This is a genomic window from Streptomyces sp. NRRL F-5122 (assembly GCF_001507435.1).
GTDB lineage: Bacteria > Actinomycetota > Actinomycetes > Streptomycetales > Streptomycetaceae > Streptomyces > Streptomyces lannensis.
This window is the reverse complement of the sequence record NZ_LMWH01000070.1, coordinates 113,317-166,362: the sequence shown is the minus strand read 5'-3', so window position 1 is coordinate 166,362 and position 53,046 is coordinate 113,317. Positions and strand designations below refer to the sequence as shown.

Below are 53,046 nucleotides of genomic sequence, written 5' to 3'. Positions count from 1 at the left end.
GTCCTCGTCGAGCGCGTTCACCGCGAGGTCGAGCAGCCACGAGCGGATGACGGTGCCCTCCTGCCAGGAGCGGAAGACCTCGCGGACGTTCTCCACGGAGTCGACCTTCTCCAGCAGTTCCCAGCCCTCGGCGTAGGCCTGCATCATCGCGTACTCGATGCCGTTGTGGACCATCTTCGCGAAGTGGCCCGCACCGACCTTGCCCGCGTGCACCGCGCCGAACTCGCCCTCGGGCTTGAGGGCGTCGAATATCGGCTGGACCTTGGCGACGTTCGCGGCGTCACCGCCGTACATCAGCGCATAGCCGTTCTGCAGGCCCCAGACGCCGCCGGAGACACCGCAGTCCACGAAACCGATGCCCTTGGCCGCCAGCTGCGCGGCGTGCTTCTCGTCGTCCGTCCAGCGGGAGTTGCCGCCGTCCACAACGACGTCGCCGGGCTCGAGGAGTTCGGCGAGCTCGTCGATCGTGGACTGGGTCGGGGCGCCGGCCGGGACCATCACCCACACCACCCGCGGGCCCGCGAGCTTGTTCACAAGCTCCTCGAGGCTGTGGACGTCGGCGAGGTCCGGATTGCGGTCGTATCCGAGGACGGTGTGGCCTGCGCGGCGGATCCGCTCGCGCATGTTGCCGCCCATCTTGCCGAGGCCGACGAGACCGAGATCCATCAGTTGTTCCTTAGGTTGCGATGTGGCATGAAGGGCACTTTCGTACCCGCGTCCGAGCCTAAACCCGGAGCCTCATGCACATCTCCAGACCCTCCATGCCCACGCATGGGCCCCGACCTGCGGCTTCGTCCAATGGACCACAGGTTCCGACGATCCACCGGACCACCGGAACCTGTGGACGGCGGCCGGCGCTCAGCCGCTCAGCCGCACCGGCATGATCAGGTACTTGTACGCGTCGTCCGCCTCGGCGTCCATGGCGGGCTTGCCGCCCAGCAGCGCGGGCTTCGTGGACGTCGTGAAGGAGAGCTGGGCCACCGGGGAGTCGATCGCGCTCAGGCCGTCCAGCAGGAAGGTCGGGTTGAAGGCGATCGAGATGTCGTCGCCCTCCAGGTTGGCGTCGACCCTTTCCACAGCCTGTGCGTCGTCGCTCGAACCGGCCTCCAGGATCAGCACACCCTGCTCGAAGCTGAGCCGTACCGGGGTGTTGCGCTCCGCGACCAGGGCGACGCGCTTGACGGCCTCCACGAAGGGGGCGGTCTCGATGGTGGCGACCGAGTTGAACTCCGTCGGGAACAGCGTCCGGTACTTCGGGAGGTCGCCCTCGAGAAGGCGCGTCGTCGTACGGCGGCCGGCGCCCTCGAAACCGATCAGACCCTCGCCCGCGCCCGAGCCCGACAGGGCGAGCGTCACGGTGTCGCCGCTGGTCAGGGCCTTGGCGGTGTCCAGGAGGGTCTTGGCGGGCACCAGGGCGACCGCGGACGCCTCGGGGTTCTCCGGCTTCCACAGGAACTCGCGGACCGCGAAGCGGTAGCGGTCGGTGGAGGCGAGCGTGACCGTGTCGCCCTCGATCTCGATGCGCACACCGGTGAGGACGGGAAGCGTGTCGTCGCGTCCTGCGGCGATGGCCACCTGCTGGACCGCCGATGCGAAGACCTCGCCGGGGACCGTGCCCGTCGCGTTCGGCATCTGGGGCAGTGCCGGGTACTCCTCCACAGGCAGTGTGTGGAGTGTGAATCGCGAGGAACCGCAGACGACCGTAGCCCGTACGCCGTCTGTGGAAATCTCCACGGGACGGTTGGGCAGGGCCCGGGAGATGTCGGCGAGGAGCCGGCCGGAGACGAGGACCGTGCCCTCCTCCTCGACCTCGGACTCCACGGACACACGCGCCGAGACCTCGTAGTCGAAGCTGGACAGGCTCAGCTGGCCGTCCTCGGCCTTCAGCAGCAGGCCGGCGAGGACAGGCGCCGGCGGACGGGCCGGAAGGCTGCGCGCCGCCCAGGCCACTGCCTCCGCGAGTACGTCGCGTTCCACCCGGATCTTCACCTAAGCCGCCTCCTGCTGTTGCCGGCGTTCTCGCCCTGCCTGGCCTTCGTCGTCTGACTCGGTGTCGGGGGCCCCTGGGAGGGGAAGGACACCGGGGAACAGTCTGACGCACCGCACCGACAGTAGGCGCCTGTCGGGGTCAAGTCGTGATGCGGGGCAGCCGGAGGCCGGACAGCGAGTTGTGCACAGGACCCACTTCGAAGCGAAATTCCCGGTCTCTCTAGTTGGGAGTAGTAGTAGGGCCTGTGGAAACCGTGGATAACGTCGTTTTCCCAGGTCAGAGGCGAAATTTTGTCCACGGGCCCTGTGGGCGGGACCGGTGGACAACCCAGGGTCTCTGTGGAGAACGGAAAGTTCTGCACACTCCGTGCACAGCCTCGGGGCACTTCTCCCCAGTGCCGTCCCCAGCTTTACCCACCTTTCCCACAGACCAATCCAGCACCTTGGTGTGACGGCTTTCACTCGTGCCGGTGAGAGGCCACGTCGCGTTGCCGAACAGTGGACAGGGATGTGGAGAAGACCGAGTTCACTGGGGACAACGGGCCTCAAGCTGTGGGTGGGCAGTGGACAACTCCACCCACAAGCTGTGGATCTTCGTCTTCTCCACAGTCTGTGGAGATCGACTGTCCACCAATCCACAGGCAGTTGAGCTGCGCTGATCTCTGTTCCCCAAGGCAGCCTGTGGACACCGTCTGGACAACTTCGCGGTCCCCAGGATGTGGACGGAAGAAAGTCGCCTGATCTGTGGAGAGTGGCCGTAACCCGGCAGATATTCGAACAGAGCGTGTCCTGTGCACGACCCGGAACCGGACGGTCGCGCTCGCGGCGGCGGGCCGGAACACCCCCTGAGGGGCCTGGCCGCGCGGACGGGGAACGCCGGAGAACTTCGCCGGCGTACGGACGGGAACGCGGAGCGATGCCGCCGAGCCCGGTCCGGCGGTACAGGCGCAGGAGGCCCCTCTGTGCCCGGACGTGCGACTGCCCGAGGGCGTCTCGTACGCATCGGGGGAAGCGGCAGGGAGGCGCCCGGGTGTGCCGTGCCGGGAACCGCGGCGCCTCACGCTCCATGCGTGGCCGGACAGCGGAAGGCGCCCGCGGGAGAGGTTCCCGGGGCGCCTTCGGCGAGGTGTGCGGTCGTCAGCCGTTCTTGATGCGGTTCGTCAGCTCGGTCACCTGGTTGTAGATCGAGCGCCGCTCCGCCATCAGCGCGCGGATCTTGCGATCGGCGTGCATGACCGTCGTGTGGTCGCGGCCGCCGAACTGCGCACCGATCTTCGGCAGCGAGAGATCCGTCAGCTCCCGGCACAGGTACATCGCGATCTGCCGGGCGGTGACCAGGGCACGGCCGCGCGAGGTCCCGCACAGGTCCTCCACCGTCAGCCCGAAGTAGTCGGCGGTGGCCGCCATGATCGCGGTCGCGGTGATCTCGGGGGCCGTGTCCTCGCCGCCGGGGATCAGATCCTTGAGGACGATCTCCGTCAGACCGAGGTCCACGGGCTGGCGGTTGAGCGACGCGAACGCCGTCACCCGGATCAGCGCGCCCTCCAGCTCCCGGATGTTGCGGGAGATACGGGAGGCGATGAACTCCAGTACCTCCGGCGGGGCGTTGAGCTGCTCCTGCACCGCCTTCTTGCGAAGGATCGCGATGCGCGTCTCCAGCTCGGGCGGCTGGACGTCCGTGATCAGGCCCCACTCGAAGCGGTTGCGCAGCCGGTCCTCAAGGGTGATCAGCTGCTTGGGCGGCCGGTCCGAGGAGAGCACGATCTGCTTGTTGGCGTTGTGGAGCGTGTTGAAGGTGTGGAAGAACTCCTCCTGCGTCGACTCCTTCTGTGCGAGGAACTGGATGTCGTCGACCAGAAGGATGTCCATGTCGCGGTAGCGCTTGCGGAACGCGTCCGCCTTGCCGTCGCGGATGGAGTTGATGAACTCGTTGGTGAACTCCTCCGAGCTCACGTAACGCACGCGCGTGCCCGGGTAGAGGCTGCGCGCGTAGTGCCCGATCGCGTGCAGCAGGTGCGTCTTGCCGAGCCCCGACTCCCCGTAGATGAAGAGGGGGTTGTACGCCTTCGCGGGCGCCTCGGCGACGGCGACCGCCGCCGCGTGCGCGAAACGGTTGGAGGCACCGATGACGAAGGTGTCGAAGAGGTATTTCGGGTTGAGGCGCGCGGTGGGCTCGCCGGGACCGGCCGCCGGCGCGGGCTGCGCGGCCAGCGGACCGGGCGCGCCGGTGGCGGGGCCGGGGCCGACGGGGCCGCCCCGGTGCACATGGCCGTCGGCGGAGGGCCGCTCGGGGCGCTCGTGCCGGCCGGAGCGCTGCTGCTCGAAGTCGGACCGGGCGCCGTCGTAGTCCTGGCGCTGCTGTTCGTAGGGCGAACGGGGCAGTGACTGCCCGTGGTAGTCCGGTGCCGGCGTCGCGTACGGGTCGCGGTCGGGAAAGCCGAGACGCTGCTGTTGCCAGCTGTAGTCGTCCTGCGGCGGGCGCGGCCACGCGCCGGGCTCCGGGCGCTGGTACTCGCTCGGGTAGGCCGGGCGGGCGCCGGGCAGCTGGTCGCCGGGTCCGGCCGGAAGACGGTCGGAACGACCCCCGCGGTGGTCGTCGGCACGGTGCCGGCCGTATCCCTCGTAGCCGCCCTGGCCCTCGTACGGGTCGCCCGCCTGGGGCGTGATGAGTTCGGACTCCTCGTAGCGCGACTGAGCGGGCGCAGGCGGGGGCTCGCCGACGGAGTCGTCGACGGTGATCGCGATGCGGATCGGGCGGCCGCACTCCCGGCTCAGCGTTTCACTGACAACGGGCGCGAGCCGTCCTTCCAGGACGCCCTTCGCGAACTCGTTGGGAACGGCGAGCAGAGCGGTGTCCGCGACCAGTGCCAGCGGCTGGCAGCGCTTGATCCAGTGCTCGTCCTTCGCCTCGACACCCGGTCCGTGCCCCTCACCGAGGAGCTGCTCGAGTACGCGCGGCCACACTGCGGCAAGATCGGCAGGTACGTCAGCCACAGGGCACGCTCTCTCACAGGTCCCACGAACGTGTGGTTGCGGGACGGGTCGGGATGTAAATCGGGTGGGGCAGGGATAAGGGAACGAATCGGAGTCCAGCCACGGTAGTCAGGGCGGCCCGTACGGTTCAAGTTGTTGTCCCCAGCCTGTGGACAAGTGTCTCCTACGGGTCGTTGGTTTGACCGGATGGCGTAGCCGCGCGTACCGTAACCAGGTCGAGTTGTCGATGGCTGCTGCCGCCTGCCTCCGATGGGCACAGATCACGTACCAGTGTCCCCACCAGGGCACATTCGGTGATCGGGAAGCGGTGCACTCGGGCGTAATGCGAGCTACTCGTGGGCGCACGGTGACAGCCAGGCGACACCCCGCCAACCACCGAATCATTACTGGAGCCCCCGAGTGAGCAAGCGCACCTTCCAGCCGAACAACCGTCGTCGCGCGAAGACCCACGGCTTCCGGCTGCGTATGCGCACCCGTGCCGGCCGCGCCATCCTGGCGTCCCGCCGTAGCAAGGGTCGCGCCCGCCTGTCCGCCTGATCGCGTACAGGTCATGACGTCGTGCTGCCTACCGAGCATCGGCTGAGGCGGCGCGAGGACTTCGCGACCGCGGTACGCCGAGGACGCCGGGCCGGACGCCCGCTTCTCGTCGTCCACCTTCGCAGCGGTGCAACGGACCCGCATGCGCCTGGGGAGAGCGCTCCCCCGACGCGTGCGGGTTTCGTCGTGAGCAAGGCCGTGGGCGGAGCGGTCGTACGCAACAAGGTCAAGCGCAGACTTCGTCATCTGATGCGCGATCGAGTAGCACTGTTGCCCACCGGTAGCCTGGTAGTCGTACGAGCGCTACCCGGTGCGGGTGACGCCGACCAAGCACAGCTGGCCCGAGACCTGGATGCCGCTCTTCAACGGCTGCTGGGAGGAGGGAGCGCGCGGTGAAGTACCCGCTGCTGGCTCTGATCAAGATCTATCAGTGGACGATCAGTCCGCTGCTCGGTCCGGTGTGCAAGTACTACCCGTCGTGTTCCCACTACGGCTACACGGCCATAGACCGGCACGGTGCGATCAAGGGAACCGCACTCACCGCCTGGCGCATCCTGCGGTGCAACCCGTGGTCGCTGGGTGGTGTGGACCATGTCCCACCGCGCAAGCGTCCTAGGTGGCACGAAATGCTGCGCGACGCCTGGCGTGCACGCAAGGGCGGGCCCTCCGCCGCCGAACCGGCCATCGAGGGGGACATGATCCCTTCGAGCCCGGCCGCAGAGACCTCGTCCCATGCCCAAGGAGCATGATTAGTGGACACGATTGCCAGCCTCTTCAGTTTCATCACGACACCTGTCTCCTGGGTCATCGTCCAGTTCCACTCGGTGTACGGGAAGATCTTCGGACCCGACACGGGCTGGGCCTGGGGCCTGTCCATCGTGTCCCTCGTGATCCTGATCCGTATCTGCCTGATCCCGCTGTTCGTGAAGCAGATCAAGGCGACCCGGGCCATGCAGACGCTGCAGCCCGAGATGAAGAAGATCCAGGAGCGCTACAAGAACGACAAGCAGCGCCAGTCCGAAGAGATGATGAAGCTGTACAAGGAGTCGGGTACCAACCCGCTCTCCTCGTGCCTTCCGATCCTGGCGCAGTCTCCGTTCTTCTTCGCCCTCTACCACGTACTCAACGGCATCGCGACGGGCAAGACGATCGGTGTCATCGACGATCAGCTGCTCGCCAGCGCGCGTAAGGCGCACATCGTCGGTGCTCCGCTGGCCGCGAAGTTCACCGACGGCGCCGACAAGGTCGCGGCCCTCGGTGCCTCGCTGACCGATGTGCGTGTGGTCACCGCGATCATGATCGTGCTGATGTCGGCGTCGCAGTTCTACACGCAGCGCCAGCTGATGACGAAGAACGTCGACACCACGGTGAAGACGCCGTTCATGCAGCAGCAGAAGATGCTGATGTATGTCTTCCCCGTCATGTTCGCCGTCTTCGGTATCAACTTCCCGGTCGGTGTCCTCGTCTACTGGCTGACCACCAACGTGTGGACCATGGGCCAGCAGATGTACGTGATCCGCAACAACCCGACCCCCGGTTCCAAGGCGCAGGCCGCGTACCTGGAGCGTCTGCACAAGCACGTGACGCACCACGGCAAGACCCGCAACCGGCGCGAGAAGACCATCGTGAAGGCGATCGTCGCCAAGGGCCGTGACCGCAACGAGTTCGAGCGGAAGTTCATCAACGGCCTGACCAAGGCCGGCCTGGCGGCGCAGGCCGACGGCACCGTGGCGACGAGCGAGGCAGTGGCAGTCGCCACCGTCGAGGACGGCACGCCCACCACCACCGCCACTCCCAGGCGTCAGCAGCCCAAGCGGCAGTCCAAGTCGCAGCGACAGTCCGGCGGCGCCAAGTCGGCAGGTGACTCCGAGGAGTCGTCGTCCTCGGCACCATCGCTGAGCAAGTCCGATGCACCGCAGGACGCCCAGGAAACGGGTGGCACCGGAAAGGCGACGCCCAAGTCCGGCACCGGCGGCACCCGCAGCAAGGCCCAGTCCGGCCAGCGCAAGGGTCCGCAGCGGCCCAAGTCCCCGTCCAAGAAGTAAGAAGGAGTCCATCCCGTGACGGAAGGCACCACCTCCGCCGCTGCCGAGGGTGCAGACACCCTGAGCAACCTGGAGCAGGAGGGCGAGATCGCGGCGGACTACCTCGAGGGTCTGCTGGACATCGCCGATCTCGACGGCGACATCGACATGGACGTCGAGGCCGATCGGGCGTCCGTGTCGATCATCAGCGACACGGGCGGCCGTGACCTGCAGAAGCTGGTCGGCCGTGACGGTGAGGTGCTGGAGGCACTCCAGGAGCTCACGCGCCTGGCCGTGCACCGGGAGACCGGCGATCGCAGCCGGCTGATGCTGGACATCGCGGGCTACCGCGCCCAGAAGCGTGCCGAGCTCTCAGAGATCGGCGCCAAGGCTGCGGCCGACGTCAAGAACACCGGTGAGCCGGTGAAGCTCAAGCCGATGACCCCCTTCGAGCGCAAGGTGGTGCACGACGCGGTCAAGGCCGCGGGCCTGCGCAGCGAGTCCGAGGGCGAAGAGCCGCAGCGTTTCGTCGTTGTGCTTCCCGCCTGATCCGATCTCGACGTTTCTTCGGCCCCGTCTGTTGAGCAGGCGGGGCCGAACTTTGTCAGCCTGGTAGTCCCTCACAGCTGCGGACAAGGCAGCTCGTGGTCCCTCATAGTTCTGGTGGTCGGCGCTCAGTGCGCTCATGCGGTACGGAAGGACGGTCCTCGTGACGGAGGCAGCAGAGCTTCCCCCTGCGCCCGAGCAGGCACCCGAGGTGTTCGGCGATCGCTTCGCGGACGCGGTCCGCTATGCGGAGCTGCTCGCCGAGGCAGGTGTGCAGCGCGGTCTGATCGGCCCGCGGGAAGTGCCCCGGCTGTGGGAGAGGCACCTGCTGAACTGTGCGGTGCTCTCCGAGGTCGTTCCCGAGGGAGTCAGCGTGTGCGATGTGGGCTCCGGCGCGGGACTGCCGGGTATCCCTCTTGCGCTCGTGCGGGAGGACCTGAAGATCACGCTGCTTGAGCCCCTGTTGCGGCGGACGAACTTTCTCACCGAGGTTGTCGAACTGTTGGGCCTCGACCATGTGACGGTCGTCCGCGGTCGCGCCGAGGAGGTCATGGGCAAGCTGCCTCCGGTCCATGTTGTGACCGCACGCGCGGTGGCGCCGCTGGACCGCCTGGCGGCCTGGGGAATTCCTCTGCTGCGCCCTTACGGCGAAATGCTCGCTCTCAAGGGCGACACCGCGGAGGAGGAGCTGAAGAGTGCTGCTACCGCTCTGACCAAGCTGGGTGCCGTGGAGACGTCCATCCTGCATGTGGGTGAGGGAGTCGTAGACCCGCTCTCGACCGTGGTGCGTGTCGAGGTCGGCGAGAGTCCGGGAGGGGTGCGCTTTGCGGCCAAACGAGCGAAGGCGGCCCGGACGGGCCGAACTCGTCGACGTCGGTGAGAACCTGAGCGATCCTGTCGTCGGAGTGACGGACTGACCCGTCTCGACGATCAGTCGTACGCCACACAAGCTGCCAAACCCATGCATCTCGGAGTGTCGCAAAGGCCTGGCCGGAGCTGCTGTGCATCGTGTTTCACGTGAAACGTCGCTCACTGCTCCACGGCATCATCAGTCGCGGCCGGGCTGCGGCCGAACCCCGCGAACGCAAGCCCCTCGGATCCCTACGTGAACCGTCCACTCACGGCGTTTTGTCCCCCGTGGAGGGCTCAGAGTTGTCCACAGAGGTGGATTTCTCCACAGAAGGCCAGACCTCACTGGTTCACGACCCCGAAGGCATGGGAGGCTCTGTTCATAGCGAGCCTGAAGTCGAGGAGAGTGAATCCTTGCGGTCCGACGCCAACATCGCGGGACCGATGACCGATCCGGTCCCCGGTCCCCGTACCGAGTCGATGGGGGACGATGTTTCACGTGAAACACCGCCCCCGATGGACGACACTCCCATCGGTCGTGCTGCCCAACTTGCGGTGGAGGCATTGGGGCGCGCCGGCGAGGGGCTGCCGCGACCCGAGCAGACCCGTGTCATCGTGGTCGCCAACCAGAAGGGTGGGGTGGGCAAGACCACGACGACCGTCAACCTTGCCGCCTCGCTCGCCCTGCACGGTGGCCGGGTTCTGGTGATCGACCTTGACCCTCAGGGCAATGCCTCCACTGCGCTGGGGATCGACCATCACGCCGAAGTCCCCTCCATTTACGACGTGCTGGTGGAGAGCAAACCGCTCGCCGAGGTCGTCCAACCTGTCCCCGATGTCGAAGGTCTCTTCTGCGCCCCCGCCACGATCGATCTCGCCGGTGCGGAGATCGAGTTGGTGTCCCTGGTGGCGCGGGAGAGCCGGCTGGAACGGGCCATCCAGAGCTACGAGCAGCCCTTGGACTACGTCCTCATCGACTGCCCGCCCTCTCTCGGTCTGCTGACGGTCAACGCGTTGGTCGCGGGGCAGGAGGTACTCATCCCCATTCAGTGCGAGTACTACGCGCTGGAGGGCTTGGGGCAGTTGCTGCGGAATGTTGATCTGGTGCGGGGGCACCTCAACCCCGCCTTGCATGTGTCGACCATCCTGCTCACCATGTACGACGGGCGGACGCGACTGGCATCCCAGGTGGCGGAAGAGGTGCGGACCCACTTCGGCGACGAGGTGCTCAGGACGAGCATTCCGCGCTCGGTCCGAATCTCCGAGGCCCCGAGTTATGGGCAGACGGTGCTGACCTACGATCCAGGGTCGAGTGGCGCTCTCTCGTATCTTGAGGCGGCACGTGAAATCGCGCTGAAGGGTGTTGGCGTCCACTACGACGAGCAGCAGGCCCACCTCGGCGCCCAGACGGAACAGAGCATGGTGGAGGGGATCCAGTGAGCGAGCGACGGAGGGGGTTGGGTCGCGGTCTAGGCGCGCTGATCCCTGCCGCCCCGACGGGCGAAAAGACGGTGACCTCGGGTGCGGGGGGCAGCGGCACGTCCGGATCCCCCGCTGCGGCACCCGTGTTGATCACGGAGCGGGGGGTGGCGGCCGCGAAGGTGACCACCCTCGCGCCGGTTTCACATGAAACCGAGGAGCCGTCGGCGAGCAATGCAGCGGAGACGACCACGCCGCCGCTCGGTGCTCATTTCGCGGAGCTGCCCCTCGACACCATTACGCCGAACCCGCGGCAGCCCCGAGAAGTGTTCGACGAGGATGCGCTCGCCGAACTGATCACCTCCATCAAGGAGGTCGGCCTTCTCCAGCCGATCGTGGTGCGACAGGTCGCTCCCTCCCGCTATGAGCTCATCATGGGTGAGCGCCGTTGGCGGGCCTGCCGTGAGGCCGGTCTCGAGTTCATCCCGGCGATCGTGCGGGCCACGGATGACGAGAAGCTCCTCCTGGACGCTCTTCTGGAGAACCTGCACCGGGCCCAGCTGAACCCGCTGGAGGAGGCGGCCGCCTATGACCAACTCCTCAAGGACTTCAACTGCACTCATGATCAGCTGGCGGACCGCATCGGTCGTTCCCGCCCGCAGGTCTCCAACACCCTGCGCCTGCTGAAGCTGTCGCCGGCGGTCCAGCGCAGGGTCGCCGCGGGGGTGCTGTCGGCAGGACATGCCCGAGCCCTGCTGTCCGTGGAGGACTCGGAGGAGCAGGACCGCCTGGCCCATCGGATTGTGGCCGAGGGGCTGTCCGTGCGAGCCGTCGAAGAGATCGTCACGCTGATGGGGTCACGGCCGCAGAGCGCTCCGCGTTCCAAGGGACCCCGCGCCGGCGGCCGGGTCTCCCCGGCTCTGAGTGATCTGGCGACACGGCTTTCGGATCGCTTCGAGACCCGGGTCAAGGTCGACCTCGGGCAGAAGAAGGGCAAGATCACCGTCGAGTTTGCCTCGATGGATGACCTGGAGCGGATCCTAGGCACCCTTGCACCGGGTGAGGGACCCGTCTTTGAGCGGAGCCTGGTGGATGAGAACTCGGAGGAGCCGGAAGACTGAGTCGACCGATGGCACAACGGGTTCTGTGCCGTCGACCATCAGAGCGGGCTGTGTCCGGTGTGTACCGGAACACGGCCCGCTCTTTGCTTTCAGGCGGTATCGATGGAATCGCATCGTGGATACGATGCGTTCGGGTATGGCGCATCCACCCGGGAGCACCTTCATCGGGGAGGCGGAGGCCTTGCGAACCATGAGCCGTACCGGACTGGTGACTGCGGGCCTGGGCTTGGGAGCGGTCGGCGGGTTCGTCGGCAGCATGCTCAGGGAGCGGAGCACTCTGACAGCCGTCCGTGGAACTGCGGGCGAAGGAAGCGAGGAACTGCCTTCATGGGGCGTCGGCTCGTACCGCTCACGCTGGACAACCTTCCGGACCTTCCCCATCGTTGTCGGGCGTGTGTCTTCTGGGAGCTCGACCCCGTCAGCGGCGAAGCAGCGGTAAAGTCCGGCACCTCCTCGCTGGAGAAGGAAGCATGGATCTCGGCCGTCCTGCTCGACTGGGGATCCTGTGGCCGGGTGGTCTATGTGGACGATGTACCGGTGGGGTTCGTGCTGTACGCACCCCCTGCGTATGTTCCTCGGTCCACGGCGTTCCCCACGAGTCCGGTGTCCCCGGATGCGGTGCAGTTGATGACCGCCTACATCATGCCCGGGTATCAGGGCCAAGGGCTTGGCCGGGTGATGGTTCAGACCGTCGCCAAGGATCTGTTGCGGCGAGGATTCAAGGCGGTCGAGGCGTTCGGCGACGCTCGCTGGAAGGAACCCGCGTGCCTTCTGCCCGCTGAGCATCTCCTTGCGGTGGGCTTCAAGACGGTACGCACCCACCCGACGTACCCGCGGCTGAGGCTGGAGCTGCGCACGACGCTCTCCTGGAAGGAGGACGTCGAGCTGGCGCTGGACCGCCTCCTGGGGGCCGTACAGAAGGAACCCGCGCTGCGGCCACTGTGAGCTTCTGAGAGGGCGCCTACGCAGCCCTCTCCCCTTTATACGAATGGGCCAGCCCTCAAGGGCTGGCCCATTCGTGTTTCACGTGAAACATCGCCGCTTCGGTTCGGCGGCGCGGGTCCTACTCGGCGATGAAGTCCTCGAGGTCGCGGACGATCGCGGCCTTCGGCTTGGCGCCGACGATCGTCTTGGCGACCTCGCCACCCTGGTACACGTTCAGGGTCGGGATCGACATGACACCGTACTTGGCTGCGGTGGCCGGGTTCTCGTCGATGTTGAGCTTGACGATCTCGATCTTGTCTCCGTACTCGCTGGCGATCGCCTCGAGGGACGGCGCGATCTGGCGGCACGGACCGCACCAGGCGGCCCAGAAGTCCACCAGGACGGGCTTGTCGCTCTTGAGGACGTCCTGCTCGAAGGAGTCGTCGGTCACATTCTTCAGGGTGCCGGCCACGGCGGGCTCCTTAACTCGGTGGTGCGATGGGGGAAGGGGGTCAGACGGTGGTCTTCTCCGGCTCGGCCCGCTGCTCGCTGTCTGCGAGAGCGGCGAGGAAGCGCTCGGCGTCCAGGGCGGCGGAGCAACCGGTGCCGGCCGCGGTGATCGCCTGGCGGTATGTGTGGTCGACGACGTCGCCGGCGCCGAAGACTCCGGTGAGGTTGGTCCGGGTCGTGGGGGCGTCCACCTTGAGGTAGCCCTCCTCGTCCAGGTTCAGCTGGCCCTTGAAGAGCTCGGTGCGGGGGTCGTGGCCGATCGCGATGAACAGACCGGTCACAGGCAGCTCGGTGAGCTCCCCGCTCTTCAGGTTGCGCAGCGTCAGGCTCTCCAGCTTCGGGTCGCCCTTGATCTCCGCGACCTCGCTGTCCCAGACGAACTTGATCTTCGGGTCGGCGAAGGCGCGGTCCTGCATCGCCTTGGAGGCACGCAGGGTGTCACGGCGGTGCACGATCGTCACGGACTTGGCGAACCGGGAGAGGAAGGTGGCCTCCTCCATCGCGGTGTCTCCACCGCCGATCACGGCGATGTCCTGGTCCTTGAAGAAGAACCCGTCACAGGTGGCACACCAGGAGACACCGCGGCCGGAGAGGATGTCCTCGTTGGGCAGGCCCAGCTTGCGGTGCTGAGAGCCGGTGGCGACGATGACGGCCTTTGCCCTGTGGACCGTGCCGGCGGTGTCCGTGACCGTCTTGATGTCACCGGTGAGGTCGACCGAGACGATGTCGTCCGGGAGGAGCTCGGCACCGAAGCGCTCGGCCTGGGCTCGCATGTTGTCCATGAGTTCAGGGCCCATGATGCCGTCCTGGAAGCCGGGGAAGTTCTCCACCTCGGTGGTGTTCATCAATGCACCGCCCGCGGTGACGGCACCCTCGAACACCAGCGGCTTCAGCGAGGCCCGCGCGGTGTAAAGCGCCGCCGTGTAGCCGGCGGGGCCGGAGCCGATGATGATCACGTTACGGACGTCGCTCACGGCTTGATTCCTCGTCTCTGGAGTCTGGCTGCTACTCGGTGGAGGCTCTCTTTGACTCTCACCCCACCCAACGGATCCTAAGGGGCCCGCATTCCCACCGTGTCCGGGCACACGGAAACCCGTCACCGTACACGGATACCAAAGGGGTATCGAGGCGGGAACCTTCGTACGGGGGACGTCTCAGGAGCGGGAGTAGGACTGGTTCAGCAGCACCTTGCCGGGGGTGGCCGAGGCCTGCTTCACACACGTCGCATCGACGATGTAAGCGGTGACACGAGTGCTGTCGGAGGCGTCGGGAGTGAGGACGAGAAAGACGACCTTCCCCTGGTACACACCCTCGTCGGCGGCAAGCACGGTCTGGTTCGTCCGGATGGCTTGCTCGATACAGCTCGGCACGGTGACGGTGGTACCGCCGAAGGTCTTGTTGTGGCCCATGCCCGACGACCCCGTGTTGCCGTCCGCGGACTCGATGCCCCAGGGCTTGGCGCTCTCGGGGCGGGCGCTTCCGCTTCCCTCTCCGCTGAGCAACGTCGTCACCTGGTTCTGCAGGGTGCCCTCGGAGTAGGTGTGCGCGGCGTCGGTCTGCGCCCCGATGGCCGTCGATGGAGTCTTGCTCGAGTCATTGCCCAGGGTCTGCACCAGGAACGTGCCCAGCCCCAGTGCCCCGACCGTGAGAACGGCTGTGAGGGCGACGGTCCGGCGACCGGTTCGGCGCTTCCGCGGCGAGCGCCCCGGTCCGGTGGCTGCGGCAGCGTGTCCCGAGGGACGGCCGGACGCGGAAGAGGGCGATGTTTCACGTGAAACATGTGCGGCGGCAGGAGCGTCGGACGGGGTGTCCATGGCGGCAGGTGTGGTCGCGTCCAGCAGTGCCTGGGCGGCCAAGGCCGCGTCGATCCGCTCCGCAACATCGTCAGGCATGAGCGAAGGCTCCGGTGGCGCGCCCAGGATGCTCCTGATCTCCTCGAGGGAGTCGTACACGTCGGAGCAGAGAGCACAGCCTTCCAGGTGCCGTCGTACCTCTCCGGTACGGGAAGGCGGAAGAAGACCTTCGCTGAGGTCGGAGAGTTCCTCGACGTCCGGATGCCCGGCTGCGTCGGTCGTGGATGTCACGCTCGCCCACCTCCGCCCTTCACAGCAGCTGAATCGCTTGGCCCTGAATCCTGTGGTCCCGCTGCGGGTGGGACGGACGTCCCCTGCGTCCGGTTCCGTCCGTCGCCCGAGTTTCGGTCGTCCCGGCCTTCTGTACGCAGATGGGTCAGGAGCGGCAGGAGTCTGGCTCTGCCTCTGGCACAGCGACTCTTCACCGTCCCGGTCGGCACGTCGAGAATGCGGGCGGCCTCCGCGACCGGGTAACCCTGCATGTCCACCAGGACGAGAGCGGCCCGTTGGTCGGCCGGCAGGGTGCCCAGCGCCTCCACCAGCTGACGGTGGACGTCGTTGCGCTCGGCCGGTGCGGAGGCCGACTCGTGCGGCTCCAGCAACTGCTCCAGCCGCTCCGTGTCGTCGACCGGTGAGGTCTTCCTGGAGGCCGCCTTCCGGGCACGGTCCAGGCAGGCGTTCACGGTGATTCGGTGCAGCCAGGTCGTGACGGCCGACTGGCCGCGAAAGGTGTGGGCGGCGCGGTAAGCCGAGACGAGGGCGTCCTGGACGGCGTCAGCGGCCTCTTCGCGGTCTCCCAGCGTTCTCAGCGCCACGGCCCAGAGCCGATCGCGGTGGCGCCGCACAAGCTCGCCGAAGGCATCGGGATCGCCCTCGACATGACGGGCGAGAAGGTCCTGATCGCTGGTATCGCCGTATCCGGCCTCATGAGCCATCGGACCCCCTCCCCCCTCAGCGTGACGCTCAGCCCGTGAACTTCACGTCGGTGATGGCCTGCTTGTAGCCGGCACTGCTGTAACCGTCACCGGGCGCCTGCGGCACATCCGTGATCCACAGCAGCACGTACTGACTCTTCACCGCCTTCTTCGTCTTCACCGTCAGAGAGTCCCCGCTCGTCGTGGCGGTTCCGATCTCCTTCATCCCGTCGACTCCGGTCGAGGGCGTCAGTGAGTCCGTGGCGTAGAGATGGACCGTCGTGTGGTCGCCCGTGTACCGGAGACCTATCGACGCGGAGGTGAGCTCCTGGGCCGAGCCGAGGTCGTAGACGATGCCGACGCCCGGCTTGTAGGGCGCCAGCGGCGGGCCCTCGTTGTAGCGCTTGGTCCGCCAGTAGGTGGAGCTGTCGCCGTCATAGGTCTTTGCGACATCTCCGGGTGCCTGGGCGTCACCCTTGGCGACATACTCCTGTGCGCCCTGGATCTTTATGGGCGCAACAGGCTTCGGCTTGTCGCCGTTCTTGTCGTTGCCGTCGGTCGTCTGCGTCTGGTGCGTGTCGTTGGACTTCTCCCCCCGGTCCATCAGCGCGTCCGCCAGCTGCCAGCTGCCGAGCCCCAGCGCAACGATCAGCAGGGCGGAGACGACCCACTTGAGCGCCTTGCCGGTCGGGGTCTGCAGCGGGGGCGGCGGCGCGGCCACGGGCTGGGAGACGCCAGGACGGGCCGAGGGGCGCCCGTAGGTGCCCTGCTGGTACGTCGTGCGCTGGTACTCGGGCGGGGCCGTGAACGTGGGCTCCGGCGGGCGGACGCGGGGCATCTCCCCGACCGCCTTCACCAGTTCCTCGGGCGTGGTGCAAGGGGTCTCGTGACGGGACGCCGTGGCGCCGTTGTTGGCCAGTGCCCGCATGGAGAGTTCGGACAGACCTCGGTGGACGCCGGCACGGACCTGGTCGGGCGCGATGAGGCCCACGCCCTTGGGCAGCCCGGACAGACCGTAGGCGTCGTCGTCGTACGGCCAGCGCTGGGTGAGCGCTGCGTAGAGGAGTGCGCCGATGGCCTCGGTGTCCGTGCGCTGGGGGGTGTCCGAGCCGATGCCGCGCAGTGCGGCGTTCACGGCGAGACCCCGGATCCGCCACTGACCCGAGGAGGTGCGCAGCACGGTGCCCGGGTTCAACCGCAGATGGGACAGGCCTTCGCGATGAGCGGCGGCCATCGCCTGGGAGACCTGGGTGACCATGTGGTACGCGTCGTGCGCCTCCAGCGGTCCCGCGGCGAGCAGTGTCGTCAGCTCGGTGGCATCGGGCAGCCACTCGTGCACGACATAGACGACGTCGTTCTCCTCGACGGCGTCCAGCACCTGTACGAAGCGCGGGTCGCCGAGCAATGCCGAGGAGCGCGCCGCGGCCAGCACGGAACGAGCCCGTGCATGGTCCGCGGGAAGGATGTGTACGCCGACGGCCCTGCGGAGTTTCTCGTCCACCGCACGCCAACTGCTGAATCCGTCCAGACGGGTGACGCACTCCTCGAGGCGATAGCGTCCGGCGAGCTTATGACCGCTGTGCAAGTCGGGCGGCGATGCCTTCGCGGGACGGTCGGTCACACCGTTCCCCTCCGCTTCGCCGCCGTCCGTGTCCCGCTCCCGGTCCTGGGTCGGCCCGTCGGACGTGGACTGGCCCGCCTTGGCGGTCAGCGGCTCGTCACCGCTGTTGTCTGCCACGTCGACGGCAGCCGTGCTCCGTTCCGCCACGGTCGTTCCTGCCTCCCCATCCGTTGCGCGCTGTCAGACGCAGAAACCAATTGTGCCCACAGTCCGTCGCTATGCACGACACACGGCGACGGGTGATGGTTGTGCGCGTACCCCCGCCTCAGCGCCCCAGGCGCCCGCGGACCATGCCGACCATTGAGTTGAGTTCCTCGATGCGCATCTTCCGTGCGGCGACGTAGAAGACACCGAGAAGCAGTGCACCACCGCCGAGCAGGGCGGCGAACGAGCCGCCGACGCCCTGGCCCAGCGAGTGGCCGATTCCGTAGCAGGCCGCGCCGCTCAGCAGAGCGGCCGGCACCGAGGCGATCCCCAGCCGTGCGTACGTCCGTACCACCCGCGCGCCGTCCAGGTCCCCGTTCAGCCGCTTGCGCAGCCGGGCCCAGGCGACGCCGACACCGATCGCGTACGCCAGACCGTACGAGGCCGCCATACCGACCACGGCCCAGCGGGCCGGGAGGACCAGGTAGCAGACGGCCGAGGCGCTCGCGTTCACAGCGGCCACGATGACCGTGTTGTAGAACGGGGTGCGGGTGTCCTCGTACGCGTAGAAGGCGCGGAGGACGACGTACTGCACGGAGTAGGGGATCAGGCCGAGGCCGAAGGCCATCAGCATGAAGCCCATGTTCGTGGCCGCGTCGGTGCCGGAGGAGCCGAAGATCAGGGTGCACATCGGGATGCCGAGCGAGAGGAACCCGAAGGCGATCGGCACGATCGCGACGGCCGTGGTGCGCAGGCCCTGGGAGATGTCGTCCCGGACCGCTCCGCCGTCGCCCTCGGCGGCCGAGCGCGAGATCCGCGGCAGCAGGGCCGCCATCAGGGAGACGGTGATGATCGCCTGCGGCAGGCCCCAGATCAGCTGGGCGTTGGCGTAGGCGGCGAAGCCGGTGCCCTTGACGGGGGACGCCTTGCCCGAGGCGGTGGACAGCTGGGTGACGACCATGGCGCCGGCCTGGTTGGCGAGGACGAACAGGACCGTCCACTTGGCCAGCATCGCGGCCTTGCCGAGGCCGTGACCCTTCCAGTCGAAGCGCAGCCGGAGGCGGAAGCCGGTCTCCCGCAGGTAGGGGATCATCGCCAGGGCCTGGACGACCAGTCCCAGCAGCACACCGACTCCGAGGAGCCGCTCGCCGTCCGGCGGGATGGTGTGGACGGTCATCCCGGAGTCCGCGGCGGTGCCGTAGACCCAGATGAAGGCCCCGAGCGTCACGATGATCACGATGTTGTTGAGGACCGGGGTCCACATCATCGCGCCGAACTTGCCGCGCGCGTTCAGGATCTGCCCCATCACCACATGGATGCCCATGAAGAAGATCGAGGGCAGGAAGTAGCGGGTGAAGGTGACGGCGACCTCGTTGGCGGCCGGGTCGTTGGCCACGGGGACGGACAGGACGCGGACCAGAAGGGGCGCGCCGAGCATCGCCAGTGCGGTGAGCAGACCCAGTGCCACCATGACGAGGGTCAGCAGCCGGTTGGCATACGCCTCGCCTCCGTCCTCGTCCTCCTTCATCGCGCGGACGAGCTGCGGCACGAAGACGGAGTTGAGACCGCCGCCGACGGTGAGGATGTAGATCATCGTCGGAAGCTGGTAGGCGACCTGGAACGAGTCGCCGAGGAGACCGAGGCCCAGCGCCGACACGATCAGTGCGGAGCGGATGAAGCCGGTGAGGCGGGAGACCATCGTGCCCGCCGCCATGACCGCGCTGGACTTCAGCAGGCCGGAGGCCCGCCCGCCCTTCTTCGCCGCAGGTGCGGGCGCGGGCTCGGGAGCCGGCGCAGGGGTGGACGGCATGCCCGGTGTCATCGGGGCGGGGCCCGGAGAGTAAGGCCCCGCCGTCGGGGGCGCGGGCGCGGCGTACGCCTGGCCCGGGTACTGCCCCGCCGGGTTCTGGCCGGGGTAGGGCGCGGTGGGGGCGCCGGGAGCGGCCGGGGGCTCGGCGTACGGTCGGCCGCCGCCCTGCTGCTGGTCCCGGAAGAGGTGGGCGAAGGCGTCCCGTTCCTGGTGCTGTTCGCCGGTCGGCGTCACCAGGTCGTCGACACCCACGAACTGCGTCGTGCGGGGGTCGTCACCGTACGGAAGGTACTGCGAGGGCCCTTCGGGCTCCGGCGCCGGTGGCTGGGCCCAGACGCGCGGGTCCGGTGCGTACTGCGAGGCCGGAGGCTGCCCGTACAGGGGCTGCTGCGGCTGGTACGCGCCCGGGGGCGGCGGCGGGTGCGCGGCACGGTCGTAGAGCGCCTCGGCCACCGGGTCCTGGGCGGAGGGGTCCTGCGCGCGGTAGGGGTCCTGGTCGTAGGCGTCCTGGAGGTACATGTCCGCCGGGGGCTGCGCGTGCACCTGACCGGGCTCGTGCGGCGGCGGGCTCTCGGGGTAGCCCTGGCTGCCCGCAGCACCCTGGCCGCGGTCACCGTCGTACGGCGCGTTCATGGTTACCCCACCTCATTGTCAGCAGGCCCACCGGCCACGACATCGCTCAACGGTCCACTCTCTCACCCGCGCCGGACGGGTCGGCGCTTTCCGTTGCGGTGTCCGGTGTCGGGTCACTCGGCTGCTCCCGGTCGTCTGCCCCGGTCTCCGCGTCCGACTCCCCTCCCGGTGTCCTCGCCGAGGTTTCGCCGCCCCCAGTGTCTACGGTCCCGTCCCCGGCCCCGTTCAGACCGCCCTCTTCCGAGGCGCCGTCCGGGCCGTCGGGGTCGTCCTTCTGCTCTTCCTCGGCCCGCCGTGCGGCCAGCCTCTTGCGTTGGGTGTACATGCGGAATCCGGCGAGCACCAGCAGCAGGACGCCGCCGGCGATGACCAGCATCACCGTGGGCGTGATCTCGGTGACGTTCACATCGAAGGTGACGGCAGGGCCGTAGGCACGGCCGTCCTCCGTGAAGAGCTGGGCCACGACGGCGGCCCGGCCGTTGGCGTTGGCCGTGGTCGTGAACTTCACGGACTGGCTGTGGCCGCCCGAGACGGTGATGGGCTGCTCGGAGTAGGGGCCGTTGCCGATCTTCAGTCGGGTCGGCTGCTGCGAGGTCAGTCGCAGTACCAGATGGTCGACACCCTGCATCAGGTTGTTCTGGACCGTGACCGGGATAGTGGCGCTGCGACCGGAGAGCTTCGTCTCGGACTTCTGGATCAGCCTGACCTGGCTGGTGAGCTGCTCGAGGTACGCCTCCACGCCTTGGCGGAACGTCGACGCCTTGGTGACGTGCCCTCGCCACTGCGTGGACACGGAGCGATCTATCGCCCGTCCGAAGGGGGTCACGACCCGGGAGGGGTCGCTGAGGATCACCTTGAAGCTGTCGAGCTTGTCCTGGGTCTCCTCGATCTGCTGGAACGCCGACTGGGGCAGCTCCGCCTTGCGCAGCGACGAGGGGTAGCGGGACACGGACGGCACCTTGGTCGTGGCGCCCGGATCCGGCTTGGCCTTGGCGGCATCCGACAGATCGGCGGGCAGCGACCAGCCGCCTCCCTGGAGGGTCCGCACCGCCTGCGCCATCGACTGGGCCTGGTCCGCGGAGGGCATCCGTTGCGGAGCGACGACGATGCTGCGGGCCCTGTCGGGCTTCTGCAGGTTGATCATCAGGCTCTGGGCGAGGAACTTCTGCACGGCGAGGGTGGAGTCCGCGGCCGAGGTCATGTCACCCCGGAACAGCGTCGACAGGCCGGCATCCGCGACCACGGCCGTCGTTCCGCCGCCGATGGGGCGGGCGGCCGTGGGCGTGTACGACAGCTGATCGTCCTGGAGGCTGTCGCTGCGGGCGATCACCTTGTCGGCGCCCGCGGAGGTGGCGACCTTGACGATCGACGGATCGATCGCGCCGTCCACCGGCCAGGCGAATTCCGTGTCGGGTTTCACGTGGAGGATGGTCTCCACCGTGCTGGACGCCACATCCGTGGCGTCCTTGAGGTGGCTCAGGGAGCCCGTGACGTTCCTGCCGTTGTGCGCCAGTGAGGCCAGGTCGGGGTCGGCGAACGGGAGCGCGACGACCTCCTTGTCCTGGACCGCCTTCTCGAGCTCGGAGAGCCACTGCTTGGCGATGGCCTGGTTCTTGCCCGCCGTGACCTTGTCGCCCTCGCCCTTGATGCTGTAGCTGCCCGTCATGGCGTCCACCGAGGCGAGCAGGTCCGGGTCGATCACCCATGTGACGTCGAGGTCCTTGCCGAGCGACAGGAGCTGGGAGAGACGCCCGCCCGGAGCGAGCTCCCGGGCGAGGTCGTCGTTCTGGAAGACGGGTGTCTGCTGCTGGTTGGGAAGCGACTCCGCGGTCATGTGGACGCCGGAGATCAGCGGCCACAGGAACGTCGTCCTGGTCTTGGTGGAGGCGCCGTCGGGCTGCCACGGCAGAAAGGTCCGCTGGATGCCGAGCACCTGCTCGTAGGGCTGTGAGGCGGTCTCACCGGAGAGCGAGACACCGAGCTGGTAGACCCCGTCGGACCCGAGATCCAGGTCCTCGACGGGAACGGAGATGCTGAAGGGCTGCGAGACACCGGGGGCGAGCTTGTCGAACTCGGTGACGTACTTGCCACCCAGCTCGGAGCCGTCGGAGCCCGGCCGGTATCCGGTCCGGTCGGCAGCGTCGGCGATGGCCGCGCGACTGTACAGGGGGGTCGGAGCGACCCGCAGACCCACATGCGCGTCCGTGACGGACTGCTTGCCGTTGTTGGTGACCGTGCCGGAGACGGTCAGGGTGTCGCGGTCGGTCGGCGTACTGGGGGTCAAAGAGTCGACGGAGACGCTGACCGTGCGGGAACCGGTTGCCTGCGCCGGAGAGCCCTTCTCGGCGGCCTGAGCGGCCTGGTTTGCGGGCAGCTGCAGCAGGCCTGCCAGCAGAGGCGCGCCCGCGAGCAGCGCTCCGGTGCGCCGGAGCCACCGACGGGCAGGTGAGGGACTCATCCCCTGGAAGTCTGCCGCCTCGGCCACGCGCTCGCCCGTCCCTCGTCGTCGTCAGTGGTCGTCGAAATGTGCGTCCACGCATGGTAACGATGCGCGCGGAAGGGAAGTGCCGCGGTCCGTGCCCCAAGATCCGTACCGGGCGTCCGGCTGCCCTTTATCTACTGAGATACGAGTAAACATCCAGGGGGGATGTTTGTGCATGTTCACCGGACGCTCGTGCCCGTTTAATGGGGGCGCCCGCCCGCGTCCCGGCCACGTACCCTTTTCTGCTGTGCCGAACGCCAACGAAGACAATCCCAGTGCCCTGAACCAGGTGCAACGCCGTGCAGTGAGCGAGCTACTGCGGGTGTCCCCCGTCGCCGACGATCTCGCCCGTCGTTTTGAGGACGCCGGGTTCTCGCTCGCCCTGGTCGGCGGCTCGGTGCGGGATGCCCTGCTCGGGCGTCTGGGCAATGATCTCGATTTCACGACCGATGCCCGTCCCGAGGACGTTCTGAAGATCGTGAGGCCGTGGGCGGATGCCACGTGGGACGTGGGCATCGCCTTCGGTACGGTCGGCGCGCAGAAGGACGCCCGCGTCGGCGACGTGGTGCAGCGCTTCCAGATCGAGGTGACGACCTACCGGTCCGAGGCCTACGACCGGACCTCGCGCAAGCCTGAGGTGTCGTACGGCGACTCCATCGAGCAAGATCTGGTCCGTCGGGACTTCACGGTCAACGCGATGGCCGTCTCGCTGCCCGAGAAGGAGTTCGTCGATCCGTACGGCGGTCTCGGTGACCTCGCCGCCCGAGTGCTCCGTACCCCCGGGACCCCCGAGGACTCGTTCTCGGACGACCCGCTGCGCATGATGCGGGCCGCCCGCTTCGCCGCCCAGCTGGACTTCGAGGTCGCTCCCGAGGTGGTCGAGGCCATGAAGGAGATGGCCGGGCGCATCGAGATCGTCTCCGCCGAGCGTGTGCGGGACGAGCTGAACAAGCTCATCCTCTCCGCCCACCCGCGCAAGGGGCTGAGGCTGCTGGTCGAGACCGGGATCGCCGACCGCGTCATTCCGGAGCTTCCCGCATTGCGGCTGGAGCGTGATGAGCACCACCGCCACAAGGACGTCTACGACCACACGTTGATCGTGCTGGAACAGGCGATGGCACTGGAGGAGAACGGCCCCGACCTGACCTTGCGGATTGCCGCACTGCTCCATGACATCGGGAAGCCCAGGACGCGACGCTTCGAGGACGACGGCCGGGTCTCCTTCCACCACCACGAGGTGGTCGGCGCCAAGATGACCAAGAAGCGGATGACGGCGCTGAAGTACCCCAACGACCTGGTGAAGGACGTCTCACGTCTGGTCGAGCTACATCTGCGCTTCCATGGTTATGGCGCCGGCGAGTGGACCGACTCCGCCGTACGCCGCTATGTGCGTGACGCCGGTCCGGTCCTCGACCGCCTCCACAAGCTGACCCGGTCGGACTGCACGACTCGCAACAAGCGCAAGGCGGCCGCGCTCTCCCGGGCCTACGACGGCTTGGAGGAGCGCATTGCCCAGCTCCAGGAGCAGGAGGAGCTGGACGCGATCCGCCCCGACCTGGACGGCAACCAGATCATGGAGATCCTGGGTGTCGGCCCAGGGCCGGTTGTGGGTCAGGCGTACAAGTTCTTGCTGGAGCTCCGGCTGGAGAACGGCCCGATGGGGCACGATGCCGCGGTGGCGGCACTCAAGCACTGGTGGGCCGAGCAGAGCTGAGATGTGGAACGGGGTCATGTTTCACGTGAAACATGACCCCGTGATGCGACGAAGTCCCTCAACCCGACGGGGGCGATGTTTCACGTGAAACATCGCCCCCGTCGTCGTTCTCAGCCTGAGGCGTTACTTGGTCTCCTTCAGGCAGAGCACCACGTCGTGGCCTCCACCGGACTGGATGTAGGAGATCGTCGCCGCCTCGACGTTCTGGCACTTGTTCTCGTCGCTGCTGCCGTCAAACTTCTGGACGACCTTGTACTGGGCCTCGCTGGAGGAGCAGTCGACTTCCTTGAGGTCGGCGCTGCTGTCCGTGCCGGCGTTGTGCATGCAGGAGCCCACCGACGTGGTCTCCGCATCCGTCTCGGTCATGAACCAACCTATGCCGAACTTGATGCCGGCGACGATGAGCGCAACAACGATGACGCCGACGATGCGCAGAGCCTTCTTACCGCCGCGCTTGGCAGGACCGGCCTGCGGCGGGACCGGCGCGGGACCACCCTGGTTCGGGAACGGTGCGTAGGGCGCACCCTGCGGCGGAACGCCGGGGTAGCCGCCCTGCTGCGGTGGAACCCCCGGCTGGCCGGCCTGCTGAGGAGCTCCGGGGTAACCGGCTTGCTGCGGCGGGACCCCCGGGTAGCCGGGCTGCTGCCCCATGGGCGCGGTGGGCTGCTGGGCGTAAGGATTCGAGCCCTGGGGCGGCGGAGTGGTCACTTTGGGGGTCCCCCTCGAACGTGGGTGCGCATGGCGCGAAATAAGACGCACGTAAGCTACCGGTGAGGACTGACAACTCTGAAGTTCAGCGGGGGTCCGTAGCCTTGATGTGACACTTAAGGCGTTCAAATCGGTGCATAGCCACAGTGATGGCGGCGTAGACAAGCCCGACCACGACCACGAGTGGGACTGAGCGGCCGTCAGGAGGCAGCATCAGGGCGGCGACACCCGCGGCGCCGACGAACGCGACGTTGAACAGGACGTCGTAGACGGAGAAGACCCGCCCCCGGAAGCCGTCGTCGACAGCGTGCTGCACGATCGTGTCGGTGGAGATCTTCGCGCCCTGTGTGATCAGCCCCAGCACGAAGGCGGCCACCAGCATGGGGCCCGTGGCGAACGGCAGACCGAGCGTGGGCTCCAGGACCGCTGCAACAGCGGCGCACACGACGATCCAGCCGCCGGGGCCGAGGCGCCCCGCAGCCCACGGCGTCACCACCGCTGCAACGAAGAACCCGGCACCGGACACCCCCAAGGCCAGTCCCAGGAGGGCGAGTCCACGGCTGGAGTCCGAGGACAGGGCGTACCGGCACAGCATCAGCACCAGGACGAGCAGCGCGCCGTAGCAGAACCGCATCAGCGTCATCGCCCCCAGAGCCCAGGCGGCCTCCCGGCGTGGAGGTTCCCCGAGATGCCGTACGCCCGCTGCCAGGTCGCGTGTGGCGCCGACGAGGGCGGTGCCGAGCCTCGGCGGGACCGACTCCTTGTCGGGGCCCAGCTGTTCCGGGGCCAGATTCAGCGACGCGAGTGCCGCACCCAGATACAGAGCGGCGCCGAGGAGTACCACCGCCGCATCGGAGTCCGCTGCCGCCAGGCGAACGACGAAGGCGAGCCCTCCGCCCGCGGTGGCGGCGAGCGTGCCGGCCGTCGGGGAGAGCGAGTTCGCGATGACCAGACGTTCGTCGTCGACGACATGCGGCAGCGCCGCGGACAGGCCCGCCAGGACGAAGCGATTGATCGCGGTGACGCACAACGCGGATGCGAAGAAGAGCCAGTCGGGAACATGGCCGAGCATCAGTACGGCCGTCGCGCAGGCCAGCACGGCTCGCAACAGGTTCCCGTAGAGGAAGACCTGACGGCGCCGCCAGCGGTCCAGCAGAACGCCCGCGAACGGCCCGACGAGAGAGTAAGGAAGGAGCAGTACGGCCATGGCGGAGGCGATGGCCCCGGGCGAGGTCTGCTTCTCCGGGGAGAAGACGACGTAGGCGGCGAGCGCGACCTGGTAGACGCCGTCGGCTCCCTGGGACAGCAGCCGCACGGTGAGCAGCCGCCGGAAGTCCCGGAAGCGCAAAAGGACACGCAGGTCGCGCACGACGGACATGGGGCACAGCCTCACATACTGCGCGGGTCCCCGGGCGCGCGGCCCAGGGACCCGATGAGAACCGGCGGACCGGTCTCGGAGCGCGGCTGCTCAGCGCTCGACGTCGCCCCTGATGAACTTCTCGACGTTCTCGCGGGCCTCGTCGTCGAAGTACTGGACCGGCGGGGACTTCATGAAGTACGAGGACGCGGACAGGATCGGGCCGCCGATGCCGCGGTCCTTGGCGATCTTCGCGGCACGCAGGGCATCGATGATGACACCGGCGGAGTTCGGGGAGTCCCAGACCTCGAGCTTGTACTCCAGGTTCAGCGGGACGTCACCGAAGGCGCGGCCCTCGAGGCGGACGTACGCCCACTTGCGGTCGTCGAGCCAGGCCACATAGTCGGACGGGCCGATGTGGACGTTCTTCTCGCCGAGGTCCCGGTCGGGGATCTGGGAGGTGACGGCCTGCGTCTTGGAGATCTTCTTGGACTCCAGGCGCTCGCGCTCGAGCATGTTCTTGAAGTCCATGTTGCCGCCGACGTTCAGCTGCATGGTCCGGTCCAGGATGACGCCCCGGTCCTCGAACAGCTTCGCCATGACGCGGTGCGTGATGGTGGCGCCGACCTGGGACTTGATGTCGTCGCCGACGATCGGGACGCCCGCCTCGGTGAACTTGTCGGCCCACTCCTTGGTGCCGGCGATGAAGACCGGAAGGGCGTTGACGAAGGCGACCTTGGCGTCGATGGCGCACTGGGCGTAGAACTTCGCCGCGGCCTCGGAACCGACCGGCAGGTAGCAGACGAGGACGTCGACCTGCTTGTCCTTCAGGACCTGGACGATGTCGACCGGGGCCTCGGCGGACTCCTCGATGGTGGCGCGGTAGTACTTGCCGAGACCGTCGAGGGTGTGGCCGCGCTGAACCGTCACGCCGGTGGACGGGACGTCGCAGATCTTGATGGTGTTGTTCTCCGAGGCGCCGATGGCGTCGGAGAGGTCGAGGCCGACCTTCTTGGCGTCCACGTCGAACGCGGCGACGAACTCCACGTCACGGACGTGGTAGTCGCCGAACTGGACGTGCATCAGACCCGGGACCTTGGACGCCGGGTCGGCGTCCTTGTAGTACTCGACTCCCTGCACCAGCGATGCGGCGCAGTTGCCCACGCCGACGATGGCTACGCGAACCGAACCCATTCCGGTTGCTCCCTGTGTGTGCGAGGTGAAGCCCCGACTGGACCTCACGTGGTGGTGTCGTCGGACGGATCCGGCCGGGACGTGTCCCGGTTCCGGGGCAGGCCGCCCGACTCTCCAGATGTGCTGTTCGAAGCGGAACCGTCGGCGTTGGAACCTCTGAGATCCCGTCCGGCCCGCTCGCTCTCGATGAGCTCGTTCAGCCAGCGCACTTCGCGCTCCACGGACTCCATTCCGTGGCGCTGGAGCTCGAGGGTGTAGTCGTCGAGGCGCTCCCGGGTGCGTACCAGGGAGGCACGCATCTTCTCCAGGCGCTCCTCCAGGCGGCTGCGGCGGCCCTCCAGGACGCGCATGCGCACGTCCCGGGAGGTCTGTCCGAAGAAGGCGAAACGAGCGGCGAAGTGCTCGTCCTCGTACGCGTCGGGACCCGTCTGTGCGAGCAGCTCCTCGAAGTGCTCCTTACCCTGCGCCGTCAGCCGATAGACGATCTTGGCGCGCCGCCCCGCGAGCGGTGCGGCGAGGACGTCCTCGGGTGTGCCGGCCGATTCCTCGATCAACCAGCCGTTGGCGACCAGCGTCTTGAGGCATGGGTAAAGCGTCCCGTAGCTGAACGCGCGGAACACACCCAGTGACGTATTGAGTCGCTTGCGCAGCTCGTAGCCGTGCATCGGGGACTCGCGGAGCAGGCCGAGGATGGCGAACTCGAGGATCCCGGAACGCCGGCTCATGTGCGCCTCCTTCCTGTCGTTGACTCGTCCACACGGACTTTATCTCGTGCTGATGTATCGACTCGATACATCAGCACGATAGAACGCCTCTCCGGGTGCGACAAGAGGGGCGAGGGTGAACGGGGTCACATCACCGATTCGTGGAGGCAAGTTGCCTGATTTGGGGTGACCTTGGGGGCTCGGGGGGTTTCGACGGTGCGTAGTCTGTGCGGCATGCACATCACCGGGAACCGAGTGACGCCCGAGGGCGTCCTCGTCCTCGGTGCCGTACGGGTGAATGCAACAACGACCACATCCGTACTTCGGGGGGACCGGAAACCTGCTGCCGTTTCCAGGCGCGCCAGGATGCGCCTGCCCGAGGAGTAATCGTTCGATGAGCGAGCACCGTCGCAAACCGTCGCAGCCCCAAGGAGGCGGACGTGCCGCGGCCCGACGTGGCCAGTCGGCGTCGTCCTCCGGCCGCCGCGCGGCACCGCGAGGCGCCACCGGGTCTCCTTCCGATGAGTATGGAGTGGGAGGTGAGGAGCGCCCGTACGGTGGCCGAGCCGATGCCCGACGGGCAGCCCAGAGAGGTGGAGGCAGCCGTCGCAGGACCCCGGACGGCCCAGGCCGTGGGCCGGGCGGCCCGAACGGGCCCGGGCGGGGCAGAGGGCGTGCCACACCTCCCGGCAAGAAGCGCCTCATCGACTACCCGCGGGCGGGCAAGTACGGAGCCGCGCGCTGGGTGCCCTCGTGGAAGCTGGTGAGCGGCCTGTTCATCGGCTTCATAGGAAGCCTCGTGGCAGTCGCGGGCATCGGATACGCCATGGTGAGCGTCCCGAACGTGGCACAGACCGCGCAGGCGCAGAACAACGTCTATTACTGGGCCGACGGCACCCAGATGGTGGCGACGGGCGGTGAGACCAACCGCCAGATCGTCAATCTCTCGCAGATTCCCCAGGCGATGCGGTACGCGGTCATCTCCCAGGAGAACAAGACCTTCTACACCGACAGCGGCATCGACCCGAAGGGCATCGCACGCGCCGTCTTCAACATGGCGACCGGCGGTCAGACCCAGGGTGGCTCCACCATCACCCAGCAGTATGTGAAGAACGCGCGCCTTGACGACCAGTCCCAGACGGTCAGCCGCAAGTTCAAGGAGATTTTCATCTCGATCAAGGTGGGGGCGACCGTCAAGAAGGACGACATCCTCGCCGGCTACCTGAACTCCGCGTACTACGGCCGGAACGCCTACGGCATCCAGGCCGCCGCGCGTGCGTACTTCGACAAGGACGCCGTCAAGCTCAATCCGGGTGAGTGCGCCTTCCTGGCGGCGATGCTCAAGGGCGCCACGTACTACGACCCGGCGGGCGCGACCTCGATCGACGCGTCCGCCACGCCGACGGCCAACAGTGCGCGTGCCCTGCGCCAGATGCAGGACACCTTGGACAAGATGGTCCTGTACAACCACCTGAGCGCCTCGGATCGGGCCAAGTACACGACCTTGCCCAAGTCCAAGAACCCGCGGTCCAACACCCGGCTGAGCGGTCAGATCGGTTACCTCGTCGACCTGGCCAACAGCTATCTGGTGACCCACAGCGACAAGACCCATGTGTCCCAGGACGTGCTGCAGCGGGGTGGCCTCTCGATCTACACGACCTTCCAGAAGAAGAAGATCGACCAGCTCGAGTCCGCCGTGAAGAAGGTCCAGCAGGCGAACATCAAACCCAAGCAGCGTCCGAAGACGGACAAGTTCGTCCAGTTCGGCGGCGCTTCGGTGAACCCGACCTCCGGTGCCATCGAGGCGATCTACGGCGGTGAGGACGCGACCAAGCACTTCACCGACAACGCCGACCAGACCGGTGCCCAGGTGGGTTCGACGTTCAAGCCGTTCGTGCTGGCGGCCGCGATGAAGTGGGGCGTCCGCAACAAGGACCTCGGACCGGAGCAGGCACAGGACGAACGCACGGTCGTCTCCCCGAAGAGCCTGTACAGCGGCAAGAACAAGCTCAAGATCAAGAATTACGACGGGACCGTCTGGACCGACAAGGACGACAAGGAGTGGCTGCAGACCAACGACGGCGGTGAGTCGGTGGGACGCGCGCCTGACTACAAGATCGACCTGCGTGAGGCGATGCGGGAGTCGGTCAACTCCGTCTACGTCCAGCTCGGCATGGATGTGGGTCTGGACAAGGTCAAGCAGAGCGTCCTGGACGCGGGTGTCCTGGACAGCAGCCTGGCCAGCTCCGCCTTCCCGTCGTTCTCCATCGGCACCTCCGACCCCAGCGCGATCCGCATGGCCGGTGCGTACGCCACCTTCGCGGCCAGCGGCAAGCAGAACGACCCGTACTCGGTCGACAAGGTCACCAGCAAGGACGGAACGACCTACCAGCACACCAAGGCGACCAAGCAGGCTTACACCTCGGCCGTCGCCGACAATGTGACGGACGTCCTGAAGACAGTGGTGGACAAGGGCACCGGTACCGCGGCCAGGCTCCCCGGCCGTGAGGTGGCGGGCAAGACCGGTACCACGGACGGCAACAAGTCCGCCTGGTTCGTCGGATACACCCCGCAGTTGTCCACCGCGATCGGTATGTACCGCATGGACGACGACGAGAAGAGCAAGTCGCGCACGTTCTTGGAGATGTACGGAACGGGTGGCCAGGACAAAATCCATGGTGCCTCGTTCCCGGCCGAGATCTGGCACGACTACATGGCGCAGGCGCTCAAGGGGCAGCCGGTGGAGTCGTTCCCGACGCCCCAGCCCATCGGTGAGGTCGTCAACGCCGCCCCGAGCCCGAGTGTGACCCCGTCGCCCACGCCGAGCCTCACGCAGAGCCCGTCGCCGACTCCGACGCCGACGCAGTCGCAGCTCACGGCTCCGCCCACGCCGAGCGACACCTGCGGCAACTTCGGTTGGGGCTGTGTGAACAACGGCGGCAACAACAACGGCGGCAACGACAACGGCGGTACCGACACCGGCGGTACGGGGGGCGTCACCTCATCGCCGACGGAGAGCGCGGGCAACGGGAACACCCGGGGCAACGGGAACAACGGGGGCGGACTCTTCGGAGGACCAAACGGGTAGCCGTCACCGAGTGTGTTTCACGTGAAACGCTCTGTTTCACGTGAAACGCCGACCGGACAAGGGCCGCCACACCGACCAGGTGTGGCGGCCCTCAGCGTGCTCCTACTCTGATGCGGCAGTATGAGCCCCATGCCCAGTGCAGAGACGACGCGTGCGAGCGTCCACGAGCCGGACACGGTGCGGCCGACCCGGGAAGACGAGGTCGCCGCGGCCGGCAGTGAGCTGATCGGCGGCCCTATCGGACGGCGTGCGCTGCTCGGGACCTCCTGGTGGACTCCCGTACGGGTCGTGGCGCTCGTCGCGATCGGGATGTTCGCCCTGGGGATGGTCCAGAAACTGCCCTGCTACGACAGCGGCTGGTTCTTCGGGGCCAGCGCCCAGTACACGCACGCGTGCTACTCGGACATCCCGCACCTCTACCAGGGGCGCGGTTTCGCCGACGGGCTCGTGCCGTACTTCGACAGGCTTCCGGGCGACATGAGCTACCTGGAGTACCCCGTACTCACCGGTGTGTTCATGGAGGTCGCTTCGTGGCTGACCCCGGGCAGCGGCGCCCTCCAGTCCCGGGAGCAGACCTACTGGATGGTCAACGCCGGGATGCTCATGGTGTGCGCCGTGGTCATCGCCGTATGCACCGCACGCACGCACCGCCGACGCCCCTGGGACGGCCTCCTGGTCGCGCTGGCGCCCGCCTTCGCACTGACGGCCACCATCAACTGGGACCTGTTTGCCGTGGCCCTGCTGGCCGCCGCGATGCTGATGTGGTCGCGCGGCCGGGTGCTCGCTTTCGGAGTCCTCGTCGGGCTCGCCACGGCCGCCAAGTTCTATCCGTTCCTGGTTCTCGGACCGCTGCTCGTGCTGTGTTGGCGGGCGGGTAGATGGCGGGAGTACGGGACCGCCCTCCTGGGGGCCGTCGGCGCGTGGCTCCTGGTCAATCTGCCTGTGATGTTCCTCGCCCCCGAGGGCTGGTCGAAGTTCTACAGCTTCAGCCGTGAACGCGGCGTCGACTTCGGCTCGGTCTTCCTGTTCATCTCGCGCTGGTTCAACATCGCGATCACCAAGGACACGGCCAACATCTGCGCGATGATCTTGATGGTGTTCGCCTGTCTGGGTATCGCCGCGATGACGCTGACGGCTCCGCGCCGACCGCGCTTCGCACAGCTCGCGTTCCTGATCGTCGCGGCGTTCATCCTCACCAACAAGGTCTACTCGCCGCAGTACGTGCTGTGGCTGGTTCCCCTGGCAGCGCTGGCCAGGCCCCGCTGGCGGGACTTCCTGATCTGGCAGGCCTGCGAGGTGGCGTACTTCCTGGGGATCTGGATGTACCTCGCGTACACGACCAGCGGAGACGCTCACAAGGGCCTGCCGACGGACGGATACCAAGTCGCCATCGCCGCACACCTCTTGGGCACGCTCTTCCTGTGCGCCATGGTCGTACGCGACATCTTCATGCCGGAACGGGACACAGTGCGCCAGGCCGGTGACGACGATCCGTCGGGCGGTGTGCTGGACGGTGCGCCGGACGTCTTCGCGCTGGGGGCCGCGGCTCATCCGCCCCGGCACGCGGCACACTTCGAGGGACCGCACGTGGAGTGGGGCAGCGCCGCCGCGGAGCCCACGGGAAAGGGTTCGCCCTGAGCGAACAGAACCACAGGACCCCATGACAGAGGCCGTACACGGATTCCGTGTACGGCCTCTGCGGTGCGTGCTCGGGGCGGTTGCGACCCGCCCTCAGCGGTCGACGATCCTGTCGAACTGCGTCGTGGTGTGGCGCAGGTGGGCCACCAACTCGTCGCCGACCTTCGGCTCGGTGGCATCCGCGGGGATGAAGAGGATCGAGACCTGCATGTGCGGGGGCTCGGCGAACCAGCGCTGCTTGCCCGCCCAGACGAACGGCGAAAGATTCCGGTTCACCGTCGCGAGACCGGCCCGGGCGACGCCCTTGGCGCGCGGCATGACGCCGTGCAGGGCCTTGGGGGCCTCCAGACCCACCCCGTGCGACGTTCCGCCCGCCACGACGGTCAGGAAGCCGTCGGAGGCCGCCTTCTGCTGCCGGTAGCCGAAGCGCTCGCTCTTGGAGATCCTCGTGACGTCCAGGATGGCACCGCGGTACTCCGTGGCCTCGTGGTCCCCCAGCCAGAGCCGGGTGCCGATACGGGCACGGAAGCGCGTCTGCGGGAACTGCTGCTGGAGCCGGACCAGTTCCTCGGCTTTGAGGTGGCTCACGAACATCGTGTGCAGCGGCAGCCGGGCCGCACGCAGCCGGTCCATCCAGCCGATGACCTCCTCGACGGCGTCGGAGCCGTCCGTGCGGTCGAGGGGCAGATGAATGGCGAAGCCTTCGAGGCGGACGTTCTCGATGGCGGCGTGCAGAAGGGACAGCTCCTGCTCGCTCACGCCGTGCCGCTTCATCGAGGACATCACCTCGATGACCACGCGGGCCCCCACGAGCCCGTACACGCCGTCCACGGACGACACCGAGCGGATGACCCGGTCGGGCAGCGGAACGGGCTCCTCGCCGCGCCGGAAGGGCGTCAGCACCAGCAGGTCACCGCCGAACCAGTCCTTGATCCGGGCCGCCTCGTACGTCGTGCCGACGGCGAGGACGTCGGCTCCCAGCCGGGTGGCCTCCTCCGCCAGCCGCTCGTGGCCGAAGCCGTAGCCGTTGCCCTTGCAGACGGGGACGAGCCCCGGGAACTGCTCCCGCACGTGCTTGTGGTGTGCCCGCCAGCGCGCGGTGTCGACGTAGAGCGTGAGCGCCATGGCCGGTCCCGGAACCTTTCTTGTGGCTGCCGTGTGTCAGAGGTCTGAGAGGAAATTGTGGCGTATCCGCCGGGCCGGCGGGCGATGCCGGAGCGCTCGGGCCGTCGGCCCGGGGGCCGCGGCGTCGGCTGCGGCGCCGAAGTCAGCGGCGCGACATGTAGAGGTCGAGCGCCTTGTGGAGCAGCTTGTTCAGGGGGAAGTCCCATTCGCCGAGGTACTCGGCGGCCTGCCCGCCCGTGCCCACCTTGAACTGGATCAGGCCGAAGAGGTGGTCGGTCTCGTCCAGGGAGTCGGAGATGCCGCGCAGGTCGTAGACGGTGGCGCCGAGCGCGTAGGCGTCGCGCAGCATCCGCCACTGCATCGCGTTCGAGGGCCGGACCTCGCGCCCGACGTTGTCGGAGGCGCCGTAGGAATACCACACGTGTCCGCCGACGATCAGCATCGTCGCGGCCGAGAGGTTCACGCCGTTGTGCCGTGCGAAGTACAGCCGCATGCGGTTGGGGTCCTCGCTGTTGAGAGCCGTCCACATGCGCTGGAAGTACGACAGCGGGCGGGGCCGGAAGTGGTCGCGCACGGCCGTGATCTCGTACAGCCGCTGCCATTCGTCGAGGTCGTGGTAGCCGCCCTGGACCACCTCGACGCCGGCCTTCTCGGCCTTCTTGATGTTGCGGCGCCACAGCTGGTTGAAGTTCTTGTGGACTTCTTCCAGGGAGCGGTTGGCGAGCGGCACCTGGAAGACGTACCGGGGCTGCACGTCACCGAAGCCGGCGCCGCCGTCCTCGCCCTGCTGCCACCCCATGCGGCGCAGCTTGTCGGCGACCTCGAAGGCTCGCGGCTCGATGAAGTCCGCCTCGATGTCGCGCAGACGCTTCACGTCCGGGTCCTGGATGCCCTGCTTGATGGAGCTCGCCTCCCAGCGCCGGATGATCACCGGCGGGCCCATCTTCACCGAGAAGGCGCCCTGCTGCTTGAGGTGCGCGAGCATCGGCTGGATCCAGTCGTTCAGATTCGGCGCGAACCAGTTGATGACCGGGCCCTCGGGCAGATAGGCGAGGTAGCGCTTGAGCTTGGGCAGCTGGCGGTACAGGACGAGCCCCGCGCCAACGAGTTCACCGCTCTTGTCGAACCAGCCGAGGCTCTCGGAGCGCCACTCCGCCTTGACGTCTGCCCAGGCCGGGACCTGCATGTGGCTCGCCGCCGGCAGGCTCTGGATGTACGCCAGATGCTGCTCGCGGCTGATCGTCCTCAGGGTCAGGCTCATTCGGGGCGCTCCTCGGGCTGGTGTGTCCCCATGGGTACAGGGGCTCCGGCTCTCGCGCCGAAGCCTACTGCGCCCTACGAGCGCCCCGAATGGCTGTATGGAACCTCTGTGCCCATCGGATCCCGCCGCGGCCGGTGAAGCCGCGGAGGGATCCGGCGTCAGCTGCCGACGACGCCGCCGAAGAGACCGCCGTGGGCCATGCCGAGGAAGAAGCCGATGGCCGCGGCGCCGAGGCCCAGGATCAGGCCGAAGCGCTCACGGGTCGTGACGGAGATGTACTGGCCGAAGGCACCGGTGAAGATCCCCACCAGGCCGGTCCAGGAGCTGATCAGATGCAGGCTGTGGAACATCGCCGTGACGAAGGACGTGATCCCGAGCACCAGGGTCACCAGGAGAAGGGTGTCCTGGACGGGATGGGCCTTGCCGTCCGTGGCGAAGAGAGAACCGGTGGTGTTGGGTCGCAATACCTGTGCCATAGGGCACCTCCTGCGGAAGGCGGCGCATCGTAGCGCCATACACACCCGACGTGTACAGATTGACGGGCTACCCGGCCGGATTTCAACCGGAAGCACGTGTGCGGGTACTCTGTACCGTCTGCACCGGTGTCTGCCCAGGCCGTGCCGGGTCAACCGCCGACCGACACCCGATTGTCAGTGGCGGCCGATACCGTTGCGTACGCATCACAACCCTCCTGCCACGGAACGACCGTGGCCGCTGAGTCCAGAGGAGGTGGGTTCCACATGCGTCACTACGAGGTGATGGTCATCCTCGACCCCGATCTCGAGGAGCGTGCTGTCTCCCCGCTGATCGACAACTTCCTTTCGGTCGTCCGTGACGGCGGCGGAAAGGTCGAGAAGGTCGACACCTGGGGTCGTCGTCGTCTCTCGTACGAGATCAGGAAGAAGCCCGAGGGCATCTACTCGGTCATCGACCTGCAGGCCGAGCCTGCGGTCGTCAAGGAGCTCGACCGCCAGATGAACCTGAACGAGTCGGTCCTCCGGACCAAGGTCCTCCGTCCCGAGACCCACTGAGCTTTCGCTCAGTGATCCCGGGATCCGAGTAGCAGCACAAGCAGCCAGCAGCAAACCCGCCGAGAGGTTCCCCCATGGCAGGCGAGACCGTCATCACGGTCGTCGGCAATCTTGTCGATGACCCCGAGCTGCGCTTCACCCCGTCCGGTGCGGCGGTCGCGAAGTTCCGTGTCGCGTCCACCCCCCGCACCTTCGACCGGCAGACGAACGAGTGGAAGGACGGCGAGAGCCTGTTCCTGACCTGCTCGGTCTGGCGTCAGGCGGCGGAGAACGTCGCCGAGTCGCTCCAGCGAGGCATGCGCGTCATCGTGCAGGGCCGGCTGAAGCAGCGGTCCTACGAGGACCGTGAGGGCGTCAAGCGCACGGTCTACGAGCTTGACGTCGACGAGGTCGGCGCGAGCCTGCGCAACGCCACGGCCAAGGTCACCAAGACCGCGGCCGGACGCGGTGGGCAGCAGGGTGGTTACGGCGGCGGCGGTGGCGGCGGCCAGGGTGGCGGCGGCTGGGGCGGCGGCCCCGGTGGCGGCCAGCAGGGCGGCGGCGCTCCGGCCGACGACCCGTGGGCGACCGGCGCTCCGGCCGGTGGCCAGGGCGGTGGCGGCTGGGGCGGCGGCTCCGGCGGCGGCGGTGGTGGCGGCGGCTACTCGGACGAGCCCCCCTTCTAGGCCTTTGCGCCGGGTCCTCGGACCCGGACGGGGCGAAGGTGGGCCGTACCCACACTTCTTGATCACACAGGAGAAACACCATGGCGAAGCCGCCTGTGCGCAAGCCGAAGAAGAAGGTCTGCGCTTTCTGCAAGGACAAGGTCACGTACGTGGACTACAAGGACACGAACATGCTGCGGAAGTTCATTTCCGACCGCGGCAAGATCCGTGCCCGCCGCGTGACCGGCAACTGCACGCAGCACCAGCGTGACGTCGCCACGGCCGTCAAGAACAGCCGTGAGATGGCGCTGCTGCCCTACACGTCCACCGCGCGCTAAGGGAAGGGTGACCGACACATGAAGATCATCCTCACCCACGAGGTCTCCGGCCTCGGTGCCGCCGGCGAGGTCGTCGACGTCAAGGACGGCTACGCTCGCAACTACCTGATCCCGCGGAACTTCGCGATCCGCTGGACCAAGGGCGGCGAGAAGGACGTCGAGCAGATCCGTCGTGCTCGCAAGATCCACGAGATCCAGACCATCGAGCAGGCCAACCAGATCAAGGCCCAGCTCGAGGGTGTCAAGGTCCGTCTGGCCGTTCGCTCCGGCGATGCCGGCCGTCTGTTCGGTTCCGTCACCCCGGCCGACATCGCCTCGGCGATCAAGGCCTCCGGTGGCCCCGAGGTGGACAAGCGACGCATCGAGCTGGGCACCCCGATCAAGACGCTGGGCGCCCACGAGACGTCCGTGCGTCTGCACCCCGAGGTTGCCGCCAAGGTCAGCATCGAGGTTGTCGCGGCGTGAACGCTGCGCTCGGCTTGAACAGCTGAGGGAAGGGCCGTACCCGTCGGGTACGGCCCTTCTTCGTGTCCGACCAAGGGCGGGTGCCGTTTCACGTGAAACAGCGCGAATCAGGACGCCGTTTCACGTGAAACGGCATGAACCCGAGACCTCGGGTCCGCTCAGCGCGTCGCCCCGGTCACGATCCAGTGGCCCGAACGAGAGCGCAGCCACAAGGTGACCAAGCGCACGGTCATCATCAAGGTCATGGCTGCCCACAGCGCGGTGAGCGCTCCACCGAGGACGGGGACGAGTAGGGCTACGGGTGCGAAGACCGCCAGGGTCAGCAACATGGCCCAAGCGAGATAGCGTCCGTCCCCCGCACCCATCAGTACGCCGTCGAGCACAAAAACGACGCCGCAGATGGGCTGTGAGACGGCCACGAGGATCAGGGCCGGTAGGGCCGCCTGATGGACACGCGGATCGCCCGTGAACAAGGGCAGAAAGAGCGGACGGGTCGCGAGAACGAGCAGACCGAGTCCGACCCCGGTGGCGATGCCCCACTGCATCATGCGGCGGCACGCATCGCGGGCTCCTTGGGGATCGTTCGCTCCGAGACAGCGTCCGATGATGGCCTGTCCGGCGATGGCGATCGCGTCCAGGGCGAAGGCGAGCAGGCTCCACAGGGACAGGACGATCTGATGCGCGGCGATATCCGCGTCCCCGAGCCGTGCGGCGACGGCAGTGGCGATCATCAAGATCGCCCGCAAGGACAATGTGCGGACCAACAGAGGCACTCCGGCCTGCGCCGAGGCACGTATCCCGGCCGTATCAGGCCGCAACGAGGCACCATGCCGACGTGCTCCACGGACGACGACGACCAGATAAACGGTGGCCATACCGCACTGGGCAATGACCGTTCCCCAAGCGGAGCCCGCGATCCCCAGACCGGCGCCGTAGACGAGAGTCGCGTTCAAGACGGCGTTGGCGACGAAGCCGGCGATGGCGACGTACAGCGGTGTCCGGGTGTCCTGCAGCCCCCGCAGGACACCGGTCGCGGCAAGCACCACCAGCATTGCGGGGATGCCCAGGGCGGAGATCCGCAGATACGTCGTCGCATAGGGGGCGGCTGTCTGCGATGCACCGAAGAGCTCGACGATGCCGGGGGCGGTGGGCAGGACGACGGCGATCACGGCGGCTCCCAAGAGCAGCGCGAGCCAGATGCCGTCCATGCCCTGGCGGATGGCCGCCCTGAGTTCGCCGGCGCCGACCCGGCGGGCGACCGCGGCTGTCGTGGCATAGGCGAGGAAGACGAAGATGCTCACGGCGGTGGTGAGGAGCGCCGAGGCGACTCCGAGGCCGGCCAGTTGCGCAGTGCCGAGATGGCCGACGATCGCACTGTCGGCCATCACGAACAGGGGCTCTGCGACGAGTGCGCCGAAGGCCGGAACGGCCAGTGCGACGATCTCCCGATCGTGCCGGTGTCGAATGGCGCGCGGTGTCGCCGGGGCCTGTGTCATGGGCACCAATCTAACCGTCCACAGGTAAGTGACGCAAAGCAGTTGTGACCCTTACGAAGATCCAAGTGTGACGCGGCGTCGTGTCCCCTTCGCGGGGATCTTGCTCTTACGGGGGAAGTTTTTCTTCTGCACAGCCGGTGGATGGGAAAGGTGCTGGTCAACGAGTTTTTGACGGGGTGCCTGAGGGCTTGTTCACAGGACTGTCCACCGCACCGTGCACAGGTTTTGAGGAGTTCTCCACAGCATCCGGGCGCTCGTCCACATGGCCTGTGGATAACCAGATTGGCTGACGGTGCCGACGGGCCTAACGTGGTGCGGCGCCCGCTCCCTCCTCCGTCCTCGGAAAACGCACAAAACCGACGCGCTAGAACCGGAGCAGGGCTTCTCGCTTTGTCAGTGTCGTGCCCTAGAAATGAGGTGCACGGCGAGGTCCGCGCGGCGGACGGGAGGAGGCGGCCCGGTGAGCATTTCCGAGCCCTTGGACGATCCGTGGGCCGACAGCGCTCCGGGTGATCGTGTCCCTGCCTCTCGCCAGGGCCGTGACGGTGGCCGAGGCCGCGACGAGCAGCACGACCGCGGTCAGGACAGTGGCGCATGGGACGGCGCGGGCTCCTCCTTCGAGCGTGTCCCGCCGCAGGACCTGGACGCGGAGCAGTCCGTGCTCGGCGGCATGCTCCTGTCCAAGGACGCCATCGCCGACGTCGTCGAGATCCTCAAGGGCCACGACTTCTACCGGCCCGCGCACGAGACGATCTACCAGGCGATCCTCGACCTGTACGCGAAGGGTGAACCGGCCGACCCCATCACGGTCGCAGCCGAGCTGACCAAGCGCGGTGAGATCACCAAGGTCGGCGGTGCCCCGTATCTGCACACCCTGGTCCAGACGGTTCCGACCGCTGCCAACGCCGAGTACTACGCGCAGATCGTGCACGAGCGGGCGGTCCTGCGCCGCCTGGTCGAGGCCGGCACCCGCATCACACAGATGGGATACGCGGCCGACGGCGACATCGACGAGATCGTCAACAGCGCCCAGGCCGAGATCTTCGCCGTCACCGAGCAGCGCACCGCCGAGGACTACCTGCCGCTCAGCGAGATCATGGAGGGCGCGCTCGACGAGATCGAGGCGATCGGTTCACGCTCGGGGGAGATGACCGGCGTGCCGACCGGCTTCACCGATCTCGACCAGCTCACCAATGGTCTGCACCCGGGCCAGATGATCATCGTCGCGGCCCGTCCCGCCATGGGTAAGTCGACCCTGGCACTGGACTTCGCGCGGACGGCGTCCATCAAGCACAACCTGCCGAGTGTGATCTTCTCGCTCGAGATGGGCCGCAACGAGATCGCGATGCGACTGCTGTCCGCCGAGGCGCGGGTGGCGCTGCACCACATGCGGTCCGGCACGATGACCGACGAGGACTGGACCCGCCTCGCCCGGCGGATGCCCGATGTCTCGGCCGCCCCTCTCTACATCGACGACTCGCCGAACCTGTCGATGATGGAGATCCGTGCCAAATGCCGGCGCCTGAAGCAGCGCAACGACCTCAAGCTGGTCGTCATCGACTATCTGCAGCTGATGCAGTCCGGCTCCAAGCGGTCCGAGAGCCGGCAGCAGGAGGTATCGGAGATGTCCCGGAACCTCAAGCTCCTGGCCAAGGAGCTGGAGCTGCCGGTGATCGCACTCTCGCAGCTCAACCGAGGCCCCGAACAGCGCACCGACAAGAAGCCGATGGTGTCCGACCTGCGTGAGTCCGGCTCGATCGAGCAGGACGCCGACATGGTGATCCTGCTGCACCGCGAGGACGCCTACGAGAAGGAGTCCCCCCGAGCCGGCGAGGCGGACATCATCGTCGGCAAGCACCGTAACGGCCCGACGGCGACGATCACGGTCGCTTTCCAGGGCCACTACTCACGATTCGTGGACATGGCGCAGACCTGATCTTCAGATGGCCCACGACACAGTGTTCTTCCTCGCTCGAGACGACGAGAGTGCCGCTGCGACGCGCCGGAGGGCCTGCTCAGGCCATTGAGTGTGTGAACCGCCGTTTCATCGAGCCGGACAGCGCCATCGCGAAGTGGGCCATGTGCTTCGAGGAGCTCTCGGCCGAGGTCCCGCCGATTGAGCAGCTGACACGGAGCCGCACTCCAGCAGATGACACAGGTCGCGGAAACCTGCAGCTCACGAGTTGGGGTCAGAGCTCGGTCTTGCCGTGATCGCTGACGGTGTCCTCGGTGCCGGTGTAGTGCCCATGTTCGTCACGTTCGGCGGGGTCGTACTTGCTGACGCGATGGACGTATGGAAGCTGCACGTCTCCATCCTCCAGCACGGCCCCTGGCACCGACGTGAGGAAGTGACAGGGGAGTTGAAGCTCGGACGCGGCGGTCGCAGCGCCTCGTTCCGCCGTGCATCACCTCCGCTGAACGGTGGCCCGTCGGCAGGGGCCGGATATTGCGCTCGACGTGGAAATGCCGGGCGGGGTGGACTGTAGTCATGACGACACCTCAAGAGGATCTGCTTCCCGCGACGCGTCGGGCTCTGTTGCATCGGATCGCCGTTGCGCAGGCCGAAGGGCGGGCGCCGTCGCTGGTGGCCGCCGTCGTGCGGGGCGGACGGACGGTGTGGCACGGCTCGCGCACCTCCGTGGACGGTCACGCGCCCGACGAGAACGTGCAGTACCGGATCGGTTCCATCACCAAGACCTTCACCGCGGTTCTGGTGATGCGGCTGCGGGACGAGGGGCTCCTGGACCTCGGAGACCCGCTGGAGAAGCATCTGCCGGGCACCGTGGCCGGGGAGGTGACCATCGCCGAACTGCTCTCCCACACAAGCGGTCTGGCGGCCGAGTCACCTGCGCCGTGGTGGGAGCGCACACCCGGATCCCTGCGTCCGGAGCTCGCGGACGTGCTGGGTGAGCAGCCGTTCCTGCATGCGGCCGGCAGGCGGTTCCACTACTCGAACCCCGGCTACACGTTGCTGGGAGCGCTGGTCGAGAAGCTGCGGGGAGCCCCGTGGGAGGAGGTCCTGCGCAGCGAGGTGCTCGAGCCGCTGGACCTGCGTCGCACGAGCGGGCGTCCTCGAGCGCCCCACGCAGGAGGCTGGGCGGTGCATCCCTGGGCCGATGTCATGCTTCCGGAACCGTCCGAGGACCTCGGGCGGATGGCCCCGGCTGGGCAACTGTGGTCCACGACCGGTGACCTGGCCAGATTCGCGGCCTTCCTGGTCCAGGGCGATGACCGGGTGCTGAGCGCCCAGTCGCTTCTGGAGATGCGCACGCCGGCGGCTCCCCCTGAAAGCGCCGATGTGATGGCCGGCTACGCCTACTGTCTGGGTCTGGAGACCAGGCGTTCGGGCGAGCGGCTTCTGGTGGGACACACGGGGTCTCTGCCGGGCTTTCTCGCCTGTCTCACCATCGGTGTGGAGGACGACGTCGCGGCCGTTGTCCTGGCGAACTGCACCTCCGGCCTGCAGGTGTCCACGGTGGGTGCCGATCTCGTCCGTATCGTCGCCGAGGCCGAACCGAGGATCCCCGGGCCATGGCGCCCGTGGTCGGACGTCGATCCGTCCGTGCTGGAGTGGGCGGGACAGTGGTACTGGGGGACGTACGGTTTCGCCCTGCGCATCACGGCGGACGGGCTCATCGCGTTGGAGCCGCTGTCCGGCAACGGCCGTCGCTCCCGGTTCCGTGCGAACGGTGACGGCACATGGACGGGGTTGGAGGGCTACTACGCCGGAGAGCTGCTGCGGGCCGTGCGAACCCCCGACGGTGTCGTGAGGCACCTGGACGTCGGGTCGTTCGTGTTCACGCGTCAGCCGTACGACGAGAGCGCTTCAGTGCCGGGCGGAGTGGACCCGGACGGATGGCGAGGGATCGGCTAGCGACCGTTGCCCGGCCGACGCCGTGTTTCACGTGAAACGCGGCGCCGGCCGGGTGGACCGGTAAGGCGGGGTCCGCTCAGAGCGCGAGCTTGAACCCCATGTGCGATGCCTCGAATCCCAGACGCTCGTAGAAGCGGTGGGCATCCGTCCGGCTGACATCGGACGTCAGCTGGACCAACTGGCAGTCCTGGCGGCGGGATTCGTCGATCGCCCACTGGAGGAGCTGTGTACCGAGGCCGCTGCCGCGTTCATCGGCGTGGATGCGTACAGCCTCGACGATCGAGCGCGTCGCACCCCGGCGGGACAGCCCCGGGATGATCGAAAGCTGGAGGGTCCCGACGATACGGCCGTCGCGTACGGCGACCATGAGGTGCTGATTCGGATCCCCGTTCACCCGCTCCAACGCGTTCAGGTACGGCGTCAGATCGTCCGGCGACTCACGCCGGGCGCCGAGCGGGTCGTCGGCCAGCATGACGACGACGGCGGAAACGTCGTCCGTGACGACAGGGCGTATCTCAAGGTCTCCCATGCCCGCACCCTACGTGGAGGGGCGAGCTCACCGGATGCTGAGGTGGGGGGCCCGCTACGCGGGCACGCTCAACGACTCGACGACGCGGACCAGCGGTGCCAGCTCGGGGTTCTTGGTCGCTTCGTCCAGTGCCTCGCGCAGTGCGGCGTCATTGGTGGGACGGGCCTCTTCGAGGAGCTGGAGGCCGGCCTCGGAGACGTTGGTGTAGATCCCGCGGCGATCGGTCGGGCAGAGGTAGCGCGCGAGCAGACCACGGTCCTCGAGCCGTGTGACCAGCCGGGTCGTGGCGCTCTGGCTGAGAACCACCGCGTCGGCGACCTGCTTCATCTGGAGATGTCCTCCCTCGCCGTCGTGCTGGCGGCTCAGCACGTCCAGCAGGGAGTACTCGCGGACACTGAGTCCGTGCCTGGCCTGCAGGGCTCGCTCGATACGGGCCTCGATCCTCCCGTGGAGCAGGGAGAGGGCACACCAACCCTGGGCAAGGGCGGTGAGCGAGGGGTCCGTCGCTGTCATGGCGTTGTCCTCCGTCCCGGAGCGGCTCACCCTCCAGGATAGGGCACCGCCGCAATAGCCTGCGATTGCATATATGGCGCGTCTGCAATTAATGTGTACGCTTACAAAGCGCACATGCAATCGCTTGGAAGGTCTACCTCATGCCTCTCGCGCTTCTGGCCCTCGCGATCGGGGCCTTCGGGATCGGAACCACGGAATTCGTGATCATGGGAGTGCTACCCGAGGTCGCCGACGACTTCGGAGTCACCATCCCCACGGCCGGTCTGCTGGTGACCGGCTATGCCCTGGGTGTGATGTTCGGTGCCCCGATCATGACCGCGCTCGGTACCAAGGTCTCCCGCAAGCGGATGCTGATGCTCCTGATGGGCCTCTTCGTCCTCGGCAACCTGATCTCCGCCGTAGCCCCGGCCTTCGGTCTGATGCTGGTGGGCCGTGTGGTGGCATCCCTGGCCCATGGCGCCTTCTTCGGCATCGGCTCGGTCGTCGCTGCCGAGCTGGTCGCTCCACAGCGGAAGGCCGCCGCCATCTCCATGATGTTCAGCGGCCTGACCATCGCCAACGTCGTGGGTGTTCCGCTCGGCACTCTCGTCGGGCAGTCCGCCGGCTGGCGGGTCACCTTCGCACTAGTCGCCGCACTCGGCGTGATCGGGCTGCTCGGTGTCGCGAAGCTCGTGCCCGACCTGCCCAAGCCGGAAGGCGTCCACCTCCGCCACGAGCTGGCCGCATTCAAGAACGTCCAGGTCCTGCTCGCCATGGCGATGACCGTCCTCGGCTTCGGCGGCGTGTTCGCTGCCATCACCTACATCGCGCCGATGATGACCAACGTCACAGGATTCGCCGACAGCTCGGTCACCTTGCTGCTGGTGCTGTTCGGACTGGGCATGGTGGGCGGCAATCTCATCGGCGGCCGGTACGCGGACCGCGCGCTCATGCCCATGCTGTACGTGTCGCTCGGCGGTCTGGCCCTCGTCCTCGCGCTGTTCACACTGACCGCGCACAACAAGCTGCTTGCCGCGCTCACGATCGTCCTGGTCGGGGCCCTCGGGTTCGCCACCGTGCCTCCGCTGCAGAAGCGGGTGCTGGATCACGCCCATGGTGCCCCGACGCTCGCCTCGGCCGCCAACATCGGCGCCTTCAACCTCGGCAATGCGTTGTCCGCATGGCTCGGTGGCATGGTGATCGCCGCAGGGCTCGGCTACACCGCCCCCAACTGGGTCGGCGCGCTCCTCGCGGTGTCGGCTCTGCTGCTGGCCTTCCTCTCCGCGGCCCTGGAGCGCCGCGAGACGACCTCCGGCACGGTCGTGACGGGTGGTGTGCCCAGCGAGCGGCCCGCTGCGGTGCACCACTGACCGGGCTGCCCCTTCCATGGACGAGACGCGTGTCTCCGGCCTCCCGGGCACGCGTCTTGTCCGGAGACCGGCTCAGCCGGCGGCGACCGTCACCGGGGCGAAGCGCCGCGTCCAGTCGCCGGGCAGGTCCGGGATGCCATGGGTCATGACCGCGTTGAAGCCGACGGAGGCGAGGCCGCGTTCCTTCAGCCAGCTCAGCAGTTCCTCATGGCGCACATCGACGTCGGTGCGCAGCGGCCGGGAGGTGTGGGCGGCGAGCGACGCGATCAGGGCCTTCGCCGTCTCGGTGTCGCGGGCGATGAGCGGACCCACGACGTGGGTGTCCATGTTGGGCCAGGCGGCCGCGTAACCGATGATCCGTCCGTTCTCCTCGGCGACACGCAACTGGTCGGCGAAGGCGGGCAGGCGGGTGATCACATGGGTGCGGTCGGCACCGAACACCTCCGCGTCGAGCCGGACAAGGGCGGCGAGGTCCTCGCCGGTGGCCGCACGGGTGGCGACGCCCGATGCGGCCCCATCGGGCGTGAAACGGCCGCGCACCATCTCGGCGCTGCCCGTGACCTTGAAGCCGAGCCCTTCGTAAAGGGGTCGGCCATGGGGCGTTGCGTAGAGCGTGAGCGGAGTGGCGGTGGCGCCCGACTCGGCCACCACATGCCGCATCAGACGACGACCGACGCCCTGACGGGCATGCCGTTCGGCGACGAGCACCATGCCGATGGCGCTCAGATCGGGTCGGTACTCGGTCCCGTACTGGGTCACGACACAGGCGGAGACGAGGCCACCGTGCGGGTCGTCGATTCCGTAGCCCTTTCCGGCGGCCAGGAGAAGTCCCCACTTGTGTTCCTCGCGTGGCCACCCCCGGTCCTGGGACAAGTCGGCGCAGGCGATGAGATCGCGGGGCGTCAGACGGCGAATGGGCAGATCGGCGAGGGAAGGTGTCGACACGCAGGTCAGGCTGTCTGACATGAGCCACTGGCGTCCACCGGTTTGAGGTCGAACGCACACCCTTTTCGCCATGCCGCGCCCGACCGCGCAGGACAGGGTCAGATGTTTCACGTGAAACGGTGATGATCCGATCACGACCGGTCGTCGGTGGGCGAATGACGGGCCGGATCCCGGACGGCCGAGGGGCATCCCGGGACGAGGGAGCAGGCGGACGCTAGCCTCCTTGCCCATGGCGAGACTGCATCTCTTCGATCTGGACGGGACGTTGCTGCATGGGACGACGGCACCCGTGGAGATATCGCGGCAACTCGGCCTGGAGGCCGAGACCGTGGCGCTGGACACGGCGATCGCGAGCGGGCGCATAGGACCGCCGGAGTACGCCACGCAGGTGTACGGGCTATGGAAGGAACTCACGGAGGAGCATGTGGCGGCCGCGTTCACGGCGGCTCCCTGGCTGACCCGTATCCAGGAGGTGTGGACGGAGATCCGCGAGGCCGGCGACTACTGCGTCGTGATCTCGCTCTCGCCCTCGTTCTTCGTGGAGCGGCTGACGCAGTGGGGAGCGCATGCGACGTTCGGCTCCCGCTTCCCCGCGTTGCCCTTCAGGGAGCCCGTGGATCCGGCGGGACTCATGAGCTCCGCCGCCAAGGTGCGGATCGCGGCCGGACTCTGCACGGAGTTCGGAGTAGGCCTCACCGACTGCGTCGCCTACGGTGACTCGCTGTCGGACAAGGACCTGTTCGAGGTGGTTCCGGTGTCTGTCGCGGTCAATGCGGACCGGCATCTGGAAGGCCGTGCGACCCACACGTATACCGGGCGGGATCTGTGGGATGCCTATGAATTGGTTCGCCGCGCCCGGTAATCGAGGAAATCACTGGTTCGCGCCGTTGCCGCTTCACGGCCGACCCAAAGGGGACTTGTGTGTGAGACGGCGACCGGTATGGTCGAGTCCGGTTCGCGTCCGGTGTGATGTGCGCACGTTCCGCAGGGCGCGAACGCATGCCAATGCAGCTTAACGGGACGGAGAGATCGAAGGCCCGCATTCTCTGTTACACGGCCGAGAGCCGGGGCCGAGTGGGATGCTGCGGTGAGAGTGCTGCGGCCAACATCACACTCTTGGCTTACCAGTCCGTACACCGCGGGATTCCAGGTTGACTGTGCCGCATTGGACTTGAGGGACCGAACGGGGGGAAGCAGGGCCGTCGGCGGGGTGAAGCAGTCACCCTCCGGCCGGGGAAGTGCGCAGACCGACCGAAAGATGTTCGAGGCGAGGCACACCATGAACGCTCCGACCACCATGTCGGCCGACGACGGCACGTCCGGCGGCAGCGGCGGGGGCGGTTGGTTCACGCCCCGCAGCCAGCCCCAGACACCCCCGGGTGGGGAGCAGGAGACTCCCGAGGGCAGCCGTCTGGCGGCGATGCGGCCCGTCGGCCGCCCGACCTCCGGTGGCGGTGCCGAACAGCCCCGAATACATCCGCGGTCGGGAGCGGCCGCCCCCTCGGGTCGCCCCATCACCGAGCCGGAACCCGCCCACGGGGTGGCCTCCCCGGAGCGGCAGCCGTCCCCTCGCCGCACCGCCCCCGAGCCCGAGCCATCGCCCGACGCCGTGCTCATCCGGCGGACCATGGCCGAGGTCGGGCCCATCGCCGACAAGGTCACCTCGTACTTCTACGCGCTGCTGTTCGTGCGCCACCCCGATCTGAGGCCGTTGTTCCCCGCTGCCATGGACACTCAGCGGGACAGGCTGCTCAAGGCATTGCTGACCGCCGCCGAGCACATGGACAACACCGAGATCCTCGTCGCCTATCTGCAGAACCTCGGTCGCGGCCACCGCAAGTACGGCACCCGGCCCGAGCACTACCCGGCCGTCGGCGAATGCCTTATCGGCGCGCTGAGCAAGTACGCCCCCGCGATCTGGGACGAGCAGACCGAGGCGGCCTGGGTGCGGGCGTACACGACGATCTCCCAGGTGATGATCGACGCGGCGGCTGCGGACGAGTTGCGGGCTCCGGCCTGGTGGTATGCCGAGGTGGTCTCGCACGACCTGCGCACACCGGACATCGCGGTGATCACCGTGCGCCCCGACCAGCCGTACCCGTTCCTCGCCGGGCAGTACACCAGCGTGGAGACCCCGTGGTGGCCGCGGGTATGGCGGCACTACTCCTTCGCCTCGGCGCCGCGTTCGGACGGACTGCTCTCGTTCCATGTGAAGGCGGTCCCCGCGGGCTGGGTCTCCAACGCGCTCGTCCACCGGGCCCGCCCCGGCGATGTCATCCGCCTCGGCCCGCCCGCCGGCACGATGACCGTCGACCACACCACGCACAGCGGGCTGCTCTGTCTCGGCGGCGGCACCGGTATCGCACCCATCAAGGCCCTGGTCGAGGATGTCGCCGAACACGGCGAGCGACGCCCGGTCGAGGTCTTCTACGGGGCGCGCACCGACCACGACCTGTACGACATCGACACCATGCTGCGACTCCAGCAGAGCCATTCCTGGCTGTCGGTCCGGCCGGTCGTCGACGAGCAGGCGGACCAGCAGCTGCCGGACGTCATACGCGGGTACGGGCCCTGGAACGAGTACGACGCCTATCTCTCGGGACCGCCCGGAATGATCCGCAGCGGTGTGGGCGTGCTCCGGGACATCGGAATACCGGCGGAGCGCATACGACATGACTCGGTGGAGGAACTGGTCGCCGCCGGACCCTGACTGCCGCCCACCGGACCGCTGTGCACGACGTCAGCCCAGATCGGGCGCGTGCATGGCTCGTACGCCTTCGATGTTCCCGTCGAGATAGTGCCGCAGGGACAGCGGCACAAGATGGACGGACGCGATACCGACCCGTGTGAAGGGCACCCGCACGATCTCGTACTCGCCGGCGGGTTCCTCGACCTCGGGACCGTGCCGCAGACGCTCGTCCATGGACTCAAGTCGGCAGACGAAGAAGTGCTGGACCTTTACACCGGTCGCGCCACCCCCCTCGCCGATGTGCTCGACCGTGTCGACGAAGCAGGGCACGACATCGGTGATCTTGGCGCCGAGCTCTTCGTGCACCTCGCGGTGGAGGGCGTCGATGACGGTCGCGTCCGACGGCTCGACGCCGCCGCCTGGTGTGACCCAGTAGGGATCGACGCCGGGCTTGGTGCGCTTGATCAGAATCAGGTCGTCGCCATCGAGCAGGATGGCGCGGGCGGTGCGCTTGACCACGGGGCGAACGGTCATGGGTGGAATGTGGCCCAACCTGTTCCACGTGAAACATCGCTCACTCCACACGGAGTCGAATCCCACGTGAATCCCCGGTTGCGCCCAGTGACGGTGCGCCGAGAGCGCCCAGCGTCCCGGTTGTGGCGCCGGATATGGCGTCTCATCCTCGATCAGCACCAATCGGCTGCTGTACGCAGCAGCCACTCATGTGCCCGGGCTATGTGCGGCATGGCCAGTGTCCCCGTACGGACCACGAGGAAGTACGTCCGCAGCGGAGGGACCGCGGGTTCATGGAGGGCCACCACATCGCCCCGCTCCAGTGAGGAGCCGCAGAGATAGCGGGGCAGCACGGCGAGTCCGGCACCGGTGACGGCGCAGGCGAGGACCGCACGCAGATCGGGGACGATCACGGAGCCGGAGGCGGCCGGCAGGGAGTCGAAGACGGAGGCCCAGTAGCGGGAGACGAAGGGCAGGGATTCGTGCACCTCGACCACCGGAAGGTTCTCCAGCGCCTGGGCGCCTTTGCGGCGCAGCTTGCCGGGGCCGCCGATGCGTGCGGCCCAGCGGGGGGAGGCGACCAGGACATGCTCTTCGTCGCAGAGCGGAGTCGCCGTGAGCAGGACGCCACGCGGACGGGTCGTGGTGATGGCCAGATCGTGGTGCCCGGCGGAAAGCCCTTCCAGGGTCTCGTCGGCGTTCCCGAAGGAGGCGCGCAGCGCGAGCCTCTGTCCGCCGTCGTCGGACAGTTCCACGAGGGCGGGAAGGGCCCGCTCGGCGGTGAACTCCGGAGGGCCCGCGAGGTGGAGGGTGCGCAGCGAGGAGTGCTCGTCGAGTCCGGTCTCGGTGATCTCCACCAGGGCGTCGAGATGAGGTGCCGCCTTGTGCGCGAGTTCGTCCCCGATGGTCGTGGGGGTCACTCCACGGGCCTGCCGTAGGAAGAGGGGGCGGCCCAGTTGCCGTTCCAGGGTGCGGATCTGCGAGGTGACCGCCGGTTGCGAGAGGCCGAGCAGCGCCGCGGCGCGGGTGAAGGAACCTGCCCGGTGCACGGTCACGAAGGTCCGCAGCAGGGCCAGATCCATCGTGTTCTCTCCCCTCCTCGCACCCCGACGGCGCCCAACTATAAATAAGTCGATAGGTCGCTGTCGCTACTGTGATTGGACACTGACACAGAGTCAACTAGCCTTGGTCGCGCGGTTCTTCGCGCGCAGAACCGGGGCGGTCCGAGCCACGAGGGGGGAGGCTCGGACCGTCCGTTGTACGTAGAAAGTATCCCCGGGGCGGTGCCTCGACGCTCCGGAACTGCGTAGCCGGAGCGGGTGTCACCGCCACGACGTGGGTCAGTATGCCGATTCGTCCAGCGCACGGAGCACATCGGCCACCAGGTCCTGCGGGTCCTCCGCACCGGCGGAGAAGCGGATGAAGCCCTCCGGCACCGCGTCACCGCCCCAGCGTCCACGCCGCTCGGCCGTGGACCGCACACCGCCGAAACTCGTGGCGTCGTCGACGAGCCGCAGGGCCTCGAGAAAGCGCTCGGCGTGGGCACGCGTGGGCAAGGAGAACGACACCACGCACCCGAAGCGCCGCATCTGCTGCGCGGCGATCTTGTGGGCGGGGTCGTCGGGCAGACCCGGATACCGCAGCCCGGTCACCTCGGGGCGGCCGCGGAGCACCTCGGCGAGCGCGAGCGCGTTGGCCGTCTGACGCTCGGCGCGCAGATGGAGCGTGGCCAGTGAGCGGTGTGCGAGCCATGCCTCCATGGGGCCGGGGATCGCCCCGACGATCTTGCGCCAGCGTCGCACCGAGGACATGAGGCCGGCATCACGGGACGCCACGTACCCGAGCAGCAGGTCACCGTGTCCGGTGAGCATCTTGGTGCCGCTGGCCACGGAGAAGTCGGCGCCCAGCTCCAGGGGCCGTTGCCCGAGCGGGGTCGCCAGGGTGTTGTCGACGGCGACGAGGGTGCCCTGCGCGTGCGCCACCTCGACGATCCTGCGCAGGTCGCAGACGTCGAGCCCCGGGTTCGAGGGTGTCTCGATCCACAGCAGCTTGGCGCCGTCGAGCACACCGAGCTGGGCGTCGTCGCCGGTGGGCGCGGTGCGCACCTCGACGCCGTAGGCGGTCAGCTGCTCACGTACCAGGGGCAGCACCTGGTAGCCGTCCGTGGGCAGCACCACGGTGTCACCGGCGCGCAGCTGCGAGAAGAGAACCGCCGAGATCGCGGCCATGCCGGAGGCGAAGGCGAGCGTCTCGACGTCCTCGCCGGGCGCCTCCAGCTCGCCGATGGCCCGCTCCAGATGGGTCCAGGTGGGGTTCTCGTCACGACCGTAGGTGTACGGACCGGTCGGCTCTCCGGGCAGATGGAAGTGCGCGGCGAAGACGGGGCCCGGGAGCGTCGGCTCGTACTTGACCGGCTCGGGCAGTCCCGCCCGGACGGCGCGCGTACCGTCGCCGATTCCCGTACCCGGCGTGTCGTTGTCCCCTGGCTTCATGCCGCCCGTCCCTCCAGATGCTCTCTCACCTCGGCGAGCAGCCCGTGGCTCGCCGTCTCCACCATCTCAAGACAGGCCTCGAACCCGTCCATCCCCCCGTAATAAGGATCGGGCACGTCGAGGTCGTCGCCGGCCGCCGGATCGTAGGAGCGCAGGAGCCGGACCTTCGCCGCGTCCTCGGGGGTGGGTGCGAGCCGCCGCAGGGCCTTGAGGTGGCCGGAGTCGAGCGCGATCACGAGATCGAGCCGGGAGAACCAGGAGTCCCGGAACTGGCGGGCGACATGATCACTGCCGTAGCCGTGCTCCTCCAGGACGGTGGCGGTGCGCGGATCGGCGCCGTCACCCTCGTGCCAGTCGCCCGTCCCCGCGCTGTCGACCTCGACCAGCTCGTCGAGACCGGCCTCCTCGACGCGTGCGCGGAAGACGGACTCGGCCATCGGCGAACGGCAGATGTTGCCGGTGCAGACGAAGCAGACGCGGTAGGTCATGGGGCTCACTCAGTCCTCGTCGGGCAGCACCATGTGCAGCGCCCAGGAGACGATCGAAATGATCAGGCCGCCGAGGACGGCGGTCCAGAAGCCCTCGACGTGGAAGCTCAGATCCAGCTTGCCCGCAATCCACGAGGTGAGCAGCAGCATCAGTGCGTTGACGACCAGGGTGATCAGGCCGAGGGTCAGGATGAACAGCGGGAAGGTCAGCACCTTCACGACCGGCTTGACCAGGAAGTTCACCAGGCCGAAGAGCAGGGCGACGACGATGAGCGTGCCTATCTTCTTGCCGGTGCTCGTCCCGGTGAGGGTGATCTTGTCCAGGATCCAGACGGCGACGGCCAGGGCCCCCGCGTTGGCGATCGTCTTGACTACGAAATTCTTCATGTGTCTGATCGTGGCAGACGCGATCAGAGACGAGTACCGAGCAAGGGCGGACAACTGCGATGAAGGCATTCCGGCTGGACGAACTGGAGGCGGAGCGCGCAGTCAACGAGGGTGCCTATCTGCAGTTCCTGCGG

General features: G+C 67.7%; 48 protein-coding genes (1 of these 48 only partly in view). 22 read left to right on the top strand and 26 right to left on the bottom strand.

Features of this window, described 5'->3' with window-relative positions; genetic code table 11:
• The 3 genes from ADL25_RS10635 to dnaA all read right to left on the bottom strand — a co-directional run.
• Positions 1 to 666 (bottom strand): NADP-dependent phosphogluconate dehydrogenase (locus ADL25_RS10635; protein WP_059127417.1); only part of this gene is annotated, 666 nt, incomplete at its 3' end.
• Positions 667 to 858: 192 nt separating this feature from the next.
• Positions 859 to 1,989, bottom strand: a complete 1,131-nt coding sequence (gene dnaN / locus ADL25_RS10630) for a DNA polymerase III subunit beta (RefSeq protein ID WP_059127416.1) — start codon at positions 1,987 to 1,989, stop codon at positions 859 to 861.
• A 1,137-nt stretch (positions 1,990 to 3,126) separates the two neighbouring features.
• Positions 3,127 to 4,983 carry a chromosomal replication initiator protein DnaA gene (gene dnaA, locus ADL25_RS10625; protein WP_059127415.1) on the bottom strand — a complete coding sequence of 619 codons (1,857 nt, stop codon included), beginning with the start codon at positions 4,981 to 4,983 and terminating at the stop codon, positions 3,127 to 3,129.
• 399 nt (positions 4,984 to 5,382) lie between these two features.
• Between dnaA and rpmH the strand changes: the two genes are divergently transcribed.
• The 9 genes from rpmH to ADL25_RS10585 all read left to right on the top strand — a co-directional run bounded on the left by rpmH (position 5,383) and on the right by ADL25_RS10585 (position 12,424).
• Positions 5,383 to 5,520 carry a 50S ribosomal protein L34 gene (gene rpmH, locus ADL25_RS10620; protein ID WP_003956500.1) on the top strand — a complete coding sequence of 46 codons (138 nt, stop codon included), beginning with the start codon at positions 5,383 to 5,385 and terminating at the stop codon, positions 5,518 to 5,520.
• A 21-nt stretch (positions 5,521 to 5,541) separates the two neighbouring features.
• Positions 5,542 to 5,916 (top strand): ribonuclease P protein component, encoded by a 375-nt coding sequence (gene rnpA, locus ADL25_RS45960; RefSeq protein ID WP_079050287.1) that lies wholly within the window; start codon positions 5,542 to 5,544, stop codon positions 5,914 to 5,916.
• Positions 5,913 to 6,269 carry a membrane protein insertion efficiency factor YidD gene (gene yidD, locus ADL25_RS10615; RefSeq protein ID WP_059127414.1) on the top strand — a complete coding sequence of 119 codons (357 nt, stop codon included), beginning with the start codon at positions 5,913 to 5,915 and terminating at the stop codon, positions 6,267 to 6,269. The genes rnpA and yidD overlap by 4 nt, the downstream gene beginning before the upstream one ends.
• Positions 6,270 to 6,272: 3 nt before the next feature.
• Entirely contained in the window at positions 6,273 to 7,565 is a 1,293-nt protein-coding gene (yidC, locus tag ADL25_RS10610; RefSeq protein WP_059127413.1) for a membrane protein insertase YidC, read from the top strand.
• Between the two features lie 15 nt (positions 7,566 to 7,580).
• Positions 7,581 to 8,093 carry a protein jag gene (locus ADL25_RS10605; protein ID WP_059127412.1) on the top strand — a complete coding sequence of 171 codons (513 nt, stop codon included), beginning with the start codon at positions 7,581 to 7,583 and terminating at the stop codon, positions 8,091 to 8,093.
• A 160-nt stretch (positions 8,094 to 8,253) separates the two neighbouring features.
• Positions 8,254 to 8,970, top strand: a complete 717-nt coding sequence (rsmG, locus tag ADL25_RS10600; RefSeq protein WP_059127411.1) for a 16S rRNA (guanine(527)-N(7))-methyltransferase RsmG — start codon at positions 8,254 to 8,256, stop codon at positions 8,968 to 8,970.
• A 335-nt stretch (positions 8,971 to 9,305) separates the two neighbouring features.
• Positions 9,306 to 10,379, top strand: coding sequence for an AAA family ATPase (locus tag ADL25_RS10595; protein ID WP_079050291.1), 1,074 nt, complete (start codon positions 9,306 to 9,308; stop codon positions 10,377 to 10,379).
• The gene (locus tag ADL25_RS10590; RefSeq protein WP_059127409.1) at positions 10,376 to 11,479 is read left to right on the top strand and encodes a ParB/RepB/Spo0J family partition protein; all 1,104 of its coding nucleotides are present in this window, start codon (positions 10,376 to 10,378) and stop codon (positions 11,477 to 11,479) included. The genes ADL25_RS10595 and ADL25_RS10590 overlap by 4 nt, the downstream gene beginning before the upstream one ends.
• 327 nt (positions 11,480 to 11,806) lie before the next feature.
• Positions 11,807 to 12,424 (top strand): GNAT family N-acetyltransferase, encoded by a 618-nt coding sequence (locus ADL25_RS10585; protein WP_059127408.1) that lies wholly within the window; start codon positions 11,807 to 11,809, stop codon positions 12,422 to 12,424.
• 118 nt (positions 12,425 to 12,542) lie between these two features.
• Here ADL25_RS10585 and trxA read toward each other — a convergent pair whose 3' ends face one another.
• From trxA to ADL25_RS10550, 7 genes are all read right to left on the bottom strand, one after another.
• Positions 12,543 to 12,875, bottom strand: a complete 333-nt coding sequence (gene trxA / locus ADL25_RS10580; protein ID WP_059127407.1) for a thioredoxin — start codon at positions 12,873 to 12,875, stop codon at positions 12,543 to 12,545.
• Positions 12,876 to 12,915: 40 nt separating this feature from the next.
• Positions 12,916 to 13,887, bottom strand: coding sequence for a thioredoxin-disulfide reductase (gene trxB / locus ADL25_RS10575; protein WP_059127406.1), 972 nt, complete (start codon positions 13,885 to 13,887; stop codon positions 12,916 to 12,918).
• Positions 13,888 to 14,067: 180 nt separating this feature from the next.
• On the bottom strand, positions 14,068 to 14,997 hold the full coding sequence (locus tag ADL25_RS10570) for an anti-sigma factor family protein (protein ID WP_059127405.1): 930 nt from the start codon (positions 14,995 to 14,997) through the stop codon (positions 14,068 to 14,070).
• On the bottom strand, positions 14,994 to 15,701 hold the full coding sequence (gene sigM, locus ADL25_RS10565; RefSeq protein WP_059127404.1) for an RNA polymerase sigma factor SigM: 708 nt from the start codon (positions 15,699 to 15,701) through the stop codon (positions 14,994 to 14,996). The genes ADL25_RS10570 and sigM overlap by 4 nt, the downstream gene beginning before the upstream one ends.
• 28 nt (positions 15,702 to 15,729) lie before the next feature.
• Entirely contained in the window at positions 15,730 to 17,448 is a 1,719-nt protein-coding gene (locus ADL25_RS10560) for a protein kinase family protein (protein WP_059127403.1), read from the bottom strand.
• A 118-nt stretch (positions 17,449 to 17,566) separates the two neighbouring features.
• The gene (murJ, locus tag ADL25_RS10555; protein WP_059127402.1) at positions 17,567 to 19,888 is read right to left on the bottom strand and encodes a murein biosynthesis integral membrane protein MurJ; all 2,322 of its coding nucleotides are present in this window, start codon (positions 19,886 to 19,888) and stop codon (positions 17,567 to 17,569) included.
• A gap of 46 nt (positions 19,889 to 19,934) precedes the next feature.
• Positions 19,935 to 22,373: a DUF6049 family protein gene (locus ADL25_RS10550; protein WP_059127401.1), complete on the bottom strand. Its 2,439-nt coding sequence runs from the start codon at positions 22,371 to 22,373 to the stop codon at positions 19,935 to 19,937.
• A 244-nt stretch (positions 22,374 to 22,617) separates the two neighbouring features.
• On the opposite strand from ADL25_RS10550, the gene ADL25_RS10545 reads away from it, so the two are divergent.
• On the top strand, positions 22,618 to 24,084 hold the full coding sequence (locus ADL25_RS10545; protein WP_059127400.1) for a CCA tRNA nucleotidyltransferase: 1,467 nt from the start codon (positions 22,618 to 22,620) through the stop codon (positions 24,082 to 24,084).
• A gap of 123 nt (positions 24,085 to 24,207) precedes the next feature.
• Here ADL25_RS10545 and ADL25_RS10540 read toward each other — a convergent pair whose 3' ends face one another.
• The 4 genes from ADL25_RS10540 to ADL25_RS10525 all read right to left on the bottom strand — a co-directional run bounded on the left by ADL25_RS10540 (position 24,208) and on the right by ADL25_RS10525 (position 28,068).
• The gene (locus ADL25_RS10540; RefSeq protein WP_059127399.1) at positions 24,208 to 24,792 is read right to left on the bottom strand and encodes an LppU/SCO3897 family protein; all 585 of its coding nucleotides are present in this window, start codon (positions 24,790 to 24,792) and stop codon (positions 24,208 to 24,210) included.
• Between the two features lie 85 nt (positions 24,793 to 24,877).
• Complete coding sequence (locus ADL25_RS10535) at positions 24,878 to 26,170, bottom strand: MFS transporter (protein ID WP_059127398.1); 1,293 nt, start codon at positions 26,168 to 26,170, stop codon at positions 24,878 to 24,880.
• A gap of 90 nt (positions 26,171 to 26,260) precedes the next feature.
• On the bottom strand, positions 26,261 to 27,343 hold the full coding sequence (locus ADL25_RS10530) for an inositol-3-phosphate synthase (protein ID WP_059127397.1): 1,083 nt from the start codon (positions 27,341 to 27,343) through the stop codon (positions 26,261 to 26,263).
• Positions 27,344 to 27,387: 44 nt separating this feature from the next.
• Positions 27,388 to 28,068 carry a PadR family transcriptional regulator gene (locus ADL25_RS10525; protein ID WP_059127396.1) on the bottom strand — a complete coding sequence of 227 codons (681 nt, stop codon included), beginning with the start codon at positions 28,066 to 28,068 and terminating at the stop codon, positions 27,388 to 27,390.
• 373 nt (positions 28,069 to 28,441) lie between these two features.
• On the opposite strand from ADL25_RS10525, the gene ADL25_RS10520 reads away from it, so the two are divergent.
• Entirely contained in the window at positions 28,442 to 31,135 is a 2,694-nt protein-coding gene (locus tag ADL25_RS10520; RefSeq protein ID WP_059127395.1) for a transglycosylase domain-containing protein, read from the top strand.
• Between the two features lie 129 nt (positions 31,136 to 31,264).
• Complete coding sequence (locus tag ADL25_RS10515; protein WP_059127394.1) at positions 31,265 to 32,773, top strand: glycosyltransferase family 87 protein; 1,509 nt, start codon at positions 31,265 to 31,267, stop codon at positions 32,771 to 32,773.
• Between the two features lie 93 nt (positions 32,774 to 32,866).
• On the opposite strand, the gene ADL25_RS10510 is transcribed toward ADL25_RS10515, so the two are convergent.
• From ADL25_RS10510 to ADL25_RS10500, 3 genes are all read right to left on the bottom strand, one after another.
• Positions 32,867 to 33,898, bottom strand: a complete 1,032-nt coding sequence (locus ADL25_RS10510) for an alanine racemase (RefSeq protein ID WP_059127393.1) — start codon at positions 33,896 to 33,898, stop codon at positions 32,867 to 32,869.
• Positions 33,899 to 34,040: 142 nt separating this feature from the next.
• Positions 34,041 to 35,159: a peptidoglycan bridge formation glycyltransferase FemX gene (gene femX, locus ADL25_RS10505; protein WP_059127392.1), complete on the bottom strand. Its 1,119-nt coding sequence runs from the start codon at positions 35,157 to 35,159 to the stop codon at positions 34,041 to 34,043.
• A gap of 158 nt (positions 35,160 to 35,317) precedes the next feature.
• The gene (locus ADL25_RS10500; protein WP_059127391.1) at positions 35,318 to 35,635 is read right to left on the bottom strand and encodes a hypothetical protein; all 318 of its coding nucleotides are present in this window, start codon (positions 35,633 to 35,635) and stop codon (positions 35,318 to 35,320) included.
• Between the two features lie 264 nt (positions 35,636 to 35,899).
• On the opposite strand from ADL25_RS10500, the gene rpsF reads away from it, so the two are divergent.
• The 4 genes from rpsF to rplI all read left to right on the top strand — a co-directional run bounded on the left by rpsF (position 35,900) and on the right by rplI (position 37,637).
• Positions 35,900 to 36,190 carry a 30S ribosomal protein S6 gene (rpsF, locus tag ADL25_RS10495; RefSeq protein ID WP_059127390.1) on the top strand — a complete coding sequence of 97 codons (291 nt, stop codon included), beginning with the start codon at positions 35,900 to 35,902 and terminating at the stop codon, positions 36,188 to 36,190.
• 74 nt (positions 36,191 to 36,264) lie between these two features.
• Positions 36,265 to 36,855 (top strand): single-stranded DNA-binding protein, encoded by a 591-nt coding sequence (locus tag ADL25_RS10490; RefSeq protein WP_059127389.1) that lies wholly within the window; start codon positions 36,265 to 36,267, stop codon positions 36,853 to 36,855.
• Positions 36,856 to 36,935: 80 nt separating this feature from the next.
• Entirely contained in the window at positions 36,936 to 37,172 is a 237-nt protein-coding gene (gene rpsR, locus ADL25_RS10485) for a 30S ribosomal protein S18 (RefSeq protein ID WP_003949403.1), read from the top strand.
• A gap of 18 nt (positions 37,173 to 37,190) precedes the next feature.
• A complete protein-coding gene (gene rplI / locus ADL25_RS10480) occupies positions 37,191 to 37,637 on the top strand; it encodes a 50S ribosomal protein L9 (protein WP_059127388.1) in 447 nt (148 codons plus the stop codon).
• A gap of 158 nt (positions 37,638 to 37,795) precedes the next feature.
• Here rplI and ADL25_RS10475 read toward each other — a convergent pair whose 3' ends face one another.
• Entirely contained in the window at positions 37,796 to 39,133 is a 1,338-nt protein-coding gene (locus ADL25_RS10475; RefSeq protein ID WP_059127387.1) for an MATE family efflux transporter, read from the bottom strand.
• A 460-nt stretch (positions 39,134 to 39,593) separates the two neighbouring features.
• Here ADL25_RS10475 and dnaB point away from each other — a divergent pair, with 460 nt between their 5' ends.
• On the top strand, positions 39,594 to 41,069 hold the full coding sequence (dnaB, locus tag ADL25_RS10470; RefSeq protein ID WP_059127386.1) for a replicative DNA helicase: 1,476 nt from the start codon (positions 39,594 to 39,596) through the stop codon (positions 41,067 to 41,069).
• 552 nt (positions 41,070 to 41,621) lie between these two features.
• Positions 41,622 to 43,007: a serine hydrolase domain-containing protein gene (locus tag ADL25_RS10465; RefSeq protein WP_059127385.1), complete on the top strand. Its 1,386-nt coding sequence runs from the start codon at positions 41,622 to 41,624 to the stop codon at positions 43,005 to 43,007.
• Positions 43,008 to 43,083: 76 nt separating this feature from the next.
• Here ADL25_RS10465 and ADL25_RS10460 read toward each other — a convergent pair whose 3' ends face one another.
• The gene (locus ADL25_RS10460; RefSeq protein WP_059127384.1) at positions 43,084 to 43,536 is read right to left on the bottom strand and encodes a GNAT family N-acetyltransferase; all 453 of its coding nucleotides are present in this window, start codon (positions 43,534 to 43,536) and stop codon (positions 43,084 to 43,086) included.
• A gap of 54 nt (positions 43,537 to 43,590) precedes the next feature.
• On the bottom strand, positions 43,591 to 44,049 hold the full coding sequence (locus tag ADL25_RS10455; RefSeq protein WP_059127383.1) for a MarR family winged helix-turn-helix transcriptional regulator: 459 nt from the start codon (positions 44,047 to 44,049) through the stop codon (positions 43,591 to 43,593).
• A 140-nt stretch (positions 44,050 to 44,189) separates the two neighbouring features.
• On the opposite strand from ADL25_RS10455, the gene ADL25_RS10450 reads away from it, so the two are divergent.
• Positions 44,190 to 45,398: an MFS transporter gene (locus tag ADL25_RS10450; protein ID WP_059127382.1), complete on the top strand. Its 1,209-nt coding sequence runs from the start codon at positions 44,190 to 44,192 to the stop codon at positions 45,396 to 45,398.
• Between the two features lie 72 nt (positions 45,399 to 45,470).
• Here the strand turns inward: ADL25_RS10450 and ADL25_RS10445 are convergent, their stop codons facing one another.
• The gene (locus ADL25_RS10445) at positions 45,471 to 46,343 is read right to left on the bottom strand and encodes a GNAT family N-acetyltransferase (RefSeq protein ID WP_059127428.1); all 873 of its coding nucleotides are present in this window, start codon (positions 46,341 to 46,343) and stop codon (positions 45,471 to 45,473) included.
• A 229-nt stretch (positions 46,344 to 46,572) separates the two neighbouring features.
• Here ADL25_RS10445 and ADL25_RS10440 point away from each other — a divergent pair, with 229 nt between their 5' ends.
• Positions 46,573 to 47,205: an HAD family hydrolase gene (locus tag ADL25_RS10440; RefSeq protein ID WP_059127381.1), complete on the top strand. Its 633-nt coding sequence runs from the start codon at positions 46,573 to 46,575 to the stop codon at positions 47,203 to 47,205.
• A gap of 417 nt (positions 47,206 to 47,622) precedes the next feature.
• Positions 47,623 to 49,053, top strand: a complete 1,431-nt coding sequence (locus tag ADL25_RS10435) for a globin domain-containing protein (protein ID WP_416070637.1) — start codon at positions 47,623 to 47,625, stop codon at positions 49,051 to 49,053.
• 30 nt (positions 49,054 to 49,083) lie between these two features.
• On the opposite strand, the gene ADL25_RS10430 is transcribed toward ADL25_RS10435, so the two are convergent.
• The 5 genes from ADL25_RS10430 to ADL25_RS10410 all read right to left on the bottom strand — a co-directional run bounded on the left by ADL25_RS10430 (position 49,084) and on the right by ADL25_RS10410 (position 52,912).
• Positions 49,084 to 49,566, bottom strand: a complete 483-nt coding sequence (locus ADL25_RS10430; RefSeq protein ID WP_059127380.1) for an NUDIX domain-containing protein — start codon at positions 49,564 to 49,566, stop codon at positions 49,084 to 49,086.
• A gap of 152 nt (positions 49,567 to 49,718) precedes the next feature.
• Positions 49,719 to 50,627, bottom strand: coding sequence for a LysR family transcriptional regulator (locus tag ADL25_RS10425; protein WP_059127379.1), 909 nt, complete (start codon positions 50,625 to 50,627; stop codon positions 49,719 to 49,721).
• Between the two features lie 258 nt (positions 50,628 to 50,885).
• Positions 50,886 to 52,037 carry a cystathionine gamma-lyase gene (locus ADL25_RS10420; RefSeq protein ID WP_059127378.1) on the bottom strand — a complete coding sequence of 384 codons (1,152 nt, stop codon included), beginning with the start codon at positions 52,035 to 52,037 and terminating at the stop codon, positions 50,886 to 50,888.
• Entirely contained in the window at positions 52,034 to 52,525 is a 492-nt protein-coding gene (locus tag ADL25_RS10415; protein WP_059127377.1) for a low molecular weight protein-tyrosine-phosphatase, read from the bottom strand. Before ADL25_RS10415 ends, ADL25_RS10420 begins: the two co-directional genes overlap by 4 nt.
• Before the next feature lie 9 nt (positions 52,526 to 52,534).
• Positions 52,535 to 52,912: a phage holin family protein gene (locus ADL25_RS10410; RefSeq protein WP_059127376.1), complete on the bottom strand. Its 378-nt coding sequence runs from the start codon at positions 52,910 to 52,912 to the stop codon at positions 52,535 to 52,537.
• A 59-nt stretch (positions 52,913 to 52,971) separates the two neighbouring features.
• On the opposite strand from ADL25_RS10410, the gene ADL25_RS10405 reads away from it, so the two are divergent.
• Positions 52,972 to 53,046 carry the 5' end (the start) of a cupin domain-containing protein gene (locus ADL25_RS10405; RefSeq protein ID WP_059127375.1) on the top strand. The gene runs 243 nt beyond the window's last position, so 75 of the gene's 318 nt are visible here — the first part of the coding sequence; its start codon is at positions 52,972 to 52,974; its stop codon lies beyond the right edge, outside the window.

Coding starts and splice junctions, on each gene's coding strand:
- ADL25_RS10525 (WP_059127396.1), bottom strand. CDS start 28,068: ATGAGCCGGCGTTCCGGGATCCTCGAGTTCGCCATCCTCGGCCTGCTC.
- ADL25_RS10455 (WP_059127383.1), bottom strand. CDS start 44,049: ATGACAGCGACGGACCCCTCGCTCACCGCCCTTGCCCAGGGTTGGTGT.
- ADL25_RS10595 (WP_079050291.1), top strand. CDS start 9,306: ATGGGAGGCTCTGTTCATAGCGAGCCTGAAGTCGAGGAGAGTGAATCC.
- ADL25_RS10500 (WP_059127391.1), bottom strand. CDS start 35,635: ATGGCACAGGTATTGCGACCCAACACCACCGGTTCTCTCTTCGCCACG.
- ADL25_RS10415 (WP_059127377.1), bottom strand. CDS start 52,525: ATGACCTACCGCGTCTGCTTCGTCTGCACCGGCAACATCTGCCGTTCG.
- ADL25_RS10460 (WP_059127384.1), bottom strand. CDS start 43,536: ATGGGAGACCTTGAGATACGCCCTGTCGTCACGGACGACGTTTCCGCC.
- ADL25_RS10425 (WP_059127379.1), bottom strand. CDS start 50,627: ATGGATCTGGCCCTGCTGCGGACCTTCGTGACCGTGCACCGGGCAGGT.
- femX (WP_059127392.1), bottom strand. CDS start 35,159: ATGAGCCTGACCCTGAGGACGATCAGCCGCGAGCAGCATCTGGCGTAC.
- ADL25_RS10435 (WP_416070637.1), top strand. CDS start 47,623: ATGAACGCTCCGACCACCATGTCGGCCGACGACGGCACGTCCGGCGGC.
- ADL25_RS10465 (WP_059127385.1), top strand. CDS start 41,622: ATGACGACACCTCAAGAGGATCTGCTTCCCGCGACGCGTCGGGCTCTG.
- murJ (WP_059127402.1), bottom strand. CDS start 19,888: ATGAACGCGCCGTACGACGGTGACCGCGGCCAGGGTGCTGCGGGCAGC.
- ADL25_RS10530 (WP_059127397.1), bottom strand. CDS start 27,343: ATGGGTTCGGTTCGCGTAGCCATCGTCGGCGTGGGCAACTGCGCCGCA.
- rpsF (WP_059127390.1), top strand. CDS start 35,900: ATGCGTCACTACGAGGTGATGGTCATCCTCGACCCCGATCTCGAGGAG.
- ADL25_RS10520 (WP_059127395.1), top strand. CDS start 28,442: ATGAGCGAGCACCGTCGCAAACCGTCGCAGCCCCAAGGAGGCGGACGT.
- ADL25_RS10440 (WP_059127381.1), top strand. CDS start 46,573: ATGGCGAGACTGCATCTCTTCGATCTGGACGGGACGTTGCTGCATGGG.
- ADL25_RS10450 (WP_059127382.1), top strand. CDS start 44,190: ATGCCTCTCGCGCTTCTGGCCCTCGCGATCGGGGCCTTCGGGATCGGA.
- ADL25_RS10410 (WP_059127376.1), bottom strand. CDS start 52,912: ATGAAGAATTTCGTAGTCAAGACGATCGCCAACGCGGGGGCCCTGGCC.
- ADL25_RS10585 (WP_059127408.1), top strand. CDS start 11,807: ATGGGGCGTCGGCTCGTACCGCTCACGCTGGACAACCTTCCGGACCTT.
- rpsR (WP_003949403.1), top strand. CDS start 36,936: ATGGCGAAGCCGCCTGTGCGCAAGCCGAAGAAGAAGGTCTGCGCTTTC.
- ADL25_RS10420 (WP_059127378.1), bottom strand. CDS start 52,037: ATGAAGCCAGGGGACAACGACACGCCGGGTACGGGAATCGGCGACGGT.
- ADL25_RS10515 (WP_059127394.1), top strand. CDS start 31,265: ATGCCCAGTGCAGAGACGACGCGTGCGAGCGTCCACGAGCCGGACACG.
- ADL25_RS10535 (WP_059127398.1), bottom strand. CDS start 26,170: ATGTCCGTCGTGCGCGACCTGCGTGTCCTTTTGCGCTTCCGGGACTTC.
- ADL25_RS10490 (WP_059127389.1), top strand. CDS start 36,265: ATGGCAGGCGAGACCGTCATCACGGTCGTCGGCAATCTTGTCGATGAC.
- ADL25_RS10510 (WP_059127393.1), bottom strand. CDS start 33,898: ATGGCGCTCACGCTCTACGTCGACACCGCGCGCTGGCGGGCACACCAC.
- rplI (WP_059127388.1), top strand. CDS start 37,191: ATGAAGATCATCCTCACCCACGAGGTCTCCGGCCTCGGTGCCGCCGGC.
- sigM (WP_059127404.1), bottom strand. CDS start 15,701: ATGGCTCATGAGGCCGGATACGGCGATACCAGCGATCAGGACCTTCTC.
- ADL25_RS10475 (WP_059127387.1), bottom strand. CDS start 39,133: ATGACACAGGCCCCGGCGACACCGCGCGCCATTCGACACCGGCACGAT.
- ADL25_RS10430 (WP_059127380.1), bottom strand. CDS start 49,566: ATGACCGTTCGCCCCGTGGTCAAGCGCACCGCCCGCGCCATCCTGCTC.